The organism is Rhizobium sp. Root1212, from assembly GCF_001424985.1.
Lineage (GTDB): Bacteria > Pseudomonadota > Alphaproteobacteria > Rhizobiales > Rhizobiaceae > Pararhizobium.
Map to the genome: position 1 here is coordinate 113336 of NZ_LMDA01000028.1, position 52277 is coordinate 165612.

Consider the following 52277-nt stretch of genomic DNA (forward strand, 5'->3'; position numbering starts at 1 on the left):
TTCGATTTCGACCGGTAGTAGAAAGCCAGCCTCAGTGCGGATTGCGCGGCCATTGCGAATGCGTACGCCCCATCGCTTCTAGGCGTAAGTTTCTCAATATAATCAGGAAAATCCGATGGTCGGAGTGGAGAGATTCGAACTCCCGACCCTCTGGTCCCAAACCAGATGCGCTACCAGACTGCGCTACACTCCGTACCGTCGATGGCGGGGAGATACACGCTTCCTTCCTGGGTCGCAACCGATAAATTTTGTTCTGTGCCAGGCATGATGAGCCCTGTTGTGAACATCAGCGCGGCTCAGAGGACAAAATAGCCGATGACGGCGGCGACAGGAACCGGAACGCCGACGAGCCATATCAAAAGCTCCCGGATCATGAACTGGCGATAATCGGACTGGGCCGCTTCACGCTGAGATATCGGGTCCTGCATATCTGAACTCCGGATTTCGTTGCCGAATTTGCCGACATTCGGGGAAGGGACCCGTCGCAAGTCGCTGCGGGGCGACCGCCCGCAACCTGAAACGGCGCTTCCTTCGGTTGGCTTCCAAACGTCGAAGCGTGTTCTTCGTTCCCATGAATCTGTTACAGGGATGCGAATGTCGCGTTCAATCGGATTGCGGCAAAAAAAACGGGCCGTCGGCGAAGCGCCGTACGGCCCGGCCGGTAGATGGTCGGACTGGGGGAATAGGTCGGCTTCAGAGCTTGGCGGCACCTGAGGCGAACCGTGTCATCGACACCAGCATGATGCCCGAAGTCGTCGTCGAGATTTGACATTCTCCGCAGAAAAATTGACAATTCGCGCATGCCGCATTCGCGAAAAATAACCCACGCGGAGGCTTATGCCTCCCGGCCGCCGCTCGAAATCCTAGTGGTGGTGCTTGGCGAATCCTCCTTGATGTCGCTGGCCTGCGTGCTCGATCCGATGCGCGCGGCAAACCGGGTTGCTGCGCAGAGCCTGTTTCACTGGACGATAAAATCTCCGGATGGTGCGCCCGCTCTTCTGACGGCGGGCATCGAGATTCCAGTCGATACTGCGTTCAGCGGCCGCGAGGCCGGGGACATGCTGATCGTCATTGGTGGTTTCAATCTGGACCGGCATGCGGGACGCGGGTTTCTCGCGCGGCTCCAGGCGGCGGCCCGGCGCTTTTCCCATGTCGCCGGCATCGAATCCGGTTGTTGGCTGCTGGCGCGGGCAGGTCTGGTGGATGGGCGCCCGGCGACGGCCCATTGGGAGGAACTGGAGGATTTCGCAGCCCGATTCCCGGATGTGCAGGTGCGTGCTGATCGCTTCGTCGCTGAGGGGCGGATGTGGACCTCGGGCGGGGCCTCGCCCACGTTCGACATGATGCTGCACATGATCCGCCGCAATTTCGGGGCAACGATCGCGCTCGATGTCGCCAGTATTTTCGTTTACGATGAAACCCATGCGGCAAGCGATGCGCAGCCCGCGGTTTCGCTGGGAAGGATGCAGCGCCAGGCGCCGGAACTTGCCGATGCGATCCGTCTCATGGAAAGAACCATCGACCGGCCGCTCTCCCTGGATGTCTTTGCCCGGCGACTCGGCCATTCCCGGCGCAAGCTCGACGTTCTCTTTTCCCAGGGCCTCCAGACGAGTCCTGGCCGTTATTATCTGCGCCTGCGACTGCAAGCTGCGCAACGGCTGATCGTCGATACGGACCTTCCGGTCAGCGAAGTCGCCTTGCGATCCGGCTTCGACAGCCTCTCGGCATTTTCCCGCAGTTTTCGGGGATATTACGGCGTAAGCCCGCTGAAGCTGCGGCTGGTGAAACAACGAATCCCGATCGACGGCCGTCCTGCTTGGTGATCTCACCATTTCGGAAGCTGCGGGATTTTTTAAGATCAGCTAAGTGCTTGATTTTGTGGTGAGCGCGCAGGGATTCGAACCCTGGACCTACTGATTAAAAGTCAGGTTTCGTAAAATTCCGCGTGTTTCCGCATGGTTCAGAAATCCTTGAATTTCAGTTGTTTATCGCCTATATCTCAGGCAATTGATGTTATCAAGTTTCCGGGTGTTTCATTTTTGGTGGCGACTCGGTGGCGACTGGAGGGCTGTTGCTTGCCTACGATCAAACTTACAAGAAAGTCGGTGGCTGCGATGGAGCCCTCTGATAAGTCCGTGATCTATTTCGATGAGACGGTTAAGGGCTTCGGTCTGAAGATTACGCCAAGCGGCGCGCGCTCGTGGGTACTGGAATATCGCCCGGGTGCCGGCGGGCGTGGTGTCGCGAAAAAGAGAGTAAAGCTTGGCTCTCCGGCAACGATGTCTCCTGAGGATGCCAGAGAAGCTGCCGTTAGAACCCTCGCGCGGGTCACATTGGGTGGTGACCCTGCCAGGGCGCGATCGGACGAGCGGGCGTCACTTAGTCTATCTGACGTAGTCGATTCGTTCTTGCGAGATCATGTTTCGTCGAAACGCAAACCGAAAACCTACGAAGAATACGCCATGGTAGCGGAGAAGCACATTAAGCCGGCAATCGGCAGCATGCGTGCTTCTATGGTTGCGCCTGCTGATGTCGCGCGGCTTCAGTCCGCTGTTGTGCGGGGGAAGCGCAGGAATGGAAATGAAGGAAAAACGATCGCGAACCGATCCTTGGCTGTACTTTCGGCTGCTTTCAACTGGGGCCAGAAAGCCGGCTTAGTGCCGGAGGGCCATAACCCGGTCAAAGCGGTAGAGCGGTTCAAGGAGAATAAGAAGGAGCGCTTCCTTACCGACGCGGAATTAATGGCGTTAGGCGAGGCATTGCATGAGGCCGAGACCATCGGCCTTTCCTACGAGGTTGATGCAACCAAGACGAAAGTTAGAAACGCCCCGAAGGCTGAAAATCGTCGGACTGTCTACAGCCCCCATGCCATTGCTGCGATCCGACTCCTGCTCCTAACTGGAGCGCGCCGGCGCGAGATTTTAGACCTAAGATGGAAAGACGTAGATCTCGATCGGGGGGTCTTGTTTCTTCCCGACTCGAAGACGGGGAAAAAGACGGTCGTGCTTTCGTCAGCGGCCATCTCGATTTTGGAGAACTTGCCGCGGTTGGGCGTTTATGTGATTGCGGGCAGCACCGCCGGAACGAAAGACGAGAAACCCCGATCTGACCTTAACAAGCCCTGGACAGCAGTGTTGCAACGCGCCGCTCTTTCAGACGTTCGACTGCACGATCTAAGGCACAGTTTCGCCAGCGTGGGAGTTGGTGGCAGCTTGGGTTTGCCGATCATCGGGAAACTGCTCGGCCACACGCAGGCCGCGACAACAGCTCGATATGCTCACCTAGATGTCGATCCTCTAAAGAAAGCCGCTGATACCATCGCAAATAAGATAACGGCGGCAATGGGAGGGACAAGAAGTGATGCATGACGAAGGTGAGGATCAACTGCCCGCTTGGGTCGATGTGCTTCAGCGCGGCCCTATCGCAGTCACCGAACACACCAGTGAAGAAGATCTAGCCGTGGAAATGGCCGAACGGCTGGATGCCCTTCTCCGGTCGCACAACGGCTTGCGGCCCACTGCCGAGGGCTGGCGACAGTTGGCGCTGGAACTCGCTCTAAAGTATGAGCCCCTATTCACGATCGAGACTCCCGTTGACCGCGACAGCATGGGCGGTCGACCTGTTGGCATGGGCAACTTCCTACTCCGCTCTCGGATGAAGGCAGAGATGCGAAAAGGTGCTTCGCAAGCCGAGGCGGCGCGGAGGATCGAAAAGGAATCGAAGGGAGAGACGAGCTTTAAAACCGCGAACAATTCGCTGTCCCGCAAGGGCCAGGCGCCGGACTTCATGCGACGATGGACTCACGAATGGAAAGCACAACGGGCGATCCTCGCCGCTGCTAAAAACCTGTCCCAAGAATGACCTAGTATTCTTGGGACGCCTGAAACCCCATCTTCCCTCCAGCAATAACTCGCAAGGAGGAAGAAGGATGGGAAAGAACGTGCGCGTACAAGAGGCTGCTCAATACCTAGGATTGTCAAAGTCTACTCTTGACAAACTTCGATGCTTCGGAGGCGGGCCACGATATTTCAAACTGGGGCGTCCCGTTGTCTATGACGTCGCTGACCTTGATTCGTGGATGGCTGAGCGCGCCCGCACGATCACTTGGGGAGACAATGACAACGGACAGGCGAGGGCGGCTGCGTGAGCGATTTCCGTATCGAATCAGACTCTCCGCTACTCGATCTCAGGGCTGGAGATAGCTTTGAGACGCGCGCAGTTCAGTGGCTGATGGCTGCGCACCGGCTTGTAGACCGCGCCATCGACGTCGACCGCCAAATAACCGGATATGGGGACGAAGTTTCGCTTCTTCTAACTAACCGGCAGGCCGACCACCTAGCGATGGGGTTAGCGCTACTAGCGACCCACTTCAGCAATGCTGGCCTGATGGCCAACCATAGGTGACCCCTGCGCGGCCCTTGCGCGTATTGCCGCAAAGGCCGCGACACCCCCAACCAACGACCACAGCCGACCGGCCCGAGCCGGCGAGGAGGACATTTGCGCTCATTTACATCTAAATCTAGGGGAGAACGACTTCGTGACGGAGAGATTCCAGACCGCCCAATCCGGGGTGCTGGCATTCGGATCGAATACCATGGCAACCGACCGGCAAACGTTTATCCCGTCGAGCAATCCATGGTGTTGAATATCGAGCAGCGCCGGATCGATGAGGCGAGGCGTCGGCGGATGTCACTGGTCGAATGGTGGAGCAACGAGCCTGCTCCATCGCATGCCTCCCGTCACATTGCGGATCTGTTCTCGCGCGATTCCGACATCATCGACTTCGCGATAACTGCGATGCGCGAAAAGATCCAGCGAGACGCCGGTTGATGAGGGTCACGGCCCTTCAACCCGTCGCCAATTCGGGCGGCGGGTCGGTCAAGGTGGTTGCCACCTTTGATCTGCAGCTGAACGACGACGTGCGTCTGTTCGGTCTCCGCTTGATGGAGGCGCCGGGCGGCAAGCGACTGATTTACGCAGCTAATGCTAACGGCGGTCGGAGGACGGCCACGTTCTCACCGTCATTGGCGACAGCGATCACCGCGTCAGCGCTAACCGAACTAGAGAGGCACGCGACCGCCGATGGCATCCACAAAAAAACAGCTTGAACCGACTGATGCGGCGGGCAACCTTTCGTCCGCGCTTGAGTACATCGCCGCTGGGGTGCCCGTTTTCCCCTGCAGAGCGCGCACTGAGACGGATCTGCACACCGGCGAGGTTTACGACCCAAAGAGCCCGCTCACCTCAAACGGGCTGTACGGAGCGAGTACCAACGAACGTATTGTTCGTGAATGGTGGAGACGCAACCCTGATGCATTGGTGGGCATCCCAACTGGAGCAAAAACAGGATTTTTTGCCCTGGACGTGGATGTGAAGGAGGGGAAGACCGGCGACATCAATCTAGCCGCGTTGGAGGCTGAGCACGTGCAGCTTCCGCAAACCGCCATCATCCAGACAGCAACTGGGGGATTCCACTACCTATTCCGGCACGTTGACGGCCTCACAACCGCAACCGGAGGGCTTCCAGAGCACATCGATATTCGTGCCCAAGGGGGATATATAATCGGCGCCGGCAGCACTTTCCCCGACGGCAGGCGATATAAATATCTTGGCGGTACGTCAGCCGAATTCATCGCCGCAATCGGCAGTATTGCGGAGCCCCCGGCCTGGCTAATTGACGTCATTCGCACGCCAAGGCACGGGGCGGTTTCTGGCTCTTTCGCCGCAATGCCTCGCAATGACTCCGTGTCGGCCGCTGAAGTCGAAGAACTGCTCTCGTACATCAGTCCAGACTGCGCCTATCAGGATTGGCTGAGCGTCCTCATGGCCGTTCACGAGGAACTTGGCGATGGCGGTCTCGCTATTGCGGACGCGTGGAGTGCTGGCGGTTCCAAATATCGAAAGGGAGATGTGTTTCGCCGATGGAAGACATTTAAGCCGGGAGGCGGGGTCGGTATGGGTTCGCTCACCGTTCTCGCCCGAGACGGTGGTGCTGATCTGTCGGGCATCGCGAGGAGGCATCGCGGATGTGAGAGGGACGGAACACGGTCAATCGACGCTGAAAAGCTTTCGGCATTCGTTGCCAGGGGGCTTGCCAAGAACCAGCACGACGCAAGTGCTCGGGTGGGCACCCTCCCTAGCAGTCGATCAGAAGCGGCGCAGGCATCCGGCTCATCCGAACCGGCCAATGACAACACTCCGCCCGCGCCGTCAAAGTTCTCGATTTTTGATTGGCCGAGCAGCCGATTTGTTGGTGAGCCCCCGGTGGTGAAAGAACTCGTTGAGGGTACTATCCCGCAGGCGGTTCCAGGCATGATCGCCGCGATGGGTGATACCGGGAAATCCTATGCAGCGCTTGAACTACATCGAAGGGTGTCTTTCGGCTCCTCCGCTTTTGATTCTCCCATCTTCGGGGGACGCGTTCTAGCTACCGGTACTTCCGTCCTGGTCACAAGCGAGGATGATTCCGGGGAGGTACATCGACGCCTTGCTGCATTGGATCGCCATGAACATCGCTTAACCGACGGCCAGAAGTTGCTTGTGGTGCCATTACCGTCAGCCGGCGGCCCGCGGGCATTTTGGCGTGAGGACAAGAAACTTGGCCTAATCGAGACCGATGACTGGAAGCGCCTCTGCGACGAACTTGTCAGCATCGAGGATCTGCGGCTAGTTACGCTCGACCCGCTTGCGAGCTTTGCGCACGTCCAGATCAACGAGGACCCGGCGGCAGGTGCATTTGTCTGTGCGTCTCTCGGTGCGCTGGCAGCTCAAACGCGGGCTTCGGTGTTGGTTTTGCACCATATGAAGAAGGTGGCAAAGCCGATCGAGAGCCTGGCGGATGCGCGCGAAGCAATCCGGGGCAGCACAGCGCTAGTCGACGGTTTGCGCTTGGCGTACGCACTTTGGCCTGCAGAGGAAAAGCGCGGTCGTGCGATCTGCAAAGATTTAGGGGTTGAATACGCAGCCAATAAAGTCGTCTTCGGGGGTGTCGTGAAAGCCAACGGCGCAGCCCGACGGATAGTCTCGACATACGTCCGAAACGACTTTGGCCTGTTGGTAGATCGGACCGTAGGAATCGGTGCGTCGGGCCTGCCGCAGGACGATCTCCTGGAGCAGCTCGTAGCCGCGATAGCGGCTGCCGCAGAAGCTGGACAGCCTCTTACTAAAACAGGCGCAACGGGCTTATTCGAAAATCGCGAACGCCTTGGGGAAGGCTTGAGCCAACTCTCGCGTCACAAAATTGAGGGGCTGGCGCAGCGACTAGTCGATAGTCAACGCGTGGTGAAATGCTTGGCTGGCGGCACGACGCCGAAGTGGCTGGACGTTCCGACAGGTCGCTTTGCAATGGGTCTGGGCGAGTTCCGGAAGGGTATGGCGCGCGGGTAGAGCGCGCCCTAAGAACGTTTCCAACGGTATCGGAAATGGCGGTTTCCATGGAAATGGGAACGGAAAATGTAACGTAAACAGTAGCTTAGCGTTTCCATCGCCAGCACTTCCAGCGGAAATGGAAACGCGTAACCAATTGAAAAATTTGAGATTTCCGGGTTTCCAGAGTTTGCCCCTCTTACAGAGGGGATGCATCTGGAAATGCAATCCCCCAGAGCAGAGGAGGAAGAATGCAGATGCCAAACGACTTTCAAACTCACCTTCGCGCGATCCCACACATAACCGAGGAGTCCGACGCAGAGACCTACTTGCGAGCTTTTGCCCGCATGACGGTGGATGAGGATGTCGATGAAGAATACGTTTTGGCTGCCGCGCAAGATGCCATCCGATTTGTCAGCCACGACGCATTTCGGCGCGGTTTTGAAGCTTGTCACGAAAATTGCGTCGTCCCCCAGCAGCAGAAAAGCGTCAGCCGCGAAGCGGCGATCATGGCGCTTCGGCAATACGGCGCCAGAGTTCGCCAGGGCATCGCCGCGCACTTCGAAGACGGACCTGGCATTCCGACTCGGATAAGCTTCGAAATCGACAACATGACCTTGCCGCCGACGAAGGGCCTGCTTCCATGAACTGGTCCGCGAGAGAACTGCGCCTTACGCGCGTTCAGGCCGATTATCTGACACGCGGATTTAGCTCGGTGCACCAGCGGGTGACCGACCGCACCGAGTTGATTCTCGAAAGCCGCCGTATGCTGCTGTGGAAGCGGCAATCTGATGGGACCTACGCGCGGTTACGCTCGCCGAAGGGTGATGCGGCACTTGCCAAATTTAATTCGAGGGAGAAAGCATGACAGAGCGCACCACTGCAGACCATCGCATAACAGTAGCAGCTTGGAGTGCGGCTGCCCCCCCTGACGACGCGGAAATTTTGGGTATGCCGTCGACCAAGCGCGCGAAGGAGAAGAAGCCTCGTCATCGAGATCTCTCCAAATTGTCCTCAATCATGGCCTTCCACCGACGGCCGGAGGGTGTTGCGGAGCAAGCGCCATCCGAACCACTGGCTCGCGAGCAGACCGCTCCGATGGGAACAAACTGGCGGGTAACCCCAGCCAATCACAACCGACGGCCAGAGGACTTCGCGAATGAGCGAGCGGTCGAATACGTTCCGTCCGTACCTGCAATCGAAACCGCGATGGCGACGGTCGAGATGAAGTATCGTCTGGAGCCGATGATGCGTCGTCAGGACGACGAGGGATGGGAACTACGCCGATCGAGCCGCGAGGTGCACGGCATCCCGGTGGCGGGCGACATTCTGCATGGCGTGCATGTCGACGATGACGGCAAGGAGCATAAGGTTATCACCCGCATAGGCCGACTTAGGTTTAGTGATGGCACGCAGACTGAACGGGGCTACAAGTTATCTTTTGGGAAGGTCGTCGAGGCGCAAATCGTTCTGCCGGTCGGCTGCATGTTGGGCTGCCGGGAGAAGTCGACGCGGGACAAAGGCGCGGTCCAAGATCCGGTCGAGCTTGCGTGTACGCATGATTATTTCGCCGGCAAGAATGAGCCACCCGGGCTTTTCGACGCCCAATCCGCTGGCCGCGTGAAATCAAAGTCGCGTGCCTCAAGGACCGGCCCAAGAACGAAGGCAGAGGCTAAGCAGTGGCTGGCGGAGGCTGTCGCCAATACACCCGTCATGCCACCTGTTACAAAGTGCCCCGATGGCTTCCCCGCTGGCCCAAAGAATTTGGCCCACCTCTTTCCAGGCCTTGTAAAGGTCGCGACCGGAAAAGGTGGATCGCCGGGCTGGGAAGGCATTGCGTCCGAGTTCGAAGAGCGAAATGAATGGCATTTTGTTCTGCAGGGAATGAAGGATGAGCATGTCGAACTACTAACGCGCACAGCAAAAGCGAAAAGCCTCCAGGAAATCGGGGAAATCCGGGGCTACACGGGCAAATACGCAATTGAGGCCGGTCGCCGACTGCTAGTGGCGGCGAATGACAATTATCTGGAAGCTAAGAAACTCGCCACCGAGGCGAGGGCGGCCTGATGAACGCGGCGGCCACGGTCATTCCGACGGTGGCCGCCACCCCGTCTCATCCATCGCCATCATCACCAATGCAACGAGACGCGGGATCGGCACCGGGTTAGTAGCTCGTTCAAATTCAGAAATGCGGACTGCTGACCCGTAGCCTAGAAGCGCGGCGAGCTCAGCCTGGTTAAGGCCGAGCCGCTTGCGGATGGTTTTGAATTCAACCGGCGTCATGCGGCGCGGAGGTATTCAAGGCCGCGAGCATCGATGAACAGATCAAGCTCTTCGGCCACTTCCTGGGCCTGAATGATCAGGCGGTATGCCTTGTCCTTCGATACTTCGCTGTACATTTCGCCATCAATCCGCACGTCGAAGGCATAAACCTTGCAGTTTCCATCGAAGCGCTTTGTGATGTTGAGTTTCATGATGCCGGTCATTTGCTTGCTCCCTTTCGATGATTAGAAACTAACGGATTTCCGTTTTTATGTCAACGAAAAATAACGGAATTGCGTTATTAATTTTGCGGCAGCCTGACCTTTCATGGGAGTTATGCCCCTTTAATATGAAGGGGTGCGAAACCCCACCCGCCGTCATGCTGCATTTAGTGCAGCCGCTGAACGTTGCGGGTAACTACCCACTACTGGCGACCAAACCTTAGTAGTGAACGAAGTCTGGCCCGACCGACGAGATGTCACGCCGGCACTTCGGTGCAGCGCCATCATCGGGCATCCATTCCCCATCCCTGGCGCGCCTCCTCCGCGACAGGCGATCGTGCGGCCGCCTCCCTTCGGGTTGAGGTGGCCGCTTTTGTTTTCATGGTGAAGCATGGCCAATACCAGCGCATGGCATCACCTTTACCAGCGTGCTGCATGGAAGAGACTGCGGGCCAATCAGTTGGCCATCCAGCCACTATGCGAGTTCTGCCTGATCACTGAAGAGGTGACGGCGGCTGAGGTCGTTGACCATCGTAAGCCTCACAAGGGTGATCTCGAGCTATTCTACGATCCGAGCAATCTTCAGTCTCTTTGCAAGCATCACCATGATAGTGCAAAGCAAAGCATGGAGCGAGGCAAAAAGGTTGTCACTTATGACTTGGACGGATACCCGATTGCGCTTGGATAATCAGAAAATAAATCGAAAATATTTCGATTATATTGAATTTTATGCTTGACTGCTAATGTCGATACGTGCTATACTTGAGGGTTTGCCAGGGAGGGGGTGGGTCAATGTCTGACCGCCTCCGGCTAGGTACCGCCGTCGGTCAATCGCACTAACGCTAACACAGATTTTTGCCTCCCGCGCGCGCAAGCGCGAGGGCTGAGGAGTCCTTCCATGGCCAAGCGCAAAGCGCGCATAGATAGCGCGACCGAGGCTGTGCGCGTCATGGCGAAGGCTGCGACGGAAATTCTGCCGCCGGCAAATGTGCCGCTTGACGATGCTGATCTTCCCTTCTTCCGGAATGTTGTCGCCGAGTTCGCGCGGTCGGAATGGACAGATCATCAGCTCGAGCTTGCCGCAATGCTCGCCAGGACCATGGCGGATTTGGTGCGGGAGCAGGGGCTCCTTCGTGATGAAGGCGGCGTTGCCTTCTCCGAAAAAGGCACGCCCGTCGCCAACCCCCGGAAAGCGATCGTGCAGATGCATGCGTCGTCGATCTTGTCGTTTCGCCGATCGCTCGCACTCCACGCACGGGCTATGGGCGGCGAAGCACGGGACACGGCCAAACGACGCGAAGCGGCGAAAGAGATCGAGGGCGATAACCCGCTGGAGGACGATCTGCTCGCGCGACCAGGCTGAACGGGGTATGAAAGAATAGCTTGGCTAGGGTCGCCCCCGAAAAGCGGTCATCCAGCCGCCTGCCAAGCGCTACATCTGGATAGTGAGAGGGATACTCGCTTTGGCAAAATTCAGAGATCTGACCGGTGTCAGGTACAACAAGCTTGTTGTCACTGAGAAAATAGGTTCGAACGCACGAAAGTTGATGCAGTGGCGCTGCGTTTGCGATTGTGGCGGGGAGACTATCGCGGTAACCGGCAACCTAAATCGCGGCAATACGACTTCATGCGGCTGTCTTCGTGCAGAGGCACTAGATAAACGGAACGCTATTGATCTAGTCGGTACAAGTTTCGGCAGGCTGACCGTCACCAAACGCCTGTTTTCTAATGGCAACAATCACGTTGTCTGGGACTGCGTATGCGAGTGCGGCGGCTCTTCCAAAGTCACGACGGGCAACCTAACTAAGGGCAATACACGTTCCTGTGGTTGCATGCAGCGAGAAGCGGCGGCTGCCATGGGCGCTGCCTGCAAGCAAGACAATCCAATATCGGCGACCGTCGAGTATCGGCGAGAGGGTCAGAGGAGACGACTGTCCGACCCGAACACAAGGATGCGCCGAAGGCTCTCGTGGCACATTCGGCGCGCGATCAACAAAATGGGCGATGTGAAAGCTGGCCGTTCATTCGACCTGCTTGGGTACTCACCAAGGGATTTAGCGCGACACATTGAGCGTCAGTTTGTTCGCGGTATGGGTTGGCACAACGCTGATCGTTGGGACATCGACCATATAATACCAATCAGTTCCGCAAAGTCCTTCGAGGACGTGATCGCTCTCAACCATCTGACGAATTTGAGGCCGATGTGGCGGGAAGAAAACAACGCGAAAAGAGCGCGGGTACTAAGCCTCCTCTGACACGCGGCGAACGCGTAATTGCGTTTGTGGAGCGCTACTGCCTCGTTCCGGAGGGAACGCTACTTGGCAAGCCGGTGAGGCTCCTGGACTTCCAGAAGAAATTTATCCTCGCGGTCTATGATAATCCGGCTGGAACGTCTCGTGCGTACCTGTCGATTGCTCGTAAGAACGGCAAGACAGGCCTGATCGCCTGCCTTCTGCTAGCTCACATCGTCGGACCAGAGGCATACCAGAACGGACGTATCGTTTCAGGCGCCCGCTCGCGCAAACAAGCTGCGGAAGTATTCAATTACAGTGCGAAAATGATCATGATGTCGCCCGAGCTGTCGAAGCTCGCGCGCATCGTGCCGTCGGCGAAAATGATCGTCGGCCTTGCCAAGAACGTTGAGTACCAAGCCAGTTCAGCTGAGGCGAAGAGTGCGCACGGCGGCTCGCCCATCTTGGCGATCCTCGACGAGGTCGGCCAGATCAAGGGTCCGACGGATGATTTCGTTGAGGCGATCGAGACGTCGCAGGGTGCCTACGAAGGTCGCGCGATGCTCTTCGCGATTTCGACGCAGGCCGCGACCGATAACGATCTTTTTTCGCGATGGATCGATGACGCCGAAACGTCCAAAGATCCTCGCATCGTCAGTCACATCTACACGGCGCCGGCCGAGTGCGAGCTAAACGACAGGGCTGGGTGGGCGGCAGCAAACCCTGCGCTCGGTGTCTTTCGTTCAGTGAAGGACGTTGAGGACTTTTCAGCGCTGGCCATGCGAATGCCTACTAAGGAAGCCAGCTTCCGGTGGCTATTCCTCAATCAGCGCATTGATGCATCGGCTCCGCTGTTCCCGCCAACTGTATGGCGGGCTTGCGATGCGACCGTCGAAGATTTCGTAGGGTTGCCTGTCTTCGGCGGCCTAGACCTTTCCGAAGTGTCCGACTTGACGTCCTTGGTGCTCATGGCTCCGAAGGAAACGGATATCGGGACGGTGTGGCACGTCAAACCGACCTTCTGGCTGCCAGGCGAATCCTTGCGGGAGAAGGCCAAGGCCGACCGGGTTCCGTACGACATTTGGAACAAGCCAGACGATAACGGGCAGCGGTTTCTTGAGACGACGCCCGGCCCGACGGTAGACTACGAGTTTGTAGCCCACTACCTCTTCGAACTGCATCAGAAGCTTGATATCCGGAAGATAGCATTCGACCGCTGGAACTGGCGGCATCTGAAGCCCTGGCTGCTCAAGGTCGGTTTTACCGAAGAGCAACTCGAGGGCGACGAGGCTATTTTTGAGCAGTTCGGGCAGGGCTTCGCATCCATGTCGCCTGCCATCCGTGAGCTAGAGAGCATCGTGCTCAACAAGAAGCTCGCCCACGGCGGGCATCCGGTCCTCACCATGTGCGTGATGAACGCAACGGTGAAGCAGGATCCAAGCGGCAACCGCAAACTCGACAAGAAGAAGTCTCGAGGCCGCATTGACGGCGCTGTCGCGCTGACGATGGCGACAGCAATGGCGGGGACTTATGACGGGGCGAGTGATGGCGCCTCTTTCTGGGAAGTCCTCGACCCGAACGCCGACTATTCAAAAGCGGCCTGACGCCCATCGGGCAAAACTAACAAGGAATGCCGGATGGGTATCAAAGATTGGCTGTTCAGTCGAAAGACTGAGCAGAAATCGGTGTCGTTCGACCCCGTTTGGCTGGATTTCTTTGGCGCTAGGCAGTCGAAGGCAGGAGTCAAAGTGTCCTGGGAGCGGGCGCTCGATGTTTCGACAGTGTTCGCCTGCATCAGAGTGATCGCTGAGGGAGTTGCCCAGGTACCGTTGCGGGTAATGAAGGAGTTGCCCGACGGCAAGGGTAGCGTTCCAGCGCCAGAGCATCCGCTTTACAAGGTGCTGAACAGCAAGCCAAACCAATGGCAGACGTCCTTCGCTCTTCGCGAAACGATGATTTTCCACCTCGCTCTGACGGGGAACGCCTTCTTTTTTAAGAACGTTGTCCGCGGCAAGGTGAAGGAGCTTATCCCGATCGACCCCGGCTGCGTGGCGATCACGAGAAACAACGATTACTCGCTGACTTACACCATTTCCGACCTTGCCGGACGCTCAATGACGCTTCCGCAGTCGATGATTTGGCATGTTCGCGGACCGTCGTGGGATACTTGGCGCGGGCTTGATGCGGTTCAGCAGGCGCGGGAAGCAATCGGCCTCACGATAGCCACTGAAAACACCCAGGCCGAGATGCATGCCAACGGGCTGCAGACTTCTGGTTCGTATTCGACTGAACAGAAGATTGACCCGGAAAAATATAAGCAGATTCAGGCATGGATTGCGGCTCAAATAGGTGGTTCCAATCGCCACAAGCCGTTTGTCATCGATTCAGGCTTCAAATGGACGCCGCAGTCGATGACCGGTGTCGACGCGCAGCACCTTGAGACCAGAAAGTTCCAGATCGAGGAAATCTGCCGCTCGTTTCGTGTTTTGCCGCCGATGGTAGGCCATTCCGGGCAGGCGATGACCTTCGCGAGCGCCGAGCAAATCTTCTTGGCGCACGTGATTCACACTTTGATGCCGTGGATTGTGCGCGTTGAGCAGTCGATCGACAACGATTTGCTCAACGCCGTCGGCGATGACGAGTATTTCGCCAAGTTCAACGTCAATTCGTTGCTTCGTGGTGCCCATAAAGACCGCGGCGAGTATTACGCGAAGGCACTTGGGTCCGGTGGCGCGCCGGCTTGGATGACACAGGACGAAGTTCGTTACGAAGAAGATCTCAACGCCATGGGCGGGGAGGCTGGCGAGCTACCAAAGCCGACGAACGTCGCTGGCGCGCCCGACGCAAAGCCGCCCGACGGTGGCACATAGGAAAAAGCAGCATGACGATCGAACACCTGCAGGTAAAGTTCGCCGCAAGCGAAATTGACGCTCAAACCGGTGAATTTAAGGGTTATGGTGCCGTTTTTGGCAACATCGATAGCCATGGCGACGTCATTATGCCCGGCGCATTCAAGGATACGCTCGCGGAATGGGCCGCCAAGGGCAGATTCCCAGCGATGAAGCTTATGCACGGCAGCGGAGGAAATCCGTTTACCGGTGACGACCTGCCTATCGGCAAGTGGACCAAGATGATGGAGGACGCCAACGGCCTCTACGTTGAGGGAAAACTGTCGGGTCTGGACACAGATCGCGGCAGAATGATCCATGGCTTGGTCAAAGACGGGATTCTCGATGGTCTTTCCATCGGATACCGGCCGACCAAGGCCCGAGCGGGCGAAAAAGGCGCGCGGCGTATGCTGGACGCGGTCAAGTTGCGCGAAGTTTCGCTGGTTGACGAGCCGAGCAATGACAAGGCTCGCATGACTAGCTTCAAATCTGAATTCAACCCGCGAATTCTAGAAGACGGCCTGCGTGACGCCGGTCTGTCGCGGGCGGACAGCCTGACGGCCGTGTCGGTCTTCAAAAGCCTGCTGCTTCGCGACGAAGCAGAGCCGAACGACGATCTTCGTGATGAAGAAGAAGCGGCAATCAAGAGCGAGGCGCAGCTATTGCAGCTTGCCGAGAGCATCAAGGCGCTGATCGCTGGCTAGGCCGCGGCACGCTCTATCCCCAAAACATCATAGGAGATCAACATGACGGATAAAACCGCCATCGAACAGGTTATGACCGCGTTCGAGGAATTCAAGTCGACCAACGACGCTGCGATTGCAGAACTGAAGAAGAAGGGCGTCAACGACCCGGTCGTCACCGACAAACTGTCGAAGATCGAGGCGACGCTGTCTTCCTTCGAAGAGGCCAACCAGAAGGCAACGGCAGCAATGCTGGAAGCCAAGAAGGCCGCCGAGGACGAGAAGGCGCACGTTGACGAGCTTGAAGCCAAGCTGAATCGCCTTTCGCTCGCCGGCTCGGCAGATCCTGCCACTCGCGAAGATGAGCGCAAGAAGCGCGCCAATGATTGGCTCCGCGCTACCGTCGGCGCCATTACCAAGGGCGAATTCAACCTGAGTTCCGAGCAGCAGAAGATGCTGGCCGAGGTGAAGGAAGAGTACAAGGCCATGTCTGTCGGCAACGACACGACTGGCGGCTACCTCGCCCCCCTGGAGTACGTGCGCGAGATCATCAAGGGCGTCACCGAGCTTTCGCCTGTCCGCTCTATGGTTCGCGTTCGCCAGACCGCGTCGAAGGGCATCCAGATTCCGAAGCGCACGGGCCAGTTCGCCGCTGTTTGGGTGGCTGAGCAGGGCACGCGCTCTGAGACCGACGGCCTGCGTTACGGCATGTGGGAAATCCCGGTCCACGAGATTTACGCTCTGGTCGACATCAGCGAACAGAACCTTGAAGACTCGGCATTCGACATGGAGTCGGAAATCCGCTTCGAAGCTGGCGAGCAGTTTGCTGTCGCTGAAGGTGCCGCAGTCGTTTCTGGTAATGGCGTCGGCAAGCCGCAGGGCTTCATGGATGCGTCGGCCGGGCTTGGCGAGAACATCTCCGGCTCCGCAGCAACTATTGCGGACGCAGACGGCCAGGCAAACGGCCTTCTGACGCTTAAGTTCGGCCTGAAGACCGCTTATACGCGCAATGCCGTATGGGCGCTTAATCGCACCACGATCGGCTCGGTTCGCAAGCTGAAGGATGCAAACAAGAACTATATCTGGATGCCTGGTATCGCGCTCGGCAAGCCGAACACGATCGACGGAGACCCGTATGTCGAAGTTCCGGACATGCCGAATGAAGGCGCCGGAGCTTATCCGATTGCTTACGGCGACTTCCAGCGTGGTTATACCCTTGTTGACCGTATCCAGATGTCGATGCTGCGCGACCCGTACACGCAGGCCACCTCCGGCAACGTCCGCTTCATCTTCCGCAAGCGTCAGGGCGGCCAGGTAGTTCTTGCCGAAGCTATGCGCAAGCTGAAGTGCGCCGCATCCTAAGCCAACAGCGGGCGGCCTAGCGCCGCCCATTTCCAACATAAGAAGGAGATAGCCTGATGGCTTCCAAGGACTCTCATAACAATCTCAATTTTGCTGTGGCGCTGAATATCGGTGCGATTTCCAGCAACACTACGACGAATGGCGCGATCATCGATACTCAGGGATATGAGTCTGTCGAATTCGTGATCCAGTCCGGCACGCTTACCGACGGTGGTTATGCGCCCACGATCACCGAGGGCGACGCATCCGACCTAACTGGTGGCACGGCCACTGCGGCTGCGGATCTGCTCGGCACTCTTGCTGGCGCCACATTCGCCGCTACTGACGACAACGTCGTCAAGAAGATCGGTTACAAGGGTAGCAAGCGCTATGTTCGCCTGAACATCGTTTCGACTGGCGTTACTACTGGCGGCACCCTTGGCGCCACTGTCGTCCGCGGTCACGCTCGCAGCAAGCCGGTCGCCTAATGGCCCACCGCGTTGTAAGGCCGTTTCCGCTTTCGCTGGACGGCCTTACGCTCATTGACCTGAATGTGGGCGATGAGCGTTCCGATTGGGGCGGCATGGAAGACGGGCTAGAGGCCGAAGGCTACATCGAATCCGTAAAAGATGCTCCTGTTAAGCCAGTGGAGCAGTCGGCAGAGCTGCAGCGCCGCAGAGGTAGATGACATGAACCTGCGCCTGACGAATTCGGTTGCGCCGATACTTACGACTGCCGAAGCCAAGGCGCATTTGCGTGTCTTTCACGATGACGACAATAGTTACATTGACGCGCTCATCGCGGCCGCGGGAGATTGGCTATTCGGCGAGAATAGCTGGCTTGGGCGGGCCGCCCCATCCTCTGCGTGGGAGATGACGCAGGCGTTTTTTCCGGTCGGGCGTCTGGATATTCCTAAGCCGCCGCTGGTTCGCGTCGATGGTGTGTTTTACACGCCGGCCGATGGTGGAGCAGAGCAGGAAATCGCCGATTTCCGCACGTTCGGTGAAGGCGGCAATGGCTATATCCTGCCCGCCGTGGATACGGATTGGCCAGAGACTGATGGTGAACCGGAGTCGGTTCGAATTGAGTTTCAAGCAGGATACACCACATTGCCGGCATCCATAAAGCATGCGGCGCTTCTAATGATTGGTCACTGGTATGAAAACCGTGAGGCCGCGACAGAAGCGAAGTTGAGCGAACTGCCTATGGCAGTCGATGCGCTCCTTATGCCCTATCGAAATTGGCCCTCGTAAGGGCGGAAGGAACCCATCATGACAGCACTTTCCATCACGCCGGCCAATGTGGTCGCCGGCAGCAACGCCGTGCGTGACATCGGCACAGCGGGCGAAACCATCACGGCAGGGCAGGTCCTTTATCTGGCCGCGGCTACGGGCCGTTGGATGAAGGCGGACACGAACGCCGGCACGGCTGAGGCTCGCACGCCGAAGGCGATTGCACTGAACGGCGCGTCTGCTGGCCAGCCTGTCTCGCTCCACAAGGGCGGCGACATCACGATTGGCGCAACGCTGACCGCGGGCGTCGCATACTACCTCGGCGGCACGGCTGGCACGATTGTTCCGGTTGGCGACCTTACGACGGGCGACTACCCGACGATTATTGGCATCGCCAAGAGCACGACGGTGCTCGCTATCGACTTCAATCCGAGCGGTGTGGCGTTGTAATGTGGGTCCGGTTCACCGCTGACTTCGATTGGCGGCAGCCGGCTTTTACGATCGCCTACAAAGACGGCATGACGCTCAACGTCACGCGCGCCTGCGCAGACGCTGCTGTTGCGGCTGGCAAGGCGGAGAAGGCTACTCGGAAGAAGGGGAGTGCGGATGGCCCACGAGATTAATATCGAGAGACTTCATTCCCGTCTCGATCGTGCGTTATCGGGAAGAGCCGGTCAAAAGTCTCTAGGGCAGAAATCGTGCGAACCGACTCCGGATCTTTTGCCGCCATTCTCGATCGAGCCACGCCAAGTCGATACTTGATAGCTGTCTCTGGCATATCCTCAAGTGCCATCACAACAGACAATATCGCCAGTTCCATTGCAGCCAAGCGTCCATCTGTTTCTTCGTCCATATTCGCTCTCCGGTTGAGGCCACTTGAGCACGTCTTTCAACTGGAGTCTAGCGGATGGCGACAAAACCTAGAGCCGGCGGCCTTCGCCAGAAGTTGCACTTCCAGCGTCGCGCGATTGTGGATGACGGGTTCGGCAATGAGGTGTCCGGCGATTTCGAAACCGTTTTCACCGACGTTGCCGAGTTCATTCCGCTGAGAGGCGGGGAGGGCGTGCAGGCAGCCCGACTGACCGGAGTGCAGCCTTATGTCATCCGTGTTCGCAGCAGCACCAACACGCGCGCCGTAACCGCGGCGTGGCAGATGGTCGACGCGCGCACGGGCAGGGTGATGGCAATCACCGCGCCGCCGGCAGATCCAGACCAGAAGAATGCATGGCTCGACATCATGGCGACGGACGGCGTTGCTTCGTAAGGAGTGGCGATGGCGCTGAAAGCGAAAGTTCTTGGCCGCGAGGCTCTGATGAAGCGCCTGAATCAGTTGGCGCCGAACGTCGAGGCCGCTGTCGAGCCGGTTAAATTGGACATAGCCCGCGAGGCAGCCAAGCGCATTGCCGCTGCCGCACCACGCCAGAGTGGTGATTACGCAGAGAGCATCCGCGGCGGATATCTCAAAGATAATCCGGCCAATGAGCGGGTTGGCATTCGCGCGACGAAAGACCCCACGGCAGCCGGGATATTCGGCAAATGGTTTTGGCATTTCCTCGAGTTCGGGACCGCGCCACACAGCACGGTCAAAGGCGGCGGTACTGTCGCTGGCAAGAAGGTCGCTTTGGCGAGTGGCACTGGAATGCATCCCGGTACGGCGGCGCAAGCACATATCTTTCCGACGTGGCGTGCCTACAAAAAGACGGCCACGCGAAAGATGCGGAACGCCATAAATAAAGCGGTGCGCGAGGCGCGAGGTAAGTAATGGCATCACCTGACCTTGAGCTTCAGGGCGCTATCGTTGCGCGCCTAAAGGCGGACGCCACGCTTACCCAGTTGGTCAACGGCATTTACGACCAGCCGCCAACGACATGTTGGGCCACTCCAAAAGAGAGTTTCGTTTCCATTGGCGAGGCGCAAATAATCCGCGACGATGCGACGTGCCTTGAAGGCGGGCAGGCTTACCTAACGCTGCACGCATGGTCGCGAAAGACCGGCTATCCGGTCGTCAAGGCGGTCGCCGATGCCGTCGTTGAATCGCTTCATCTGGCTGACTTGCCGATGGCGACCAACCGCTTCATTTCGATCATACATCGCACGACGAGAGTTTTCCGCGATCCAGATGGCCTTACCAGCCATGCGGTTATCGAGTTCGTCGCGAATTTCGACCGCGCCGCTTAGCGCCTGCTTCGGTCGGCAAACCACCAAAATCCACCACAATTGACGTCCGGCCGTGCCGGCGAAGGAGACACCATGGCTACAGGACAGCAGGTCGGCAGGCTTCTGCTTATTAAAATCGGCGATGGCGACACGCCGGAAGTCTTCAACAACCTTTGCGGCCTGAAGACTCGCAGCTTCAGCATGTCGGCCAATGAAATTGATACGACTATCCCGTCGTGCACCAATCCAGGCGGACCCGTTCAGAAGACCAGCCGCCCTGGTATTTCCAGCCGCACATTCTCTGGCTCCGGCGCGTTTGTCGCAAGCGCAACGATGACGCAATTCATGAACCATGTGCGCGCGTCCGAAGCTTTCAACGCCAAGGTCACCGTGCCTGGCGACGGTGAATATTCTGGGTCGTGGTTCGTTACGGATTTCGAATTTTCCGGCGACGTTGAACCGAACATGGAATTCAACGCGACTTTTACGGCAGCCGATGTGCTGACCTTCATGGCCGAAGCTTAATAATCGTTACTAGAGGAGAACAACATGGCTGAAGCTGTGAACTCAGCACGCGGCGAGGTGTCGCTGAAGATCGACGACGTTGAACTCGTCCTCGCCGCGACTATGGGCGGCTTGGCGGCGGTGTCTCGCGCGCTGCAGTGCAAATCCCTCATTGATTTGTGGCAGCGCCTCGATGGCGTTGAAGTCGAGGCGACCCTGGCCGCTATCGAATTCCTGGCCGTCAAGGGTGACTGGGCGGCCGCAATCAAGAAAATCCAGATCAAGCACTTTGCTGCCTGCCGGATTGCCTTCACGGCACTGATCGCCGCTCACTTGAAGGAAGACGAGGGAAACGAAAGCGCCGCCGAAGCTCCGAAGCCGAAGGCGGCGAAGAAGTAACCATCGATAAGCAGCTACGCGAGTGGCTGCGGACCGCGCATAAAATCGGGTGGCGGCCGGCTGATTTCTGGCCGGCCACACTCGCGGAATTCTTCGAATGCATCGACGCTCACAACGAGATGCAAGGCGGCGACGAGAAGCCGTCAGCGCCGACACAGGATGAGTTGGCGAAGCTGATTGCGAAGTTTGGTTAGCGTTTAAGTGACGGGTGGACGTAGACGATTTGTCGCGTTTCCCCGTCCGAAAACTGAATGCTGCCTTGTCCAGACATGGGTCCTTCGAATGGCCTGGTTAGCGTTGCGCTGCCCTTGCGACCGTCGGTGCATGTGACCGGAAACACGATCGTTAGAGGGTTCCATGTTGGGTATGTTCCAGAGCATGTCACCCCGGCGTTTTTGATAGAAAGTTTTACGTCGCTCTGCGTCACTGTCTGCGTGATCTGGCCAGATCCGTAGAGGCCTTTCGGCCCCGAATACTGCGCCTCAAGCGTGTTGCTGCAGCCGGCGAGACCCATCACCGATAGCGCCAAAAGCCATTTTGTCCACTTCGCCATTCCACCTCCCGAAAGCCCGCCACCACGCGGGCTTTTCGCATTCTAGGACGCGCCCGTGGCTGCTGAAAATACCGACGACCTAATTATTTCCATCAGCACCGACCTTGCTACGGTGCGCCGCAGTCTGAAACGTCTTGAGAGCGATATCGCCTCGACGTCTGGCAATGTGGTCAAACAGTTCGACAAGATGGGCAAGGGCATCGACAACTCGATGACCTCCGCCCTCCAGGCACGAATCGACAAGATGGTCGGCATCGGAGAGAAGGGCGCGAAGGAGTGGACTGGCACGCTCGCCGATCAGGGCAAGGAGCTTGAGCGCCTGCGCGCTCGCTACAGCCCTCTATTCTCGACGCTGAACACCTACAAGCAGACCGTTGCCGACATCCGGCGCGCCCATGCCGTCGGCGCGATTTCTGCTACCGAAATGACCGCCGCCATCACGCGCGAGCGGCAGGCTGCGTTGGCGTCTACGGCGGCGATTAAGGGGCGCAATCAGGCAATTTCCGAGGGCCGTCGCGCGTCGGGCCAGAGTTTCCAGACGGCAAATATTGCCGCCCAGTTTCAGGATATCGGCGTTACCGCTGCAATGGGCATGAGCCCATTGCAGATTGCGCTTCAGCAAGGCACGCAGCTCTCATCGGTTTTTGCGACGATGGGCAATGGCAAGCAAGTTGTCGGCGGGCTTGCGGCAGCATTCAAGTCTCTGATCAGCGTACAATCGCTGCTGACCATCGGCTTGGTAGCTGGCGGAGCGGCCGCTATCCAGTACTTTTCCGCTCTCGAGTGGGGAGGTGGCAAGTCTGAAGAAACGTTAAAGCGAGAAGCTGAACTAGTCTCAAACGTCACTGCAAAGTGGGGCGAGCTTCTTCCAGCGCTGAAAGCCTACAACGATGAACGCCAAAAGATTGCCGATCAGAAGGACATTGAGGATGCGCTTACAGTTGGTAAGAGCGCCCAGTGGGACGACCTGAGAAAGCAAATCAGTGACGTTAACGATGGTTTTTCCGCCCTCAAGACTGACATTCAGCAGGCCAGCGACGACACGGGCGCCATCATTTCTCTTCAGGACGCCTTCAACAAGCTGAGGGCTGGAATTGATAAGGGAACCACGTCTGCCGAGGATGCCAAGCGGGTCCAGTCGTTGCTTGTCGGTTTCATCGACAGTACAGGCATTTCTGCGATTGCGGATTTCGCGAAGCAGTTTGACGGACTGGCCGCGGCGATTGACAAGGCTTCCGAAAAGGCGAACTCCTTCAACCGATACGGAGAGCTTACCTCTCGGTTTCCGAGCCAGGGCACTTACGGCGGCGTTTTCCGCAGTCCTGACTTTTCGATGCAGGGAAGCGGCACGATACTACCTGACGTCGGGCCGACACCTGCGTCTCGCCCGCTTCGGGAACTGGACGCGGAACCCAACAAAAAAGCCGAAACCGCCGCCCAGCGCGCAGCGAACGCCTACCGTGATCTTCTGAAGTCCGCGGATGACCGCATTGCGCAGTTGCGGCTGGAAACAGAACTTACCGGCCAGTACGGCACGGCAACGGAAGCTGCGCGCTTCCGGCTCGACCTGCTACAGCAGGCGGAGGACAAGGGACGATCGCTTTCCGAAGCGCAGCGCGCGCAGATCGAAGAGAAGGTCGCCGCCTACGAGAAATACGCCCAGGCGCTCTCCGAGGCCAAGCTCCAGCAGGATCTGCTCGATAAGGCCCGGATGGCCGGCCTTTCTCAGCGCGAACAGGAAGTCACCAAAACTCTTCGCGAGTATGGACTTTCCGAAGACCTCGGCGGCAAGAACGCCGGTCTGATCCGTGATCAGTTGCAGCGCGACGAAATCACCAGCGCTGCGGATGCCTTCATCGACGACTTTACCGGTGCCCTTCTGAGCGGCGGCGATGATATCGGAAAGAAACTGCTGGAGGTGGTTCTCAACGCCTTTGCTCGTTCGGCACAAGAGCAGCTATCCAGTCTCGCAAAACAGTTGTTCGGCGCGCGTATGAATGGCGGCAAGTCCGCGGCGAACCCAGTGGCCTCAGTGGCCGGCACGCTTGCCGCCCCCGTGGGGGTGGTTAGTCGGGGTGCGCTGGCTCCGGTGGGCGACATCAGCGCGTATGCCAAGGCTATCCAATCCATTGAGAGCGGGGGCAATTACGGCGCTCTGGGTCCTGTTACGCGCGGCGGCGACCGTGCATACGGCGCTTATCAGGTTATGGGCAACAATATCGGCCCGTGGTCTCAGGCTGCGCTTGGCCGGTCTATGTCTGCGTCGGAATTCCTCTCGGACAAGGGCGCGCAGGACGCAATCTTCAATCATCGCTTCGGCGGCTACGTCGATCGCTTTGGGCCATCCGGCGCTGCGCAAGCGTGGTTTGGTGGCCCTGGCTCCGTCGGCAAAGGCGGGATGGGCGCCGATATTCTCGGCACGACGGGCAATGCTTACGTGGCCAAGTTCAACGCGAACATCGCGAAGATGGGCGATATCGCAGGCCAGAGCGCCAAGGGTCTCAATGGGCTCAATGGCGGCCTGCAGGCCATCACACAGAACTTCGGTTCGGCTGCGGGGCTCGGCGGCGGGGGCTTCAATTGGGCCTCGCTGTTCTCGCCCAGTTTCACGCCCAACACGAATATCGGGAATTACCTCAAGGGGATTCCGGGTTTCGCGAAGGGCACCGACAACGCGCCGCGTGGATTGGCTATCGTCGGTGAAGACGGGCCAGAACTCGTTCACTTCCGCGGCGGGGAGCGGGTCATCCCCAACAAGAGCATCTCCGCCCCTCGCGCCCCAACGCTCCGTGCTCGCTCCGCGGCCAACAGCAATGGTGCGGGCAGCACCACGCTCCAAGTCAACATCAACGGCGCGTCTGGCGATCCACACGTGCGCGAGCTTGTCCGTCAGGGCGTCCAAGAAGCGCTTGCCGGCCAACAGGATCAAATGCGCCGCGGCGGGTTTGGCGACATGCAGGACAGGTACGTTTCCCAAAGGAGGTGACGTGGCAGTTTATACGGACCTCCCGACGCTGGAGGCGAACTTCCTCGCGCCCTTGAAGACCACGTTCGACGTGGTTGGAAGCTCGATCGAGGGCGGCAGAAGCGCAACCGGTGAGACGGTTTCGATGGAAATGTCGGGTGGCGGCATCGTAACCGCCACCTATGACGACTGCAAAATCCGGGACGAAGAGCAGTTCGAATACATCAACATGCTCGGCGCGCGGCTGAACGGCTCGTTTCGCTTTATTAACGTGCCAATTCCAACAGATTGGTTCGGGCCGTTTCCGATTATCAACAAGATCCGGCGGCCCATCATAACGGGCATCCCGCACTCGGACGGCTCCTATTTCGATGACGGGTCCGGTTACAGCCAGACTACCGTGTGGGGCAAGATCACGGCTTCGGCTGCATTGAACGCCGGCATTGTCAGGATGCGCGTTTATGGCCTGTCCCGGCCGCTTCGGTGGTCGGATTGGTTCTCGATCTATCATCCGACAAAGGGTTGGCGCGCCTACCGCTATTGGGAAGTGCTCGATCGCTACAGCGACGGCACTGAGACCATCGACGGCACACCGACGCCATATCAAGAATATCTCCTGGCTATCGCACCGCCTCTTCGCGAGGCGGTGACGTCAGGAACGCGCGTCGAATTCGCGCGCCCTCGCTTCGTGGCGAGGTTTCCTGCTGGCTTCACGCTGCCCTCGGTCATCGAGGCCTTTTTCGTGACGCAGCAATCCATTCAGTTCACGGAGGCGTTTTAGATGAGCGTGCGACCGCAAGACTACATGAGATTCACCGAGACGCCAGTGATGACGATTATGGCCATCATCGTAGATCGATATGGACGGAAGATGGCTGACGACATCGCCCGTGAAGTGCTTAGCGGCAAGTCGACGCCGATCGTCAAGTGGCCGGATTTTACGTCGTGAGTATCGTCACCCGCAAGGAATACGAACGATTGCTGGCGCGCGTTGAGGCGCTTGAGGGCAAGGGCCAGACAGTCAACGTGACGGTCACTCAATCAGAGGGCGACGAGCGCGTTCAAGAACTGGTTCGCCAAGGCGTCAAACAGGCTATGCGGGAAGCCGAAATGACGGTGGACCGTGCTCCACGTCGTCATGGCTTCGGCTCCTACATCGTCTGGCTGGACAAGTACGACAGCCAGCGCAGCTAAGCCGGCACCCCACACCCATCCCCATCTTCAGGCCGCCATCGCGCGGCCTTCTTCATTTGTGGAGGCCGCCTTTGGATTGGGTGCCCGCTGATGTCGTGGAGTCTCTCCGCGGCAGCCATAACCTTGGCATTTTTCTCCGTGTCGACACAGACCCCGCGCTGCATGTCTGGTTCGGTGTCAACGACATCCCGGCCAGCATCGATGGCGTTGATCCTGACGGCACGGTCTACATTGGCGGCGGCAAGCTTATCGGCGTCCCGACGCTCGAGGTGCTTGTCAATGGCACGGCAGACAGCGTTGATTTTTCAATTTCCGGCGTCGACCCGGCGACCGGCGCGGCCATGATTGACAGCCTGCCTGCAGTTCGCGGCGCGACGGTCCAGTTGGGCCTGACTACGCTTGACCAATACTGGCAGCCGATCAGCAGCGTCATTCCGATTTGGACGGGCACGGCTTCCCACATCGGCGAGGCCAGCCCGCCTGTTCAAGGCAGCCAATCACCAACATTGACGTTGTCGCTTTCCGTCGTTGCCGGTGACCGCACACGATCCCGCCCGGCCAGGTCCCTTTGGACGTCCGCGCATCAGAAGGCGCTCTCGCCAACTGACAAGTTTTGCGACCAGACGGCTCGTCTGGCGCGCGGCGTGCTGCCCACCTGGCCTCGCTACAACTGACGCCCTGCGTCGGGAGCTTCCATGACATTGCAGGAATTTTTGGCGCTTCCCGTGCCGTTCCGATGGGGCGGCGTGGGCGGTGAAGACTGCCTGACGCTGCTTGGCCGCCGGACGGAAGATCGCATCGGCGTTGACCCGGTCGCGAACTACCGAGGCAAGTATGCGTCGGAAATCGGCGCAGCCCGCATCGTGAAAGCAGCCGGTGGCATGGTCCCGCTGGTGGCGTCCGTTGCGGAGCCTTTCGGATTCGTGCGCGTAGCGCCCGGCCAAGAGCAGGACGACGACATTGCTGTTGTGCGGATGCCGTCTGCCTTGACGGGCCGCCTTGCGGAAGTCGGCGCCATCCGCTTTGGGCGGCTCTGGCTGATGATCTGGCAGGGGCGCGACGGCGGCGATGGTGGCTTCAAAGTCACGATTGCTGAGCCGCTGGCCGTATGGAGGCTCGCAGTATGAGCGTCCATACGCACATGCGCGATCTGCGCTGGGGCTTGTCGCACAGCACATATCTCTACAGCCCGCTCGTATTCGACCCGATCTTCACGCCGCTTTTCACCGCGGTATTCGGCACGGCCGGTATCGCAATCGGCACGTCAACCACCATCACATTCGCCTCCATCGCCTCAGCTATCGCAACGACGGCGGTTACGATGGGTCTGCAGATGCTGCTGGCTCCCAAACCGCCGAAGCCGGAAGACGGCAAGGCGCCGAAGACGCAGGCGTTGCCTTATCGCCAGTGGTGCGTTGGCCGGAATCGCATTGCCGGTGCCTACATGCTCTGGGAATCGAAGGGCAAGCGTCTCTTTTCGGTTCAGGCGCTCGCTGGCCATAAGATTTCCGCTGTTCGCGGCTTCTGGCTTCACGATGACCGGGTTGAGTTGGAGGACATCGACGCCGACGGCCGAACGCTGTTCGACGACGACGACCGCTATGGCGATAATATCTCAATCTGGTGGCGCTACGGACAGCCGACCGAGACGGCTTATCCCGGCATAACCGACTATCTGTCGGCCGAGGGGATTTGGACGTCCAATCACCGCGGGGACGGTCAAGCATCCGTCGGGATGGTTTGTCGGTCGATTGACCCGGAACACCAGTCGGAACGCTTCCCCTACGGGCCGCCGTCTATTTCGGCTGAGATCGACGGCGCAGTTTGCTGGGACTTTCGCGATCCGTCACAGAGCCCGACAAACCCGTCCACATGGCTTTGGACGCGTAATCCGGCGATCATTCTCGCCTGGCATCTGTGTTTCTCGGAGTTTGGCGAGCGGCTGGATTACACAAAGGCGATCTTTCCCGTGCTCGACATGTGGAAGGAAGAAGCCGACGTTTGCGACGAGCGCGTTTCCCGCGCTGGTGGCGGCGATGAAGCGCGATATGAGTGCTCGGGCTGGGATACCACCGAGAACAGCCCGAAGGTTGCTCAGAACGCCATCCTCGCGAGCTGCGACGGTCATCTTGTGTGCCGCGGCGATGGTGCTCGTATTCTCACCGTCGGCAAGTTCCGGGAGTCGCGCTGCGCTATGCTGACTGACTTCGACATAGTCGGGCACCAGGTGCTCTACGATGTCCTCTTCGAAGACGACACCAACCGCCTCATCCCGAAATTCACGTATCCGGCGACCGCTTACGCGACGGCCGATACCGACTACTTCGAGGACACCGATGCGCAACTTGAAGCTGGCCGCGTGCTGGCGCAGGAGGCGGAATACACCTGGGTCCAGCAATGGCGGCAGGCGCGACGCTTGGGCATGCGGGAGTGGCGCCGCCTTCGACAGAAGGTTCGCGGCTCTCTCGATGTGCGCCTTTCCGGCATCAACGCGGTCTATCACCGCTGGGTTCGGCTAGCCACTCCGAAGCGGCTTCCGAAGCTAGACGGGAAGGTCATCGAGAACCGGCGGTCTGTCCTTGCCGTTACCAAGGGCGCGTTCTCGATGGATTTTATCGCGCACCCTGACAACATCGATGAATGGAACCCCGCCACGGACGAAGGGCAGGCGCCCCCGGTCCCGCCGAATCCGAACTTCGAAAATATCCTTGCGCCCGTCATCGATGTGGTGCAGGCAAAGCAGCGCAATGGCACGGTCTATCTTCGAATAGTCCTTCTCGATCCAGACGATGACAGCCTAACACCCGTCACACGGTACCGCATTGCCGATATCGACGGCCTAGGGACACCCGGCTCCTGGGTTGAGCAGCAATTTTCCAGCGCCAAGCCTTCGGGGGGTGTCATTGAACTGGCAACGAACGTCGTGCCGTCTGATGAGTTGCTGGACGTCCAGGCATTATTCAAGGCCTCAAATAAGCGAGGCGATTGGTGTCCAACGACCAACGTCACATCGAGCGCTGACCCAACCCCTCCGGGCGTTGCCACGAGCGTTTCCGCGACTGGAGGGGTAGGGCAGGCTACGTTTGCGTGGCGCGCTCCAAACAGCCCGAACTACTCGGGCGCTCGCCTTTTTTGGAATACGGTCAATGATTTCTCGACGTCTTCTTATCAGGGGCCTCCCGAATACGGCAGCCCGAATGGGCTGGATTCGCGAACACTGACTTCGCTGCCTGCTGGAACGCTATACGGCTGGGTTCAGACCATCAACAGGTCTGGCGTTGCCGCCTCTGCCGTTGCGACCGGCTCTTTCACCGTCACCTAGCATCACCACGACATTTGGAGACCTCAATGGTAACTGCACGCCAGGTTTGGCGCGACGGGCCTACTGGCACGCCTAATAGACCTGAAAAATCAGAGGCACGCTCTTGGGGTACAGGCCTCGAAAATACGTTGTCCGGGATGTCGGTAGCTTCGCAAACCGTTCTGGTCCGGGCAACTCGCGCCGAGCTATTTGCGGCGGCCGGAGGTTTTACGAGCGCCGATCTTGGGCAGGTGACGCAGGACGATAATCTTGCCTACAGGGGCGTCTACAAACTTGGGTCTTCGCCGGTAAAGATTGCCGATCTGCCTGCGGACGTTGCCCAGGACGCCGCCGAAGACGCCGACGGCTTTCGGGTGGCGGCTGCAGGGTCTGCGTCATCGGCGGCCACGAGCGCGACAAATTCCAGGCTGTCCGAAATGTCGGCCGCTGCGTCTCAAGCTGTATCTCAGGCGGCAGCGCAGGCGTCGGGGCCGGTGGTTTTTTATGACACCAAGGCACTCGCGGACGCCGCCGTGTCGGGGTTGCCGGCTAACCAGATCGTCGAAGTATTTACCGATGAGACTAAAGGCGGAGCCAGCACGCGCTATCGAAAGGAAGGCGGCGTGCTGGTCTTCAAAGTGGCCGTCGGTAACCTGTTAAGGGTGGTTTCGTTCGAAGCTCTCGGCGGTGTCGGCGATGGAAACTATTCGACTGCTGCCGGGACGGACAATGCCAACGCCTTTGCATTGGCCCGCACCATGGGGCTGCTGGGCTATGCGGTCCAGTTCAAAACCGGGGCTCAGTATCGAACGACGGCGGAAATCGTCATTCATGATAATATGAACTGGATGGGCGACGATGGATATACGCCCATCATCTTCGCGGATTTTGCCACATCGAGTAAGCGCATTGTCAAGGCTCCGACGAGTGGGTCGCAAATCAAGAATGTCTCGATCCGCGGGCTGACGTTCTGGAGGTGTGGCGCAAATCCCGAGCACGGCTTGCTGCTGGATAATATCGACGGCCTGTTTCTCGATGTTGCAGTGCGTGCCGTTAGCGGAGCACTCGGCGGCGCCATTGGGGTCTCGGCGTTCTACCCTGAAAACCGCCCCTCGAAGAATTGCTACGTGTATGCACATCTTGAGCAGGCCGCGAACTTCGGTATTCAGTACGGCAATGTCGATGGCGGCGAAATGCAAGTGCTGTCCGCGAAGAACTGCCACCGGGAAGTCGTCGGCCTGGAGCCGTACGCGCTTGGGAAATACGATTTCACCAGTTCCAATGTTGCCTCCGACATCATCTCCCTGACGTCGCACGGTCTCTCGACTGGCGATCCGGTAATCTATGACCGCAATGGCAACACGGCCATAACGAACCTGGCGTCGCGAGCCGCCTATTACTTCGTCATCAGGGTCGACAGTGGGCGCATCCGCTTGGCGGCCACGCGTGAAGACGCGATGGCTGGAACCTATCTCACGCTTTCCGCCCCATCGGGAACGCATCGTCTTTATCGATGTGGCGTGCTCCGCGGGATTACCGTGTTGCCGACGCAGATTGCAACAGGCGACACTGCGGCCGGCGGCACGAGCACAGGCGTCGTGATTATCGCGGCGTCGTCAGGCGGATATCACGAGGGGATTACCCTTTGCGCGCAGGGCATTATCGAGCGAAACCCGACTTCGGGCTCGCATGGTATTGGCGTCTATGGCGCACATGGCGTCTCGATCCTTGGGGCTGACATTACCGGCGCGAAAAGCCGCGCCATCAGCATTGTTGCCGGCACGGTCAACTCAATCCGGGATGCGACGGGCGACATCAGCCCGACCAATGCCCTACAGGTGAACGCTGACGTAACGGTCATCGCAGTTAATGCGAAGGAGTTCGGTACTGCGGGCATCTATGTCGATAACTCGCGCTGCATCGTCGAACTGTGCGACTTGCGTTCCGCCGTGTCGGGCGCCAAGGGCATCGTCTTCACTGCCGCTGCGGAAAACCTTGGTTCGATCGCCCGGCTAAACAAAGCCTTGTGCCCGAACACCTCTGGCTCCCCCTTCACCGTGGTCAAGGGCCTGCAGAATATCGACCTCAACGATTTCGGCACGATCGTCGACGACTACATCGCCCGCCGCCTGCAGTCGGGGTATTCGGTGAAAACTCTGGCTGGAGCATCGGTGACGCTGGGGTCGCTGAAGAATCAGGCCAGCAACACCACGACCTACATGGGAAAAATCACGGTGTTGTCGCGCCAGTCCGACCTCAACTCGGCGAACAACGCTCGCTACGAGTTGGCAATTTCCAAGCCGAACAGCGGCGCAACGCCGACAGTGGCGGTGCTGAACTCCCAGGGCCTGACGGCCGGCGGCGGCACATCGCACCCATCCTTCACGTTCTCGATCGTCGGTGACGATCTGGTGGCGACACCGGTCGCGTCCACCAGCACCTCACTGACCTTCATGCACTTCATCGAAACGCACGGCGATCTGCGCCTCACGTAGGGTAGCAAAAATCTAGGAGCACCACCATGGCGCGGGAAACCCTTCCCGTCGCCCGGTGAGCGTCTTTCAAGGACAATTAAATGACCATCACCACCACGTCATCGCGTGGGCGGGACTTCGTGCGTGGGCATGAGGGAAACCCGCTTACGTGCTATCTCGATCCCGTGAAAGTGCCAACGATCGGCACTGGGTTTACGATGCGGAGCAAAGCGGTGCGTGCCGCCTTGGCTCGCCGGGGCATCACGGCGCTAACACCAGGTAAAACTAAAATCACTGCAGCACAGTCGGACGAGATTCTGTCGGAAGTCCTTGCTGCGGAGTTTGAGCCGGCGGTGGTCGCTGGCAGCCCAAGCGACCGAAAACAGCATCAGATGGATGCGGCGGTCAGTGCCACTTACAACCTTGGCGTCGGCGCCATGGATTGGCAGTGGGCGAAACTGTGGAGAGCCGGCAAGATCAAGGCTGCCGCAGCCTATCTGGGGTCGCACTATAACACCGCGGCCGGCAAGCGCCTGCCTGGGCTGGTTCGCCGCCGCTCGGAAGAAGCAAACCTCTTTTCACTTGGCATCTACCCGACCACTGCTAAGGGGGACGGCGCACCTCGCACCGCTTCCGCCGAGCCGACCAAGTCGGACCCGATTGTCAAGGAAGCGCAGGAAATCCTGACGTCCAAGGGGTTCAACCCCGGTGCGATCGACGGCTGGATGGGAGAGAAGACCAAGGATGCTCTGATCGCCTACCAGAAAGCACACCCGCATCTCGTTGCAGACGGGATCCTCGGGCCGGCGACCCTGTCCCAGCTCCGCCGCGATGCTGCGGCCGTGCGCGAAGTCGTCACCAAGGGCGTCGGCAGTGCGGCCAGTTCCGGGCTGCTTGCGTTCGCGGCAGGCTTACCGTGGGGTTGGATCGCCGTTGGCGTCGCGGTGGCCGCGGTTGGCTACGTCGCCTATCGCAACCGTGACCTGATCCAGCGCCGCTGGAATACCTGGCGCGGCAAGGAGGCGGCGGTGTGATGTGGTTATGGCTTAAGGTCAAAGGCTACCTCGCCGCCGCAGGCATCGCGCTCGCAGTCATTGCGGGCGCATTCCTCTATGGCCGTTCAGACGGCAAGGCTGATGCTGCGCGGGCCGCCGAGAAGGCTAATGCCGCCGTACGTAAACAATCGAAAGAAGTCGAAAATGAAATCAACGCTCTTGGCGATGACGGCGTTGATGCTCGTCTCGCTCGCTGGCTGCGCGACGGCAAGCGGTAACTATTGCGACGTCGCACGCGCCATCCGGCCATCCGTTGCCGATTCTCTCACATCCGAAACAAAGCGGCAGATCCTCGCCGAAAACGAAAAGCTCGCGAAGCTGTGCGGGGTGCGTCCATGAGCATCGGAACAGTGAAGCATTTGGTGAAATGGCGCCTTGTCAATCTCGCTATCGGCATCGGGGCGTTCGCATGACCGGCGCGGAGATCATGGCCGTTGTCGGCTTTGGGATGGCTGTATTCGGTACGTTGTTCGGCGTCTGGAAGTACTTAGACGGAAAGCTCACAGCGGCACGCGCGGACACAGACGCAGTCGCTCGAGAGCTCGCAGCCCACCGCCTCCACGTCGCCGAAACCTATATCACCAAGCAGGGTATGCGCGAGACGACCGAGCAAATCATGGAAGCTATCCACGGCGTCAAGACGGCCGTCGATCACATGACCATTCGCGTCGATCGCATCGTTGAAAATCAGGCGAAGCCGCGGGCGAGGGTGGGATAATGCAGGACGTGGAACGTTACGACTGTTGAAGACATTCTTTGGATAATCGTGGTAAGCGTACCTATATACACCGTAGAGAATCAACCGCGAACGGACAGGAGGGCAATATGTACGACGCGCGTCAGATCGCCAACTGGTTTGTCACACGCGCCGCAAGAGACGGCCGTTCCCTGTCGATCATGCAGCTTTTGAAATTAGTCTATATCGCGCATGGGTGGCATCTGGAAATGCGTCGATCCCCGTTGATAATCAACAAGATCGAGGCGTGGAAATACGGCCCGGTGATTCCTGATGTGTACAACGCGTTTCGTCAGCAGGGTATCAATGCAAGCCAGCCTGTGCCGGTGAATTCGGTTCCGATGCCCGCAAACGACCATGACCTGCTCGAACAGATTTACAATGGCTATGGCCGCCTTTCGGCTATGCAATTGTCCGATATGACGCACGAACCTGATGGGCCCTGGGATCAGGCGACACGTAGGTGGGGGTATTTTGCCCCGATACCGGATGAACTGATACGTCCGCATTACGAGATGAAACGGCGCCAAGCTGCAGATGGTTGATAAGCCGATTCCTCCACCGACGGATGATCCAAATCTAACGAGCGACGCTCTGTCTGAACTGGAGCGGCGGATCTCTCGACTGGAGTTAGAGGCAGATAGCGCACGCTTAAGCGACGAGTCTACTCACAGAGGTCTACTGATTAGTTAGGTAAGGCAGCGCATAAGGATGCGCTATACCGCGTTTGGAGTTGCAGTGGTCACCATGCTCTTCATGGCTGCTACAGTGTGGCATGCGGTGCACAGTTATTTCTGGGGGCCATGGATTGTTGTCCCTCAGTCACTTGCGATTGTGATGTTTTTGGCACCTATCACATCTATTACGGCGGTTACTATCGTTGTCCTTGTTGGTGCTTTCCGTCGCTTCCGAGACGACGACATGGACAACGTGAACGTCACCAGCCTCGCAGGCGAGGCAGTCAAGGCGATTATGCCCTTGCCGAAGTAGCCATCCAGCCCCTCTTCCTTCACTGGGAGAGGGGCTTTTTTGTTTTTGCGCGTGATTTATGTTCACTTTCTGTTCTATTATAATTGGATCATGGTTGAGACGATCGGTGAAGCTATGGATGCGGTCTGGGATATCTCTTGTCAGTGCGCCTGGGGACGCCGCGAGACGATCACGGACATAACCATCGCAGCAGAATTACACTGTGCCGCTGTCGAAGATGACGCCGTATGCTGAAGGGCTGCAACGGCTGGATTGGGGACGCTTCCGAGCTGTCCGCTATTGGCAATGTGAACCGAGGAAGCCGCCCCCCCCCCCCAGTGGACGCTGGCGGTCAGAGTTGGCCCATCGCGGTCATCACGTCCTGCGCGTGGACGCAAACGAGCTGGCAAACGGCGAAACGATGATCGACGACGCTATTTGACCAAACTTGCCCGCATGAAGATCAAATGTTTCTTCAATTCCGGCGGAGCTTCATAATAGGGCGCGATCTCCTGGAAACCGAGCGAGCGGTAAAGGCTCAGCGCTTCATCGTGGTTGCGTCCGGTGTCTAGCTGGATGGTTATGTAGCCTCGTTCGCTCGCTACGCGAATGATACTCTCGGCGAGGCGGCGGCCGAGCCCTATGCCGCGACCCTCTGGGCCGACGAACATCCGCTTCATCTCGCAGGTGTTTTCGTCGATGCGCTGCATCATGACGCAACCGACCACTTTCCCGTCCAGCCGGGCGACAAGAGCCGCTCCATCTGGCGCTGAATGCAGCGTTGGTAAGCTCTCAAGCACCGCGGCCCATTTTTCCGGCGTGTAGTAGTGATCGACGAACCAGGCGTTGTCGCCGTACCTGGAACGGCACCAGTCCAGAAAGCCGTAGCACAAGCCTCGGACTGCAGGGAAGTCCTCGGCCTCTGCCGGGCCAATTTCCACCTTTGGGTCCACCTGTTTTCCTCCCCCTTGGAAATGTGATGCCCGAGGTGGGCAATCCTTCTGCAGGCAACAATATGCCTAAGTTCGTTGCAGCGCTCTTGCGAATGGTTCTACCTCAGGCATGAATTTCGGGATGCCGTCGAAGGTCGCGTACATCGACTTGCGAAGCCAACGATTAATTGTGCGCGTCAGGCTTGCGTCACCGCTTAGGAAGAAGCGCCCAGCTTCACATTCGTCATCCACAGTGGATCGGCCGTTCAAAATGGCACCCAGCGAGATAGTAGTCGTCTCGATGAAAAGATCGATTTCTAGCGATGGGTCGTGAATGCACAGTTCCGGCAATGCAGCACCGGGCTCCGAGACAAGCCAGTATTGGGAATTCTTGGGCCGAGGTTCGTCGTTGAATTGGAACCGGATGACGGTTCGCCGCTTCGGAAGCTCCGACACGTCGATTTTGCGGCGCACCGCCCACATGAGGGTGGAAACGTCGGCGGCGGAAAGAAAGACTTCAGCCTCGATGTTGCATTGAGCCCATTCAGCAAGGGCGTGCAGTGCCGGCTCGAGCTTGATGGCCTTTTCGGTGCGGAGATAATCCACTGCACCTGTCGCCCGATCAACGACGCGCTCGATGAGGCCAAGTCCCTCCAATTCCTTCAAGCGTTTCGACAACAGCGCTGACGAGATGTTCCCGACGGCCTTGCGGATGTCGTTAAAGCGAGTCGATCCGTTCCAAAGCTCGGTGATTATCTGGATGGTCCAGCGCGGCTCAAGGAGTTCGCAGGCGCGCGAAATAGGGCACAGCAGCCCGTAAGGTTTCTGATGAGGCATCGCCATTCCTCCTCGCCGAGCAGAATAGGCCGATGGAGACGACTTTTCCAGTTCTCAAACTGAAGTGGTCCGCTTCATTTCGTGTTCTATTGGTTTCACGATCTTGGCGCGAAACTGACTGTGGAATCCGAGTTCACCCCAACCACAGGAACTTTCAATGTCAGTCCCATCAAACACCCAAACGAACGCACATCTCTCCGGTGCCTGCCTATTGAACGGCTTCAATCGCGCAAGTTTGATGGTCTACGAATGGTGGGCCCGCCGAGCGATCCGGAAAACGTTGGGCGATGCCACAGACAGACAACTGCGAGACGCGGGCCTCATCAGACAGGACGTCGAGGATGCGTGCAGTTTGCCGCTATTGAGTTCGGCCGAAGCGGCTATCAGGGCTGTCGCGCGGAAAAGGTTCGCGAATTGGTGAGATCGCAATGTGGGCAGGGATGGTGCGCAACCCTTCCGGAAAATTAGATGTGTTGATGGATTTGGTCGCGTTTGCTGTTTGTCGTTGGATGACCGCTTGTGGCGCGAATCTGGCGGCAGCTGGGATGCTGGATTTAAATCGAACACCTGGCCGCTGCCGCCCTCGGAAGGGGTGGCAGGTACGGTCGCTGGAACAAAAATAGAGGCCGGTAATTATTCGCACGGAGGTTACCAGACCTATGGCCAAGTATTATTTTCATGCTCGCAAAGGTTCCTCTATGGAACTTTATGAAGACGGATTGGATTTCCCGACGTTAGCCTTGGCTAAGGCAGACGCTTTGGTGGCAGCCCGCGAAATGCTGGTCGAGAAGGCGATCAATGGGGATTCGCCAGACGATGAGGTCTTCGAGATTGTCAATGAAGACGGCCAAATCGTTACGCTGGTGCCGTTCTCGCCCTCAAGAGCGCTGAAGTAATAAGGCGTTACAGCTATCGTCGATACCGTGCTGGCTAGGCGGGCCAATTCCAATAGAGACGGTTGCTTGCACTTCCGCAGCAATGCGCGCACTATATCCTCATCGCTGCCAACCGATTGTGTAGGCGGCAGCGACCGAGGGTTACGACGTGCTCCCGCCTGCCAACCGGAGAGAGCACATGAGTAATCCGAGCTCGATTTCCAAGAATTCTTATCTATCGCGACTTGATATGGCCGAGAAACTCCTTCGCAATAGGAATGACCTCTCGACGTCAGATGAGGTTCAACTTGCTGAACCTGATTTAGTTTGCGTACACTGTGGTCGTACGTTCGCTTCCTCGTCCGCGATTGCACCGGAGTTTCACGTGTGCAACGAGTGCTTTGAATGAGCGCCGCCGAAAATATCGTAGAGGTTCGCTTTGATGGCACCTGCTTCGTAGTTGTGCCGCCCGGTAACGGTGACTGCTTGGAAAAGAGTTTTGAAAGACGGTTTGCGGCACTGTCATACGCTGCAACGTGCGCCCATCGATTGGGTATTGCGGTGCGTGACACCTCGTTCCAAGGCATGAGGCCGACTTCAAACCCGCAATTAACCGCTCCAAGGACACCCCCTGCTGAAGGTAGTAGGATTCGCGGCGCGTCGCCGCGCGGCGAGTTCGAGCGCGCCAAGGCGTATTCGTCTGCGAGGACGGCTGCCGATTTGCGGAATCTACTCGCAAAAACCGAACGCTTACGGGCACTTCGGCTTGAAGGAAAATAGCCCGTCAACTGGTAGGTCATGATTGACCTGCCAGTTGCTGAACCGGTGGAATCCCCTCGGGGCGCATGTTCCAAGAGGCAATCGCCTCCTCCTCTGTCTTGCCGTAGGTGTGCAGGAAGCGCTTGCCGGCGCAGGTGCATTTGACGCCGAACGCGCCAGCCCTGCGAACAATCGTAGGCGTGTCGTTTCCGCAGAACGGGCATGGCAAAAGCTTATCGGTCATGGTAGGCCTCCGTCGCCGCGGCGCGAGGCCAGGTGCGATCAATGAAGCCAATCAGGGCAGCGGCGTCTTCCATCGACAGCGTGTCGCCAAAGGCGGCGTAGCAAACGCGATCCTTGTGCTTAGCTTCCGACCACGGAAGGTCGCTTTGGTCCCAGCCGGCCCATGCCGTGAGCCCTGCCGTTTCTGACGAGGTTGGCCCTAAGTCCAATTGCCTGCCGGCCAAATCCTGCGCGATAATTGAGGAATGAGACTCGAGTGGTTTGAAATCGTCGCGCTTTGCTTGGCTGCATGCGGAGCGACGGTCATCATCGCCCTAGGTGTCGGTTTGTACCTGGGCTGACGGCACTGCCACTTGACAAAGGGGTGGCAGGTATCATGGTCCCCTTCAAGCGGACTGACGGCTTCAAAGAACCGACGCATGCGGCGTGAATGACGGGAATGACGGCGCGAAGCGGCCAACGCGTGGAGTTGGCTAGTTCTCAGCTTCCGCCAACTGCCGCCACTACCACTATGGCTGAGATGAATGCGAAAGACCGTATGCCCAAGCGTCGGCGCGACTAGCTGCAGCGCAGTGTTCGTCTGTAAATTTGCATGTCTGCAAACCTTCACAGCAACTTCTAACTGTATGCCTCCGCCGAAGGCCGTCTGCCCTGATGTGTTGATTGGCTTTAAGTGCATGCCTTATGTCATACGCTACAGTGATTTCCCCCGTTGAGGTTTTGTCCGCCGATGATCTTGGTCGTCGGCGGGATTGGTCGGACGAAGAGAAGGTTCGGATCGTCGAGGAAAGCCTGCAGGGCTTTCGGCAGGGTTCGGCGACGGCGCGACGTTATGGGTTGTCGCGATCTCTATTGACGACCTGGCGTCGGGAATACCGGAACGGCCTTCTAAGCGCTTCGGCATCACCTGGCTTCATGCCGCTGTCGATTTCGCCGGCGGCGGCGGCATCTTGCGAGAAGGCCTCGCCGCCCCGGCCGGAAGATGACAAAAGGATCGAGATCGGCCTGCCGAACGGTCGACGGTTGACGATCCCGGCGTCGCTTGATCCGATCATCCTCGCCCGGCTGTTGCCGGTTTTGGATGCGTCATGATCGCCTTTCCGGCTGGTGTGAAGGTCTGGATCGCGGGTGGCGTGACGGACATGCGTTGCGGCATGAACAGCCTGGCGCTGAAGGTGCAGCAAGGCCTTGGCCGTGACCCTCATGGCGGTGAGGTCTTCTGCTTTCGGGGTCGCAAGGGTGATCTGATCAAGGTCCTGTGGCATGACGGGATCGGCATGTCGCTTTACCTGAAGCGGTTGGAAGCTGGAAAGTTCATCTGGCCGGTCAGCCAGAATGGCTCCGCTGTGCCGGTATCGGCGGCGCAGTTGGGATATCTCCTAGAAGGTATCGACTGGCGCAATCCACGCTGGACGCAGCGGCCTTCGAAGGCAGGTTAATCGACTCCATTACTCTGTTTTTGTTGGGCTTTCAGCATGGTGCATGATAGCTTTCGGCTATGGATGATGCTGCTTCGGAGATAGCCAGATTGCGCGCCGCGCTAGCGGCATCAGAAGCGCGTGCTACCTCCGCCGAGGCCGATCTCGCGCAGGTGCGCGCCGTCGTGACGACGTCCGAGGCGATGATCCGGCACCTCAAGCTCGAGATCGCTAAGATGCGCCGCGAGCAGTATGGCCAGAGCTCCGAACGCCGCGCCCGGCTGATCGACCAGATGGAATTGCAGCTCGAAGAACTTGAGGCCGATGCCACCGAGGACGAGATCGCGGCGGAACGCGTGGCAACGAAGATCACAAATGTCTCGGCCTTCGAACGCCGCCGGCCGGCCCGCAAGCCGTTTCCCGCGCACCTGCCGCGCGAGCGCTTGATTATAGAAGCTCCGTCGACCTGCACCTGCTGCGGCTCGGACCGGATCGTGAAGATGGGCGAAGACATCACTGAGACGCTGGAGATCATTCCCCGCCATTGGAAGGTGATCCAGACGGTGCGCGAGAAGTTCACCTGCCGGGACTGCGAGAGGATCAGCCAGCCACCGGCACCTTTCCATCCGACTCCGCGTGGATGGGCAGGACCAAACCTGCTCGCCACGATCCTGTTCGAGAAGTTCGGCCAGCATCAGCCATTGAACCGACAGGCCGAGCGCTACGCCAGGGAAGGCGTCGGTCTCAGCCTGTCCACGCTGGCCGACCAGGTTGGTGCCTGCGCGACGGCGCTGCAGCCGGTCCATGATCTGATCCGCGCACATGTGCTGGCCGCCGAGCGGCTGCATGGCGACGATACGACCGTGCCGCTCCTGGCCAGGGGCGCAACGAAGCAGGCAAGGTTATGGACGTACGTTCGTGATGATCGTCCCTTCGCGGGCGGCGCGCCTCCTGCGGCACTCTTCTACTTTTCCCCCGATCGCGAGAAGACCCATCCCAACACGCATCTTGCCGGATGGCATGGCATACTGCAGGCCGATGCCTATGGCGGCTACAACGATCTTTATCGTCTGGATCGCAGTCCTGCACCGGTCAAGAGCGCGCTTTGCTGGAGCCATGCACGCCGCAAGTTCTTCGAACTGGCCGATATTGCCGGCAATGTGCGCAAGGGCAAACCTGCCGACGAGATATCGCCAGTCGCGCTCGAGGCCGTCGCCCGCATCGACGCGCTCTTCGAGATCGAGCGGGGCATAAATGGGAAATCCTCCGAGGAGAGACTGGTAGCGAGGCGGCAGTATGCGCGTCCGCTCGTCGAGGAACTGCACGACTGGCTCATAGCCCAGCGTTCTCAGATGTCGAAGCACAATCCCGTCGCCAAAGCGATCAACTACATGTTCGAGAAGGACGGACGGTGGGAAGCCTTCACGCGGTTCCTCGATGATGGCAGGCTTTGCATCTCGAACAATGCGGCCGAGCGCGCCCTGCGCGGGATCGCTCTTGGAAGAAAGGCGTGGCTATTCACCGGCTCCCAGCGCGGCGGCGAGCGTGCTGCCTTCATGTATTCCCTGATCGTCACGGCAAAGATGAACGATATCGATCCGCAGGCCTGGCTGGCGGATGTCCTCGCCCGCATGCCCGGCATTCCCGTATCGCGGCTGCCGGAACTGTTGCCGTGGAACTGGCCCGCCGGAAGCGCCCGGCAGATGGCGGCCTGATGGCGCGCCCGACGCATGTCTACACGATCGACTACGTCGCCACGCTGATCGGCGAGAACCTCGAGTTGCTTGAAGAAATCGCCAGCAATTCCGACAACATCGACTACGGCGAGATGATCCATGTCTACGACGCCACCGACAAGGGCATCACAACCTTCACCGATCGTGGCATCGAGAGCCTGCAGGAGTTCCTCGCCGACGTGCGGTCCTGGGAAGGCGGCGTTCGCCAATTCCTTCTCGACGAGCAATGTGATCCGGAAAAGATCGAACGCATCATCGCTGATGAGCCGAAATCATAAGGTCCGCGGCCTTGGCCGGATGGTTACTTCTAACTTCGCACCAGGACATATTAAACTGCAATGCTTTTATGGCGTTTACCTTGCCCCCAAAGCGCCACTCCTTTAGCCGAGGACGATTAGGTGACCAGGTATAGCGCTGCCTTTATCTCTTTGGAGTTGGGAACGGTCCAAGGACATAAAATTCAAAAAGGTGACAAGCAGTAACGACTGGCTCAGCTTGGTCTTTCACGCTTGCAGCCATGGTAGTACGGTCGGTAGCCGCATCGCGATGAGCAAAAGGAGAGTGTAAATGCAGAACCTTCGCATCACCCTGGCACGGCGCCCGGTCGGCGCTCCGACACCGGCTGATTTCGCGATCGGGCATGCCGAAGTTCCTGAACCCAGCGAGGGCCAGCTCCTCCTGCAAGTCCTTTATCTGTCGCTAGATCCCTACATGCGCGGCAGGATGAGCGCGGCGAAGTCCTATGCCGAGCCAGTCGCCATAGGTGCCGTGATGGAAGGCGGTACGGTTGCAAGAGTACTGAAGTCCCGCCACCCGGACTTTGCTGATGGTGACTACGTTCTATCGCACTCCGGCTGGCAGTCCTACGCGATTTCGGATGGCACCGGCCTGCGGAAGCTTGATCCTGCGGAGGCGCCGCTTTCCACTGCTCTTGGCATACTTGGTATGCCAGGCTTCACCGCCTATGCCGGACTTCTGACGATCGGACGCCCGAAAGAGGGAGAGACCGTTGTTGTAGCGGCGGCAAGCGGTCCCGTGGGTGCGACGGTGGGACAGATTGCAAGGCTGAAAGGAGCTCGAGCGGTCGGCATTGCCGGAGGCGAAGCAAAATGCAGATTCGTCCGAGAAGAGCTGGGCTTCGACGCCGTGGTCGATCATAGGGCACCAGACTTCGCCGATCAGTTGCAGAATGCATGCCCTGAAGGGATTGACGTCTACTTTGAAAACGTAGGCGGTCACGTCTGGAATGCTGTTTTCCCTCTGCTAAACCCATTCGCTCGGATACCTGTTTGCGGACTGATCTCTCAGTACAACGACGCAACAGGCGCACATGCAGGCCCTGATCGTCTCCCGCTCGTCATGCGAGATGTACTCGGCAAGAGCTTGAATATTCGTGGTTTCATACAGCGGGAGTTTATCGATCAGCGGCCCGACTTCTACCGCGAGATGTCCTCCTGGATCCGGGACGGCAAGGTGCGGTACAGGGAAGATATCGTGGATGATCTTGAGAACGCTCCGGAGGCCTTCATCGGCCTTCTTGAGGGGCGGAACTTTGGCACGCTGGTCGTGCGCCTAGCCTCGGACGATTGAACTGCTCTACAGCCTGTTGGCGTGATGCGGGTTGTCGCTGAAACTTCGGCGACATCTTCCTTCGGCAGCCCGATTTCACGCGATAGCTGCTCGTAGAACCTCTCCTGCTTCCGGTTCAGTCTTGGCCCAAAAGCATAAACGGGTACGAAACAGCGCCTTTCCAGTTCAGCTGGCAGCCGATGCTGTACGGCGGTAGTCGAAGGGTGTCGTACCTGTCGCCACCTTGAACAGGCGTGTCAGGTGGCTTTGGCTGCTGAACCCACAGGCGGCGGCAATCTGTGCGATTGGCTCGTTGCCGGCGAGCATGCGCCGCGCCCGGTCGATGCGGCGGTTCAGGATGAAGTCGTATGGGGACACCCCGCACGTTTGTTGAAACATACGCTGCAGATGGAATTCGCTCAAATCGGCGATAGCTGCAAGGTCCCTTAGCCTTATCGGCTGGGCGAGATTTGCCTCGATATAATCGACCAGTCGTCGCCGGAGCGCCGGTGCCAGACCACCACGCAGGACCAGCCGCCGTTCGCCACCATGGCGCGGGTCAGTGAAAAGCTGTTCAATAGCCAAGACGATGGCCTGCTCGGCGAGCATGCGATTACCGGCGCGCGTCGCGGCGGCAAGTTGAACGAGAGAGTGAGCCAGTCCAGGGGCGTGGTCGAAGGTTGCTTCTGGCAGCAGCATGAGCCGCGCATCGCGATCGAATGTTTCCGAGAAGAGACGGCGCAGCTCTTCGTCAGCCAAATACAGATGCACGAATTCGAACTTGTTGCCGATTTCCCATTCAGAAGATGCACCCTGTGGCATGATACAAAGCGCACCGGGCCAACCTGTCACGCCGCCAAGGTCAATCAGTCGTGTGTCGTCCCCGCCGCGCAGGTAACAGCTGAGTGTATGTCCGTCTGCTCGCTCGTACCGCATGCGATCATGACTGTTGCGCCAGATTGCAGTCGCTCGGCCTTCCCCGAGGTCAAGCGAACTCACACGCTCGGCACGAGCCGAGGCGGAAAGAGAGCTGAAGACGGTGGCTGTATGCAACATGAGCGCCTCTTGAAGGACAGCTACATTCTAAACAGACTGCTGGGTAATGCCATCTTCGTTCAGGCAGTATCCACCTGCCTGGAAGTGATTTTCGCAAGATCGTGCACTAACCCTGGTTGGTGTTCGCGCTACTCGCCTCTCGAAAGCGAGGCTCCAGTCCATGACGAATTTCATTCTCTTTCTGTCCACGGTGTTGATCTGGGGTACGACCTGGATTGCGATAGCGCTGCAGATCGGTCCGATGCCGGTGCTGCTTTCGGTCTTCTATCGGTTTGCGCTTGCGGCCGTCGTACTTGTCTGCGTGCTGACCGTCACCGGCCGCCTGAAGGTGCCGACACTGAGGCAGCAGCCTTTCATTCTTGTTCAGGCGCTTTCGCTCTTCTGCTGCAATTTCCTCTGCTTTTATTACTCGGCACGCTACGTGCCGTCTGGCCTGATCTCGGTCGTCTTCTCGCTCGCTACCGTCTACAACGCGATCAACGCGAGGATCTTTTTCAGCGAGAGGATCAAACCCCGCACACTCGTTGCGGCAGCCATGGGGATCGTCGGACTAGCGCTGCTCTTCGGGCCAGAGGTGTTTACCGGGATCAAAGGCGAAAGCTGGAAGGGCATCGCGCTTTCGGCACTAGGCACCCTCTTCTTTTCCTTCGGCAACATGGCCTCTCGCCGCAACACCGCTTCAGGCATAACACCATTGACGGCCAACGCCTGGGGCATGACCTATGGATCGATCGCATTGCTTGTCCTTGTGGGCATTACCGGTACGAGGATCGTTTTGCCTCCTGATGCCAGGTATCTTGCAGCACTGCTCTATCTCTCGGTAATCGGGTCAGTGGTTGGGTTCACTACCTACTTGACGCTCGTGTCTCGCATCGGTTCACAGAAGGCAGCCTACGCGACGGTGCTCTTTCCCGTCGTCGCGCTGACGCTGTCGAGCCTGTATGAGGGCTATCACTTTACCCCGCTTGCCATAGCTGGGCTCCTGCTTACACTTGCCGGGAATGTGGTCATATTTGCTCGGCTGCCGCAACGGTGGAATTCGGCTGCGCAGAACTGAACACATGGAGCTGAACGAGTGGCTCCAGGCTTCCCCTGACGCTCAACACCTCGTTACGTTTTCCGCATGCTTCCCAGGATGCTGGCTCCGACGACCAGTACAACGCCAAGCAATTGGAGGGGCACGAGAGCTTGTCCCAGGACCAGCAGCCCAATAGCAGCGCCAATGGCAGGTTCGAGGCTCATCAGCACGCCGAAGGAAAAGGTCTTCATGCGTTGGAGCGCGAAGTACTCGAGAGCGTAAGGCAGCAGCGGAACCATAATGGCCAGCAATGCGACCCGGATTCCCCCATCAGGTGACAGGTTTTTGAGGGCTTCGACTGCACCCAAGGGAAACGCCGCCAAAGCCGCGAACATCAGCGAGAGCGCCAAGCCTTCCAAGCCGGCAAAGTGCTGACCGACGCGCTTCATCAAGATGATGTAGCTACCCCATCCGATGGCGGCGCCTCCTGCCAGAAGCACACCAGGGGCATTTCCCACCCAGGCTTCACCGTTCCAGGAAAGGCAGAATACGCCTACGGCTGCAAGTGAAGGGCACATGATGCGCCAGACCCCGCGGCCATAAAGCGCCGCAACGCTGAGCGGCCCAAGGAAGTCGATGGCCACGGCAAGGCTCAGGGGAATGTACTGTATGGAGGCAAAGAAACACAGGGTCATGATCGCCATGGCACAGCCGAGGGCCGCGGCGGAAAGCCAGCGCTGCAAGGAATAACGGCGGAGGCGCGGCCGCGCCAACAGCATCAGGAACAGAGCTGCAAAGGACAGCCGCAGCCATGTTGTGCCGAATGTCCCGAGTTCAAGCATGACGGGGCCAGATAAGGCTGCTCCCCACTGCACGCTCACCATTGACAGGGCGCAGAGGACGATGCCGGGAAAGCCACTGCGCAATGGCTTAGGCTTGGAAGCGCTATCGTTGGCAAGTGATGTGGTCGCTGTATCGGTCATGATCCTAATCTCGCTGTAGGTTGTTGCGCGATCATACCAGTCTGCTAGAATTCAGAAACCCTGATAGTTGTGAGATTGATATAAGGGAAATTTATATGAATGATCTGGATTTGAGTCTGCTTCGGGCCTTCGTAGCGACAGCTGAATGTGGAAGCGTCAGTGCTGCCGCGCAGCGATTGGCGCGGACGCAGGGTGCTGTCAGCATGCAACTTCGCCGGCTTGAGGAGAACCTTCAAGCGAAGCTGCTGAAGCGGAGCAGCCGAGGCATGACCATGACCGAAGCGGGCGAGGTTCTCTTGCCCTATGCTCAAACAATTCTGGGTTTGAGCGGCAGCGCACGCCGGGCACTCTCGGAACAGCATGTCCGGCCGATCCGCTTCGGCATGACAGAAGACATTGCGGTTGGATCGCTCCCGAAGGCTCTTGAGCTTTTTGCTGCATCCTATCCCGATGTTTCTCTCGATCTGACGATCGCCGGAAGCAGGGCTCTTTCGGAGAAACTTGCGCTCGGCCTGCTCGACGTGGTCATCGGTGACCCTGATGAAGTAGGCATGAAGCCGGTCTCCCGATGGCAGGTGCCGCTGCAATGGGTGGCATCGCGCGATTTCCGCGCTTGCAAGGAAACGCCTCTGCCTTTGGTCCTCTTTGATACGCCCTGTACCTGGAACGGCAAAATGATGAAGGCTCTCGACGAGATCGGCAGGCCGTGGAGACGGGCTGTCACGACCACCTCGCTCTCCTCCATCCAATCCGCCGTCGAGGCGGGACTGGGCGTCGCCGTACTGCTCGATGCTGGCACCCAACGGGACAGAATGAAGGTGCTCGGCATTGCAGACGGGATGCCACCGGCGCCAACGGTGGAATTCGGAATCTTCATTCCCGACGCCGGCGATCTCTCGCGGGGCGCGATCGGTGGTCTGTGGCGCTTCATCGCAGATGAACTCCAGATCTGCGAAGGCGCTTCAACCAAGAAATGACCGAAGCCATCAACGGAACATGGTCGTCAGGTGCTGACGTGTCCAACCCGGAAGATTTGGTCGCCGGGCTCAGCNGTAGTCGTAGAGCTTGCCGAGATCGGCTTGAGATCGTCGAAGGCGCTTCAACCAAGAAATGACCGAAGCCATCAACGGAACATGGTCGTCAGGTGCTGACGTGTCCAACCCGGAAGATTTGGTCGCCGGGCTCAGCGGGAGCAGGGTTCTTCCAGAGCGAAAACTCCACCAATGACCAGGTTTGCGGATCGAAGGCTGAAACCGTTGTGAGAGCCTTCTGCTCAACCCGCTGCGCCATCCGATCGGCACTCGCCTGTCTGAGCTCTGCAAGGTCGCTATAGGAAGAAATTGCTGTCCTGCGMTGTATCGCATGCGTGGCGAGAGCGATGTCTGCCGCCATATGCGATTGCCATACGAGCCATGTTGCGACAACAGGCCATCCGAAGGCAGCAGCAACCCCCTTGAAGCCTGGTCCGGTCAGGAATGCTTCCATGCCCTCCGGGCGTTTCCAAAGATAAAAGGGCGCATAGGCGTTTTCGGAACTGCCCGGCTCTCCCTTCCTTGCAATGAGGTAGGCCTTGAACCCAAGATCGGGAAAGCCGTCCATTTTTCGGCCGTTCTCAGCAACGCGGCGATCGATGATTGACATGTCGTAATCCGCAGGGAGGGTAAAGCAGTACTGCATCGCGATCATGAGCGAGTCTCCGTTTCTTCCAGCCAATCCACGTTCCTTCCGTCCTGCCAGGCTTGGATGGAGATGTAACTGAACATGCTGCTCTCCTGAGCGCCGTGGCGGTGTCGTTCTCCTGGCGCGAACCAGACGGCATCACCGGCCCTGACCTCCCGCACCTGTCCATCTCCTGCCTGCACCAGCCCCACGCCCGAGAGGACGTAAAGAAACTGCCCCTGCGGATGAGAATGCCAGTGCGTGACAACACCCGGCGGAAGGTCGGCGCGAATGGCCGCGAGATCGCCATCAGCCCCGCCTGGCAGAAGATCCTCGTACCAGAAGCGGCCCGAGCTGATCCCTTCCGGGGACGGCATCGCCTCGCCCGCCTTACGGCAGGTCATGGTCTTGGGATTGTGCCTGTTCATTGCGCCGCTCCGGTGGTTGGCCAACTGGCCATCTGCATCAGGCCATTTCCGAAGGACCATTCCTCCGGAGCGGTYGTATTGATGACGATCATCAGGTTGGCCGGATCGATACCAGGAGCCGACTGGAGTTCCAGAGCCGCCCGCTGAAAGAAGGCACGCCGCATGTCCGTGCTTCTCGGTCTTCCCGCCGTTATCGCCACGAGCACAAAATCCTTAGTTCGCGGCCCCGCTAGATAGCTGCGATCGTAGATCATCTCGCCTGGCTCATGCTGATGGATGCGCTGGAACCGGTCATCGGGAGGTACATCATATTCCGCCACAAGCGCAGAATGGATGCCATCCGCCAAGGCCTTAATGTATTCTGCCGACTTTCCCTTCAATAGGTAGATACTGACCATGGGCATGTCACTTCACCTTCGCCGTTGTTTACGCCGGTAATCTGACATGCCATGATCGTCCGAAAAATCAGATAATTTCGAACTTATGCTCCCGATTAACAGGATGGTCGATGAAGCTGAACCTAGACCTGGACGTGCTGAGAACCTTCTCCACCGGCATGGAGCTCGGCAGTTTTGCCAGGGCGGCCGCGCGCCTTGGCCGCTCCACCTCTGCTGTCAGTGCCCAGCTGAAGAAGCTCGAGGAGCAGGCCGGCGTGCCTGTCTTCCGCAAGGCGGGGCGCGGGCTCGCCCTGACGGAAGCAGGCGAAATCATGCTTGCCTATGCACGGCGCCTTCTCGACCTCAACGACGAAGCCGTTGCGGCCATGAAGGACGTTCATCTTGAGGGATGGGTCAGGCTAGGCTTGCAGGAGGACTTCGGGGAAACGCTGCTTCCGCACGTGCTTGGGCGGTTCACCAGGGCCAATCCTCGGGTGAAGGTCGAGGCCAGGGTTACGCGGAATGCCGAGCTGCTGGAGCAGGTCGCAGTGGGCAAGCTGGATCTGGCGCTGGCTTGGGGCGATGGTTCCGGAAGCTCTAATTCRGAGCGGATCGCCAGCATCCCCCTCTGCTGGATCGGCGGKATGCACTATGAGGAGCTCGTCCGGGGTCACGAGCCCATTCCCCTTCTGGCGCTCGACAATCCGTGCCTGATGCGCAGCATTGCGACGAAAGCGCTGGASGAAGCAGATCTTGCTTGGCGGATCGCCTTCGTAGGATCGAGCCTGGCCAGTCTCTGGGCCGCAGCGAAGGCTGGTCTCGGCGTTACAGTTCGCACAAAGATCGGGCTGCCCGACACCGTGGCTTCGATAACCCCGTCCGCAAGTGGTCTTCCTAAGCTGCCCTGCCTGGAGCTGTCGCTGCTGCGAAGCGAAAARGAACCATCTCCCGCTGCTAAAGTCCTRTCGTCGATAATAAGGGACGAGGTCCCGCAGTTCCAATCATGGCTGGAATNCTTGCTTGGCGGATCGCCTTCGTAGGATCGAGCCTGGCCAGTCTCTGGGCCGCAGCGAAGGCTGGTCTCGGCGTTACAGTTCGCACAAAGATCGGGCTGCCCGACACCGTGGCTTCGATAACCCCTTCCGAAGGTGGTCTTCCTAAGCTGCCCTGCCTGGAGCTGTCGCTGCTGCGAAGCGAAAAGGAACCATCTCCCGCTGCTAAAGTCCTATCGTCGATAATAAGGGACGAGGTCGGGGGGCACTTGACCCCTGATGTGGGTTGGTAGCATCAACTTTGGCGATCGCAGCGCGTTCACCAACGCGTAAAGATTTGTGGCAGACCATATTTGTCGGGTCTAGGCTTTTGCTGACGTCCAGTCATGGCACAAGTCCGTGGATTTTGCGGGCTCGACCATCCTGATCAACGATGGTTGAGCATAGAAGCTCTCAGTTCCTGTGAAGACGTTGGCGGCCAGATGATCCTCTATCGGACCGTCGCGTTCGATAGCTTAGACATGGATCAAAAAGCGAAGCCGCCACGCATCGCGCATTCTAAGCTGAAAATCAGTTGGTCGCAGGCGCGGGCGATTTGCCAATAAGAACGCCAGCGGCACGCAGCCCCGCAAAAACCCTTTCACGGTCCTCCAGTCGGACAAGTCGAACCGAGATTTCGTGCTCTAAGTGAGACATGAGAGCCGGGGCATGGTGGTTCAGCCAGTCGATCTCCGTTTTCGCTTGTGCCGTTTTGCCAGAAGCGCCCAGGATCGACGCCAGCACCATGCGATGCATGGGGTTGTAGTCGAGGTCGGACATTCGGGACCAAAGTTCGGCTGCTTGCAGGTCGTTACGCATGAGTGCGCACAGTGTCATGCCAACTTCGTAATAGCCCGTCGGTCCGGCACCTTTGCTTGCGGCCTTTGATACCAGATCACACCCTGTTTCCCATTTCCCGGACATAGAGAGGCGCAGGCCATATTCCCCAGCGACCTCGGTGTCGTTGGGGTTTAACTCATAGGCAGCGGCACCCGCTTCGAGCGCAGCGGTAACATCGTTCCGAAAGAAGCTTGTCAGCATCACCGCTTGCAGGGCGCGCGGGTTCATGTGATCGATACTCACCGCTTGTTTGGCCTGCTGTGATGCGAGGTCGAGTTTCTCGGGCAAGGGCTTGGTGTCGAATTTATAGGCGAACCGAACCTGATCGAGATTTGTGAGCGACAAGAGTGCTAGCGATGTAGCATCTCGAGGCGAATTCTTGGTGGCGGACTTCAAACATGCCTGCGCCGTTTCGAGCGCCTCCGCCGTCATGCTACGGCGATAGCTGTAATAGGAAAGACTACAGTCATAGGCCTGCCACCCTCCGACCCCGTCAGGTTTAACCTTTCCTTCGAACATGACGCCAAACGGCTGTGCAACCGCTGTCGCGATTTCACCGGCAAGCGCGGTCTCGGCCTCCAGGATGTCTTGGGTACCGACGTGGATGTCGTAGTTGTTTGCCCAGAGGACGGCTTTATCGGATTGCCGTACAAGCCTTGTTGCGAGACGGACACGCTCACCTTCTTCTCGAATACTGCCTTGCAGTGAATAGCGCGCCTCGTCATAAATTGATTCACCGGCGGGACTTCCCGAGGCTTGGTCGGTAATTTTGAATTCTTTGAACTTGACCAAATTCGAGATGATCAAATCGGACACGGCTTGAGGGTTGACGAGATCGCCATTCGAGTTTCTGAACTGCTCGACAGCAATGGTGGGACGGACCGGGGTGACGTTGCTTGTCTCCGACGCGGTCAACGTGGAAAATCCGCCGTATCCGGCCACTGCAGCGACCACCACTCCGGCCAACAATATCCGTTTCGGGCGTTTTGCTATAATGCCCCACGTCCTTCTATGCATGTCGGCATTACTGGTCCCTTTGTCTACGGGCGGGTCTGCGTCATCTTCCTGCGGCGCAACTGCCTGGGCAAATCTGAAAGTGGGTACATATCCGCCTTTGGGAATGGTGATGACGACGGGATCATTCTGGCCTGCCATCAAGTAGTAGCGCTCAAGATCACGTCGCAGTCTCGCAGCCTCGATGCGAACCACAGGATCGTTTTGAGCATCGAAGTTTGTGCGCCGGAAGACATCAACCGCGACGGTATAGGCTTTTATATGCGTCGAACGGCCTTCCAGCGTCTCGGTCACGACATAGCGCAACATCTCGCGGGACCGCTCGCCGATGCCGGCCTGTTGATCGGCGAGGATTCGATCCAACTGCTGTAATATCGCTCCGGCCGACGGCCGATGAGCAATATCCTCTTCCCCTCGTGCGTCCGGCATTTCGCCCCCGATGGCTGACACAACTTTGGCAGTGGCAGTAGCTTAGCCTTCTGTCGTGGCTTTTGGCAACCGTGGGTAAGCTTATGTCAAAGGAAGCGATGCACAACCTCCCTATTAGGATAGGTTGGGCATTTGGTATTCCAGCTGCGTCGAACTCGTTCTGATACGGTAACCTACATCCACGCCAATACAATCACTGCTAGCGTACCGGTCTGATGTAAAGCTCCATCCGTGTTCGCGAAGGAACGCCGCAGATGAGTGGGTTCTCACAAGGAATGACAAAGCTGGCGCAAACGGGGCTGACGCGGCTTCTGCTGAAACTTAAATCTGCGAAGCGGGATGCACTGCTTGAAGCCGTGAAAGAACGGCCGACTTTGAACGAATTACTCGAAGCTTACGAAGAAGCCAGTTGCGCGCTGGACGGGTTTCGAAGGCGTGCCGCAATTGAACCGCCCCGACTTTGCCGGAGACCGTTTGGTTTAAGTTATGCGGCCATAGCTGGTGCGTCCAGCGTGGCGTAGTATCGTTCTTCTGCCTCTGCAG

The 52277-nt window shown here is 58.4% G+C and carries 59 protein-coding genes and 1 tRNA gene (1 of these 60 cut by a window edge); 46 read left to right on the top strand and 14 right to left on the bottom strand.

All coding sequences use genetic code 11. The annotated features are described in order from the left end of the window. Nucleotides 1–18 carry the 3' portion of a hypothetical protein gene (locus ASC86_RS24555; RefSeq protein WP_056327410.1) on the top strand. It extends 288 nt beyond the left edge of the window, so the window shows 18 of its 306 coding nt (coding positions 289–306); its start codon lies off the left edge, out of view; its stop codon occupies nt 16–18. Between the two features lie 98 nt (nt 19–116). Here the strand turns inward: ASC86_RS24555 and ASC86_RS24560 are convergent. After that, nucleotides 117–193: transfer RNA gene (locus ASC86_RS24560), tRNA-Pro, on the bottom strand. Nucleotides 194–296: 103 nt separating this feature from the next. Next, nucleotides 297–428, bottom strand: a complete 132-nt coding sequence (locus tag ASC86_RS26995) for a hypothetical protein (RefSeq protein WP_280136996.1) — start codon at nt 426–428, stop codon at nt 297–299. Nucleotides 429–800: 372 nt separating this feature from the next. Here ASC86_RS26995 and ASC86_RS24565 point away from each other — a divergent pair, with 372 nt between their 5' ends. The 9 genes from ASC86_RS24565 (at nt 801) to ASC86_RS24620 (ending at nt 9432) form a co-directional block, all read left to right on the top strand. Next, nucleotides 801–1823 (top strand): GlxA family transcriptional regulator, encoded by a 1023-nt coding sequence (locus ASC86_RS24565; RefSeq protein ID WP_056327412.1) that lies wholly within the window; start codon nt 801–803, stop codon nt 1821–1823. Nucleotides 1824–2075: 252 nt separating this feature from the next. Further along, nucleotides 2076–3368 carry a site-specific integrase gene (locus ASC86_RS24575; RefSeq protein ID WP_056327414.1) on the top strand — a complete coding sequence of 431 codons (1293 nt, stop codon included), beginning with the start codon at nt 2076–2078 and terminating at the stop codon, nt 3366–3368. After that, a complete protein-coding gene (locus ASC86_RS24580; protein ID WP_156387189.1) occupies nt 3358–3861 on the top strand; it encodes a hypothetical protein in 504 nt (167 codons plus the stop codon). Before ASC86_RS24575 ends, ASC86_RS24580 begins: the two co-directional genes overlap by 11 nt. 67 nt (nt 3862–3928) lie before the next feature. Beyond that, on the top strand, nt 3929–4147 hold the full coding sequence (locus tag ASC86_RS24585) for a helix-turn-helix domain-containing protein (protein ID WP_056327417.1): 219 nt from the start codon (nt 3929–3931) through the stop codon (nt 4145–4147). 488 nt (nt 4148–4635) lie between these two features. After that, nucleotides 4636–4830, top strand: coding sequence for a hypothetical protein (locus tag ASC86_RS24595; RefSeq protein ID WP_056327422.1), 195 nt, complete (start codon nt 4636–4638; stop codon nt 4828–4830). Nucleotides 4831–5082: 252 nt separating this feature from the next. Beyond that, nucleotides 5083–7386 carry a bifunctional DNA primase/polymerase gene (locus tag ASC86_RS24605; protein WP_082510459.1) on the top strand — a complete coding sequence of 768 codons (2304 nt, stop codon included), beginning with the start codon at nt 5083–5085 and terminating at the stop codon, nt 7384–7386. Between the two features lie 230 nt (nt 7387–7616). Further along, nucleotides 7617–8012, top strand: a complete 396-nt coding sequence (locus ASC86_RS24610) for a hypothetical protein (RefSeq protein ID WP_056327428.1) — start codon at nt 7617–7619, stop codon at nt 8010–8012. Beyond that, nucleotides 8009–8233, top strand: coding sequence for a hypothetical protein (locus ASC86_RS24615; protein WP_056327430.1), 225 nt, complete (start codon nt 8009–8011; stop codon nt 8231–8233). Before ASC86_RS24610 ends, ASC86_RS24615 begins: the two co-directional genes overlap by 4 nt. Beyond that, nucleotides 8230–9432, top strand: a complete 1203-nt coding sequence (locus ASC86_RS24620; protein WP_056327432.1) for a hypothetical protein — start codon at nt 8230–8232, stop codon at nt 9430–9432. Before ASC86_RS24615 ends, ASC86_RS24620 begins: the two co-directional genes overlap by 4 nt. A gap of 18 nt (nt 9433–9450) precedes the next feature. Here the strand turns inward: ASC86_RS24620 and ASC86_RS26430 are convergent, their stop codons facing one another. After that, the gene (locus tag ASC86_RS26430; protein ID WP_056327433.1) at nt 9451–9648 is read right to left on the bottom strand and encodes a transcriptional regulator; all 198 of its coding nucleotides are present in this window, start codon (nt 9646–9648) and stop codon (nt 9451–9453) included. After that, nucleotides 9645–9851, bottom strand: a complete 207-nt coding sequence (locus tag ASC86_RS24630; RefSeq protein ID WP_056327435.1) for a hypothetical protein — start codon at nt 9849–9851, stop codon at nt 9645–9647. The genes ASC86_RS26430 and ASC86_RS24630 overlap by 4 nt, the downstream gene beginning before the upstream one ends. A gap of 388 nt (nt 9852–10239) precedes the next feature. Between ASC86_RS24630 and ASC86_RS24635 the strand changes: the two genes are divergently transcribed. The 9 genes from ASC86_RS24635 to ASC86_RS24680 all read left to right on the top strand — a co-directional run bounded on the left by ASC86_RS24635 (nt 10240) and on the right by ASC86_RS24680 (nt 18673). Then, nucleotides 10240–10536: an HNH endonuclease signature motif containing protein gene (locus ASC86_RS24635; protein ID WP_056327438.1), complete on the top strand. Its 297-nt coding sequence runs from the start codon at nt 10240–10242 to the stop codon at nt 10534–10536. Nucleotides 10537–10746: 210 nt separating this feature from the next. Continuing rightward, nucleotides 10747–11211 carry a hypothetical protein gene (locus ASC86_RS24640; RefSeq protein ID WP_056327440.1) on the top strand — a complete coding sequence of 155 codons (465 nt, stop codon included), beginning with the start codon at nt 10747–10749 and terminating at the stop codon, nt 11209–11211. Nucleotides 11212–12051: 840 nt separating this feature from the next. Further along, the gene (locus tag ASC86_RS24645) at nt 12052–13683 is read left to right on the top strand and encodes a terminase TerL endonuclease subunit (RefSeq protein WP_056327442.1); all 1632 of its coding nucleotides are present in this window, start codon (nt 12052–12054) and stop codon (nt 13681–13683) included. Between the two features lie 33 nt (nt 13684–13716). Next, nucleotides 13717–14949: a phage portal protein gene (locus tag ASC86_RS24650; RefSeq protein ID WP_056327444.1), complete on the top strand. Its 1233-nt coding sequence runs from the start codon at nt 13717–13719 to the stop codon at nt 14947–14949. Between the two features lie 11 nt (nt 14950–14960). Continuing rightward, entirely contained in the window at nt 14961–15671 is a 711-nt protein-coding gene (locus ASC86_RS24655; RefSeq protein WP_056327446.1) for an HK97 family phage prohead protease, read from the top strand. 42 nt (nt 15672–15713) lie between these two features. Then, nucleotides 15714–17012, top strand: coding sequence for a phage major capsid protein (locus tag ASC86_RS24660; protein WP_056327448.1), 1299 nt, complete (start codon nt 15714–15716; stop codon nt 17010–17012). A 56-nt stretch (nt 17013–17068) separates the two neighbouring features. Further along, nucleotides 17069–17479 carry a hypothetical protein gene (locus tag ASC86_RS24665; protein ID WP_056327450.1) on the top strand — a complete coding sequence of 137 codons (411 nt, stop codon included), beginning with the start codon at nt 17069–17071 and terminating at the stop codon, nt 17477–17479. A 201-nt stretch (nt 17480–17680) separates the two neighbouring features. Then, the gene (locus ASC86_RS24675; protein ID WP_056327453.1) at nt 17681–18244 is read left to right on the top strand and encodes a head-tail connector protein; all 564 of its coding nucleotides are present in this window, start codon (nt 17681–17683) and stop codon (nt 18242–18244) included. Nucleotides 18245–18262: 18 nt separating this feature from the next. After that, nucleotides 18263–18673 carry a hypothetical protein gene (locus tag ASC86_RS24680; protein ID WP_056327455.1) on the top strand — a complete coding sequence of 137 codons (411 nt, stop codon included), beginning with the start codon at nt 18263–18265 and terminating at the stop codon, nt 18671–18673. A 169-nt stretch (nt 18674–18842) separates the two neighbouring features. On the opposite strand, the gene ASC86_RS24685 is transcribed toward ASC86_RS24680, so the two are convergent. Further along, nucleotides 18843–19076: a hypothetical protein gene (locus ASC86_RS24685; RefSeq protein ID WP_056327458.1), complete on the bottom strand. Its 234-nt coding sequence runs from the start codon at nt 19074–19076 to the stop codon at nt 18843–18845. Nucleotides 19077–19130: 54 nt separating this feature from the next. Between ASC86_RS24685 and ASC86_RS24690 the strand changes: the two genes are divergently transcribed. From ASC86_RS24690 to ASC86_RS24775, 18 genes are all read left to right on the top strand, one after another. Next, the gene (locus ASC86_RS24690) at nt 19131–19487 is read left to right on the top strand and encodes a head-tail adaptor protein (RefSeq protein WP_056327459.1); all 357 of its coding nucleotides are present in this window, start codon (nt 19131–19133) and stop codon (nt 19485–19487) included. Nucleotides 19488–19496: 9 nt separating this feature from the next. Continuing rightward, nucleotides 19497–19985 (top strand): HK97 gp10 family phage protein, encoded by a 489-nt coding sequence (locus tag ASC86_RS24695; protein WP_056327461.1) that lies wholly within the window; start codon nt 19497–19499, stop codon nt 19983–19985. Further along, entirely contained in the window at nt 19985–20401 is a 417-nt protein-coding gene (locus ASC86_RS24700; RefSeq protein ID WP_056327463.1) for a DUF3168 domain-containing protein, read from the top strand. The genes ASC86_RS24695 and ASC86_RS24700 overlap by 1 nt, the downstream gene beginning before the upstream one ends. 72 nt (nt 20402–20473) lie before the next feature. Next, entirely contained in the window at nt 20474–20905 is a 432-nt protein-coding gene (locus ASC86_RS24705) for a phage tail tube protein (RefSeq protein ID WP_056327465.1), read from the top strand. Between the two features lie 24 nt (nt 20906–20929). Beyond that, nucleotides 20930–21283 (top strand): hypothetical protein, encoded by a 354-nt coding sequence (locus tag ASC86_RS24710; RefSeq protein ID WP_056327468.1) that lies wholly within the window; start codon nt 20930–20932, stop codon nt 21281–21283. Nucleotides 21284–21891: 608 nt separating this feature from the next. Beyond that, entirely contained in the window at nt 21892–24822 is a 2931-nt protein-coding gene (locus ASC86_RS24720) for a phage tail length tape measure family protein (RefSeq protein ID WP_056327472.1), read from the top strand. 1 nt (nt 24823) lies between these two features. Next, on the top strand, nt 24824–25582 hold the full coding sequence (locus tag ASC86_RS24725) for a hypothetical protein (RefSeq protein WP_056327474.1): 759 nt from the start codon (nt 24824–24826) through the stop codon (nt 25580–25582). Beyond that, a complete protein-coding gene (locus ASC86_RS26435) occupies nt 25583–25750 on the top strand; it encodes a hypothetical protein (protein ID WP_156407432.1) in 168 nt (55 codons plus the stop codon). It abuts the gene before it with no gap. Then, nucleotides 25747–25995: a hypothetical protein gene (locus ASC86_RS24730; protein WP_056327476.1), complete on the top strand. Its 249-nt coding sequence runs from the start codon at nt 25747–25749 to the stop codon at nt 25993–25995. The genes ASC86_RS26435 and ASC86_RS24730 overlap by 4 nt, the downstream gene beginning before the upstream one ends. 71 nt (nt 25996–26066) lie before the next feature. Further along, nucleotides 26067–26669, top strand: a complete 603-nt coding sequence (locus tag ASC86_RS24735) for a hypothetical protein (RefSeq protein WP_056327478.1) — start codon at nt 26067–26069, stop codon at nt 26667–26669. Nucleotides 26670–26690: 21 nt separating this feature from the next. Then, entirely contained in the window at nt 26691–27122 is a 432-nt protein-coding gene (locus ASC86_RS24740; RefSeq protein WP_056327480.1) for a hypothetical protein, read from the top strand. Then, nucleotides 27119–29317: a hypothetical protein gene (locus ASC86_RS24745; RefSeq protein WP_056327483.1), complete on the top strand. Its 2199-nt coding sequence runs from the start codon at nt 27119–27121 to the stop codon at nt 29315–29317. Before ASC86_RS24740 ends, ASC86_RS24745 begins: the two co-directional genes overlap by 4 nt. Before the next feature lie 26 nt (nt 29318–29343). Next, nucleotides 29344–31791: a hypothetical protein gene (locus ASC86_RS24750; RefSeq protein WP_156387190.1), complete on the top strand. Its 2448-nt coding sequence runs from the start codon at nt 29344–29346 to the stop codon at nt 31789–31791. Nucleotides 31792–31871: 80 nt separating this feature from the next. Continuing rightward, the gene (locus ASC86_RS24755; RefSeq protein ID WP_056327488.1) at nt 31872–32804 is read left to right on the top strand and encodes a peptidoglycan-binding protein; all 933 of its coding nucleotides are present in this window, start codon (nt 31872–31874) and stop codon (nt 32802–32804) included. Further along, complete coding sequence (locus tag ASC86_RS24760; RefSeq protein ID WP_082510463.1) at nt 32804–33043, top strand: hypothetical protein; 240 nt, start codon at nt 32804–32806, stop codon at nt 33041–33043. The genes ASC86_RS24755 and ASC86_RS24760 overlap by 1 nt, the downstream gene beginning before the upstream one ends. A 191-nt stretch (nt 33044–33234) precedes the next feature. Next, nucleotides 33235–33543 (top strand): hypothetical protein, encoded by a 309-nt coding sequence (locus ASC86_RS24765; RefSeq protein WP_056327492.1) that lies wholly within the window; start codon nt 33235–33237, stop codon nt 33541–33543. A 107-nt stretch (nt 33544–33650) separates the two neighbouring features. After that, nucleotides 33651–34106: a type II toxin-antitoxin system antitoxin SocA domain-containing protein gene (locus ASC86_RS24770; RefSeq protein ID WP_056327495.1), complete on the top strand. Its 456-nt coding sequence runs from the start codon at nt 33651–33653 to the stop codon at nt 34104–34106. A 193-nt stretch (nt 34107–34299) separates the two neighbouring features. Then, nucleotides 34300–34551 carry a hypothetical protein gene (locus ASC86_RS24775; protein ID WP_156387191.1) on the top strand — a complete coding sequence of 84 codons (252 nt, stop codon included), beginning with the start codon at nt 34300–34302 and terminating at the stop codon, nt 34549–34551. A gap of 413 nt (nt 34552–34964) precedes the next feature. Here ASC86_RS24775 and ASC86_RS24785 read toward each other — a convergent pair whose 3' ends face one another. Continuing rightward, nucleotides 34965–35483 (bottom strand): GNAT family N-acetyltransferase, encoded by a 519-nt coding sequence (locus ASC86_RS24785; protein ID WP_056327501.1) that lies wholly within the window; start codon nt 35481–35483, stop codon nt 34965–34967. A gap of 66 nt (nt 35484–35549) precedes the next feature. Further along, nucleotides 35550–36299, bottom strand: coding sequence for a helix-turn-helix domain-containing protein (locus tag ASC86_RS24790; protein ID WP_082510465.1), 750 nt, complete (start codon nt 36297–36299; stop codon nt 35550–35552). 659 nt (nt 36300–36958) lie between these two features. On the opposite strand from ASC86_RS24790, the gene ASC86_RS24800 reads away from it, so the two are divergent. Next, on the top strand, nt 36959–37195 hold the full coding sequence (locus tag ASC86_RS24800; protein WP_056327506.1) for a hypothetical protein: 237 nt from the start codon (nt 36959–36961) through the stop codon (nt 37193–37195). Nucleotides 37196–37970: 775 nt separating this feature from the next. Here ASC86_RS24800 and ASC86_RS24805 read toward each other — a convergent pair. Further along, on the bottom strand, nt 37971–38177 hold the full coding sequence (locus ASC86_RS24805; protein ID WP_056327508.1) for a Lar family restriction alleviation protein: 207 nt from the start codon (nt 38175–38177) through the stop codon (nt 37971–37973). 719 nt (nt 38178–38896) lie between these two features. Here ASC86_RS24805 and ASC86_RS25455 point away from each other — a divergent pair. From ASC86_RS25455 to ASC86_RS24830, 5 genes are all read left to right on the top strand, one after another. Continuing rightward, nucleotides 38897–39268 carry a transposase gene (locus ASC86_RS25455; RefSeq protein ID WP_244477693.1) on the top strand — a complete coding sequence of 124 codons (372 nt, stop codon included), beginning with the start codon at nt 38897–38899 and terminating at the stop codon, nt 39266–39268. After that, nucleotides 39265–39615 carry an IS66 family insertion sequence element accessory protein TnpB gene (gene tnpB / locus ASC86_RS24815; protein ID WP_027990597.1) on the top strand — a complete coding sequence of 117 codons (351 nt, stop codon included), beginning with the start codon at nt 39265–39267 and terminating at the stop codon, nt 39613–39615. The genes ASC86_RS25455 and tnpB overlap by 4 nt, the downstream gene beginning before the upstream one ends. A gap of 59 nt (nt 39616–39674) precedes the next feature. After that, entirely contained in the window at nt 39675–41309 is a 1635-nt protein-coding gene (locus tag ASC86_RS24820; RefSeq protein ID WP_056327510.1) for an IS66 family transposase, read from the top strand. Next, on the top strand, nt 41309–41608 hold the full coding sequence (locus ASC86_RS24825; RefSeq protein WP_056327548.1) for a hypothetical protein: 300 nt from the start codon (nt 41309–41311) through the stop codon (nt 41606–41608). Before ASC86_RS24820 ends, ASC86_RS24825 begins: the two co-directional genes overlap by 1 nt. A gap of 289 nt (nt 41609–41897) precedes the next feature. After that, on the top strand, nt 41898–42920 hold the full coding sequence (locus ASC86_RS24830) for an NADP-dependent oxidoreductase (protein WP_056327512.1): 1023 nt from the start codon (nt 41898–41900) through the stop codon (nt 42918–42920). Nucleotides 42921–43085: 165 nt separating this feature from the next. Here the strand turns inward: ASC86_RS24830 and ASC86_RS24835 are convergent, their stop codons facing one another. After that, a complete protein-coding gene (locus tag ASC86_RS24835; RefSeq protein ID WP_056327514.1) occupies nt 43086–43835 on the bottom strand; it encodes an AraC family transcriptional regulator in 750 nt (249 codons plus the stop codon). Between the two features lie 280 nt (nt 43836–44115). Here ASC86_RS24835 and ASC86_RS24840 point away from each other — a divergent pair, with 280 nt between their 5' ends. Further along, nucleotides 44116–45012, top strand: a complete 897-nt coding sequence (locus ASC86_RS24840; protein WP_056327516.1) for an EamA family transporter — start codon at nt 44116–44118, stop codon at nt 45010–45012. A 53-nt stretch (nt 45013–45065) separates the two neighbouring features. On the opposite strand, the gene ASC86_RS24845 is transcribed toward ASC86_RS24840, so the two are convergent. Beyond that, complete coding sequence (locus ASC86_RS24845; RefSeq protein ID WP_056327518.1) at nt 45066–45956, bottom strand: EamA family transporter; 891 nt, start codon at nt 45954–45956, stop codon at nt 45066–45068. A 95-nt stretch (nt 45957–46051) separates the two neighbouring features. Between ASC86_RS24845 and ASC86_RS24850 the strand changes: the two genes are divergently transcribed. Continuing rightward, complete coding sequence (locus tag ASC86_RS24850) at nt 46052–46933, top strand: LysR substrate-binding domain-containing protein (RefSeq protein WP_056327521.1); 882 nt, start codon at nt 46052–46054, stop codon at nt 46931–46933. Nucleotides 46934–47096: 163 nt separating this feature from the next. On the opposite strand, the gene ASC86_RS24855 is transcribed toward ASC86_RS24850, so the two are convergent. The 3 genes from ASC86_RS24855 to ASC86_RS24865 are packed head-to-tail and all read right to left on the bottom strand — an operon-like array spanning nt 47097 to nt 48447. Further along, nucleotides 47097–47642, bottom strand: a complete 546-nt coding sequence (locus tag ASC86_RS24855; protein WP_056327524.1) for a DUF4865 family protein — start codon at nt 47640–47642, stop codon at nt 47097–47099. Continuing rightward, the gene (locus ASC86_RS24860; protein WP_056327526.1) at nt 47639–48043 is read right to left on the bottom strand and encodes a cupin domain-containing protein; all 405 of its coding nucleotides are present in this window, start codon (nt 48041–48043) and stop codon (nt 47639–47641) included. The genes ASC86_RS24855 and ASC86_RS24860 overlap by 4 nt, the downstream gene beginning before the upstream one ends. Further along, on the bottom strand, nt 48040–48447 hold the full coding sequence (locus tag ASC86_RS24865) for a tautomerase family protein (protein WP_056327528.1): 408 nt from the start codon (nt 48445–48447) through the stop codon (nt 48040–48042). The genes ASC86_RS24860 and ASC86_RS24865 overlap by 4 nt, the downstream gene beginning before the upstream one ends. 104 nt (nt 48448–48551) lie before the next feature. On the opposite strand from ASC86_RS24865, the gene ASC86_RS24870 reads away from it, so the two are divergent. Beyond that, a partial coding sequence (locus ASC86_RS24870; RefSeq protein WP_156387198.1) for a LysR substrate-binding domain-containing protein occupies nt 48552–49434 on the top strand: 883 nt, incomplete at its 3' end. A 548-nt stretch (nt 49435–49982) separates the two neighbouring features. Here the strand turns inward: ASC86_RS24870 and ASC86_RS24875 are convergent. Further along, entirely contained in the window at nt 49983–51734 is a 1752-nt protein-coding gene (locus ASC86_RS24875; RefSeq protein ID WP_244477694.1) for a hypothetical protein, read from the bottom strand. Nucleotides 51735–52277: the final 543 nt, after the last annotated feature.

What these genes read in the sequence shown, in the direction of transcription:
- ASC86_RS26995 (WP_280136996.1), bottom strand. Translation starts at nt 428, where the DNA reads ATGCAGGACCCGATATCTCAGCGTGAAGCGGCCCAGTCCGATTATCGC.
- ASC86_RS24565 (WP_056327412.1), top strand. Translation starts at nt 801, where the DNA reads ATGCCGCATTCGCGAAAAATAACCCACGCGGAGGCTTATGCCTCCCGG.
- ASC86_RS24585 (WP_056327417.1), top strand. Translation starts at nt 3,929, where the DNA reads ATGGGAAAGAACGTGCGCGTACAAGAGGCTGCTCAATACCTAGGATTG.
- ASC86_RS24595 (WP_056327422.1), top strand. Translation starts at nt 4,636, where the DNA reads ATGGTGTTGAATATCGAGCAGCGCCGGATCGATGAGGCGAGGCGTCGG.
- ASC86_RS24605 (WP_082510459.1), top strand. Translation starts at nt 5,083, where the DNA reads ATGGCATCCACAAAAAAACAGCTTGAACCGACTGATGCGGCGGGCAAC.
- ASC86_RS24610 (WP_056327428.1), top strand. Translation starts at nt 7,617, where the DNA reads ATGCAGATGCCAAACGACTTTCAAACTCACCTTCGCGCGATCCCACAC.
- ASC86_RS24615 (WP_056327430.1), top strand. Translation starts at nt 8,009, where the DNA reads ATGAACTGGTCCGCGAGAGAACTGCGCCTTACGCGCGTTCAGGCCGAT.
- ASC86_RS24620 (WP_056327432.1), top strand. Translation starts at nt 8,230, where the DNA reads ATGACAGAGCGCACCACTGCAGACCATCGCATAACAGTAGCAGCTTGG.
- ASC86_RS26430 (WP_056327433.1), bottom strand. Translation starts at nt 9,648, where the DNA reads ATGACGCCGGTTGAATTCAAAACCATCCGCAAGCGGCTCGGCCTTAAC.
- ASC86_RS24630 (WP_056327435.1), bottom strand. Translation starts at nt 9,851, where the DNA reads ATGACCGGCATCATGAAACTCAACATCACAAAGCGCTTCGATGGAAAC.
- ASC86_RS24635 (WP_056327438.1), top strand. Translation starts at nt 10,240, where the DNA reads ATGGCCAATACCAGCGCATGGCATCACCTTTACCAGCGTGCTGCATGG.
- ASC86_RS24640 (WP_056327440.1), top strand. Translation starts at nt 10,747, where the DNA reads ATGGCCAAGCGCAAAGCGCGCATAGATAGCGCGACCGAGGCTGTGCGC.
- ASC86_RS24650 (WP_056327444.1), top strand. Translation starts at nt 13,717, where the DNA reads ATGGGTATCAAAGATTGGCTGTTCAGTCGAAAGACTGAGCAGAAATCG.
- ASC86_RS24655 (WP_056327446.1), top strand. Translation starts at nt 14,961, where the DNA reads ATGACGATCGAACACCTGCAGGTAAAGTTCGCCGCAAGCGAAATTGAC.
- ASC86_RS24660 (WP_056327448.1), top strand. Translation starts at nt 15,714, where the DNA reads ATGACGGATAAAACCGCCATCGAACAGGTTATGACCGCGTTCGAGGAA.
- ASC86_RS24665 (WP_056327450.1), top strand. Translation starts at nt 17,069, where the DNA reads ATGGCTTCCAAGGACTCTCATAACAATCTCAATTTTGCTGTGGCGCTG.
- ASC86_RS24675 (WP_056327453.1), top strand. Translation starts at nt 17,681, where the DNA reads ATGAACCTGCGCCTGACGAATTCGGTTGCGCCGATACTTACGACTGCC.
- ASC86_RS24680 (WP_056327455.1), top strand. Translation starts at nt 18,263, where the DNA reads ATGACAGCACTTTCCATCACGCCGGCCAATGTGGTCGCCGGCAGCAAC.
- ASC86_RS24685 (WP_056327458.1), bottom strand. Translation starts at nt 19,076, where the DNA reads ATGGACGAAGAAACAGATGGACGCTTGGCTGCAATGGAACTGGCGATA.
- ASC86_RS24690 (WP_056327459.1), top strand. Translation starts at nt 19,131, where the DNA reads ATGGCGACAAAACCTAGAGCCGGCGGCCTTCGCCAGAAGTTGCACTTC.
- ASC86_RS24695 (WP_056327461.1), top strand. Translation starts at nt 19,497, where the DNA reads ATGGCGCTGAAAGCGAAAGTTCTTGGCCGCGAGGCTCTGATGAAGCGC.
- ASC86_RS24700 (WP_056327463.1), top strand. Translation starts at nt 19,985, where the DNA reads ATGGCATCACCTGACCTTGAGCTTCAGGGCGCTATCGTTGCGCGCCTA.
- ASC86_RS24705 (WP_056327465.1), top strand. Translation starts at nt 20,474, where the DNA reads ATGGCTACAGGACAGCAGGTCGGCAGGCTTCTGCTTATTAAAATCGGC.
- ASC86_RS24710 (WP_056327468.1), top strand. Translation starts at nt 20,930, where the DNA reads ATGGCTGAAGCTGTGAACTCAGCACGCGGCGAGGTGTCGCTGAAGATC.
- ASC86_RS26435 (WP_156407432.1), top strand. Translation starts at nt 25,583, where the DNA reads ATGAGCGTGCGACCGCAAGACTACATGAGATTCACCGAGACGCCAGTG.
- ASC86_RS24740 (WP_056327480.1), top strand. Translation starts at nt 26,691, where the DNA reads ATGACATTGCAGGAATTTTTGGCGCTTCCCGTGCCGTTCCGATGGGGC.
- ASC86_RS24745 (WP_056327483.1), top strand. Translation starts at nt 27,119, where the DNA reads ATGAGCGTCCATACGCACATGCGCGATCTGCGCTGGGGCTTGTCGCAC.
- ASC86_RS24750 (WP_156387190.1), top strand. Translation starts at nt 29,344, where the DNA reads ATGGTAACTGCACGCCAGGTTTGGCGCGACGGGCCTACTGGCACGCCT.
- ASC86_RS24755 (WP_056327488.1), top strand. Translation starts at nt 31,872, where the DNA reads ATGACCATCACCACCACGTCATCGCGTGGGCGGGACTTCGTGCGTGGG.
- ASC86_RS24760 (WP_082510463.1), top strand. Translation starts at nt 32,804, where the DNA reads ATGTGGTTATGGCTTAAGGTCAAAGGCTACCTCGCCGCCGCAGGCATC.
- ASC86_RS24765 (WP_056327492.1), top strand. Translation starts at nt 33,235, where the DNA reads ATGACCGGCGCGGAGATCATGGCCGTTGTCGGCTTTGGGATGGCTGTA.
- ASC86_RS24770 (WP_056327495.1), top strand. Translation starts at nt 33,651, where the DNA reads ATGTACGACGCGCGTCAGATCGCCAACTGGTTTGTCACACGCGCCGCA.
- ASC86_RS24790 (WP_082510465.1), bottom strand. Translation starts at nt 36,299, where the DNA reads ATGCCTCATCAGAAACCTTACGGGCTGCTGTGCCCTATTTCGCGCGCC.
- ASC86_RS24800 (WP_056327506.1), top strand. Translation starts at nt 36,959, where the DNA reads ATGGCCAAGTATTATTTTCATGCTCGCAAAGGTTCCTCTATGGAACTT.
- ASC86_RS24805 (WP_056327508.1), bottom strand. Translation starts at nt 38,177, where the DNA reads ATGACCGATAAGCTTTTGCCATGCCCGTTCTGCGGAAACGACACGCCT.
- tnpB (WP_027990597.1), top strand. Translation starts at nt 39,265, where the DNA reads ATGATCGCCTTTCCGGCTGGTGTGAAGGTCTGGATCGCGGGTGGCGTG.
- ASC86_RS24820 (WP_056327510.1), top strand. Translation starts at nt 39,675, where the DNA reads ATGGATGATGCTGCTTCGGAGATAGCCAGATTGCGCGCCGCGCTAGCG.
- ASC86_RS24825 (WP_056327548.1), top strand. Translation starts at nt 41,309, where the DNA reads ATGGCGCGCCCGACGCATGTCTACACGATCGACTACGTCGCCACGCTG.
- ASC86_RS24830 (WP_056327512.1), top strand. Translation starts at nt 41,898, where the DNA reads ATGCAGAACCTTCGCATCACCCTGGCACGGCGCCCGGTCGGCGCTCCG.
- ASC86_RS24835 (WP_056327514.1), bottom strand. Translation starts at nt 43,835, where the DNA reads ATGCGGTACGAGCGAGCAGACGGACATACACTCAGCTGTTACCTGCGC.
- ASC86_RS24840 (WP_056327516.1), top strand. Translation starts at nt 44,116, where the DNA reads ATGACGAATTTCATTCTCTTTCTGTCCACGGTGTTGATCTGGGGTACG.
- ASC86_RS24845 (WP_056327518.1), bottom strand. Translation starts at nt 45,956, where the DNA reads ATGACCGATACAGCGACCACATCACTTGCCAACGATAGCGCTTCCAAG.
- ASC86_RS24850 (WP_056327521.1), top strand. Translation starts at nt 46,052, where the DNA reads ATGAATGATCTGGATTTGAGTCTGCTTCGGGCCTTCGTAGCGACAGCT.
- ASC86_RS24860 (WP_056327526.1), bottom strand. Translation starts at nt 48,043, where the DNA reads ATGAACAGGCACAATCCCAAGACCATGACCTGCCGTAAGGCGGGCGAG.
- ASC86_RS24875 (WP_244477694.1), bottom strand. Translation starts at nt 51,734, where the DNA reads ATGCCGGACGCACGAGGGGAAGAGGATATTGCTCATCGGCCGTCGGCC.